The sequence below is a fragment of the Streptomyces sp. GbtcB7 genome (assembly GCF_019091445.1).
Taxonomy (GTDB): Bacteria; Actinomycetota; Actinomycetes; order Streptomycetales; family Streptomycetaceae; genus Streptomyces; species Streptomyces mirabilis.
In genome coordinates, this window is the sequence record NZ_JAGXJM010000027.1 from 1 (window position 1) to 55,684 (window position 55,684).

At 70.1% G+C, this 55,684-nt stretch carries 55 protein-coding genes, 1 tRNA gene and 4 pseudogenes (1 of these 60 cut by a window edge); 38 read left to right on the forward strand and 22 right to left on the reverse strand.

Annotated features, from left to right (window positions below):
- Positions 1–520: Ig-like domain-containing protein (locus KVT44_RS36190; protein WP_254650391.1), on the reverse strand; the 520-nt coding region annotated here is incomplete at its 3' end.
- A gap of 220 nt (positions 521–740) precedes the next feature.
- Positions 741–941 (reverse strand): annotated as a pseudogene (locus KVT44_RS36195) (hypothetical protein); the annotation flags it as partial.
- Between KVT44_RS36195 and KVT44_RS36200 the strand changes: the two are divergent.
- Positions 941–1,492, forward strand: a pseudogene (locus KVT44_RS36200) (sensor histidine kinase); the annotation flags it as partial. The pseudogenes KVT44_RS36195 and KVT44_RS36200 overlap by 1 nt on opposite strands.
- Positions 1,493–1,965: 473 nt before the next feature.
- Here KVT44_RS36200 and KVT44_RS36205 read toward each other — a convergent pair.
- Positions 1,966–2,802, reverse strand: a pseudogene (locus KVT44_RS36205) (RNA repair domain-containing protein); the annotation flags it as partial.
- Positions 2,803–3,079: 277 nt separating this feature from the next.
- On the opposite strand from KVT44_RS36205, the gene KVT44_RS36210 reads away from it, so the two are divergent.
- The 4 genes from KVT44_RS36210 (at position 3,080) to KVT44_RS36225 (ending at position 8,218) form a co-directional block, all read left to right on the forward strand.
- Entirely contained in the window at positions 3,080–5,248 is a 2,169-nt protein-coding gene (locus KVT44_RS36210; RefSeq protein ID WP_254650392.1) for a hypothetical protein, read from the forward strand.
- Positions 5,249–5,499: 251 nt separating this feature from the next.
- Positions 5,500–6,672 carry a hypothetical protein gene (locus tag KVT44_RS36215; protein WP_217571652.1) on the forward strand — a complete coding sequence of 391 codons (1,173 nt, stop codon included), beginning with the start codon at positions 5,500–5,502 and terminating at the stop codon, positions 6,670–6,672.
- Positions 6,673–7,251: 579 nt separating this feature from the next.
- The gene (locus tag KVT44_RS36220) at positions 7,252–7,884 is read left to right on the forward strand and encodes an SEC-C metal-binding domain-containing protein (RefSeq protein WP_217571654.1); all 633 of its coding nucleotides are present in this window, start codon (positions 7,252–7,254) and stop codon (positions 7,882–7,884) included.
- Between the two features lie 22 nt (positions 7,885–7,906).
- The gene (locus KVT44_RS36225; RefSeq protein ID WP_308314201.1) at positions 7,907–8,218 is read left to right on the forward strand and encodes a hypothetical protein; all 312 of its coding nucleotides are present in this window, start codon (positions 7,907–7,909) and stop codon (positions 8,216–8,218) included.
- Between the two features lie 381 nt (positions 8,219–8,599).
- On the opposite strand, the gene KVT44_RS36230 is transcribed toward KVT44_RS36225, so the two are convergent.
- Positions 8,600–10,120 carry an alpha/beta hydrolase gene (locus KVT44_RS36230; RefSeq protein ID WP_217571655.1) on the reverse strand — a complete coding sequence of 507 codons (1,521 nt, stop codon included), beginning with the start codon at positions 10,118–10,120 and terminating at the stop codon, positions 8,600–8,602.
- Positions 10,121–10,216: 96 nt separating this feature from the next.
- On the opposite strand from KVT44_RS36230, the gene KVT44_RS36235 reads away from it, so the two are divergent.
- Positions 10,217–11,245, forward strand: coding sequence for a MerR family transcriptional regulator (locus tag KVT44_RS36235; RefSeq protein ID WP_217571657.1), 1,029 nt, complete (start codon positions 10,217–10,219; stop codon positions 11,243–11,245).
- Between the two features lie 19 nt (positions 11,246–11,264).
- On the opposite strand, the pseudogene KVT44_RS60675 reads toward KVT44_RS36235, so the two are convergent.
- A pseudogene (locus KVT44_RS60675) lies at positions 11,265–11,406 on the reverse strand (IS630 family transposase); the annotation flags it as partial.
- Here KVT44_RS60675 and KVT44_RS36240 point away from each other — a divergent pair.
- Entirely contained in the window at positions 11,400–12,020 is a 621-nt protein-coding gene (locus KVT44_RS36240; RefSeq protein ID WP_308314202.1) for a GAF and ANTAR domain-containing protein, read from the forward strand. The pseudogene KVT44_RS60675 and the gene KVT44_RS36240 overlap by 7 nt on opposite strands.
- Before the next feature lie 13 nt (positions 12,021–12,033).
- On the opposite strand, the gene KVT44_RS36245 is transcribed toward KVT44_RS36240, so the two are convergent.
- The 3 genes from KVT44_RS36245 to KVT44_RS36255 all read right to left on the reverse strand — a co-directional run bounded on the left by KVT44_RS36245 (position 12,034) and on the right by KVT44_RS36255 (position 14,258).
- Complete coding sequence (locus KVT44_RS36245) at positions 12,034–12,438, reverse strand: DUF1003 domain-containing protein (protein WP_099944334.1); 405 nt, start codon at positions 12,436–12,438, stop codon at positions 12,034–12,036.
- A 106-nt stretch (positions 12,439–12,544) separates the two neighbouring features.
- Positions 12,545–13,363: a SigB/SigF/SigG family RNA polymerase sigma factor gene (locus tag KVT44_RS36250; RefSeq protein WP_217571661.1), complete on the reverse strand. Its 819-nt coding sequence runs from the start codon at positions 13,361–13,363 to the stop codon at positions 12,545–12,547.
- Between the two features lie 517 nt (positions 13,364–13,880).
- Positions 13,881–14,258, reverse strand: a complete 378-nt coding sequence (locus KVT44_RS36255; protein ID WP_254650393.1) for an ANTAR domain-containing protein — start codon at positions 14,256–14,258, stop codon at positions 13,881–13,883.
- 990 nt (positions 14,259–15,248) lie between these two features.
- Here KVT44_RS36255 and KVT44_RS36260 point away from each other — a divergent pair.
- The 5 genes from KVT44_RS36260 (at position 15,249) to KVT44_RS36280 (ending at position 19,744) form a co-directional block, all read left to right on the forward strand.
- Positions 15,249–15,875 carry a hypothetical protein gene (locus tag KVT44_RS36260; protein WP_217571663.1) on the forward strand — a complete coding sequence of 209 codons (627 nt, stop codon included), beginning with the start codon at positions 15,249–15,251 and terminating at the stop codon, positions 15,873–15,875.
- Between the two features lie 309 nt (positions 15,876–16,184).
- Positions 16,185–17,186: an acyl-CoA desaturase gene (locus KVT44_RS36265; RefSeq protein WP_217571665.1), complete on the forward strand. Its 1,002-nt coding sequence runs from the start codon at positions 16,185–16,187 to the stop codon at positions 17,184–17,186.
- Between the two features lie 33 nt (positions 17,187–17,219).
- Positions 17,220–17,660 (forward strand): DUF5994 family protein, encoded by a 441-nt coding sequence (locus tag KVT44_RS36270; RefSeq protein ID WP_217571667.1) that lies wholly within the window; start codon positions 17,220–17,222, stop codon positions 17,658–17,660.
- 230 nt (positions 17,661–17,890) lie between these two features.
- Positions 17,891–18,766: a helix-turn-helix transcriptional regulator gene (locus tag KVT44_RS36275; RefSeq protein WP_217571669.1), complete on the forward strand. Its 876-nt coding sequence runs from the start codon at positions 17,891–17,893 to the stop codon at positions 18,764–18,766.
- Positions 18,767–18,886: 120 nt separating this feature from the next.
- Positions 18,887–19,744, forward strand: coding sequence for a helix-turn-helix transcriptional regulator (locus tag KVT44_RS36280; RefSeq protein ID WP_217571671.1), 858 nt, complete (start codon positions 18,887–18,889; stop codon positions 19,742–19,744).
- Positions 19,745–19,799: 55 nt separating this feature from the next.
- Here the strand turns inward: KVT44_RS36280 and KVT44_RS36285 are convergent, their stop codons facing one another.
- Positions 19,800–20,534: an SDR family oxidoreductase gene (locus KVT44_RS36285; RefSeq protein WP_217571834.1), complete on the reverse strand. Its 735-nt coding sequence runs from the start codon at positions 20,532–20,534 to the stop codon at positions 19,800–19,802.
- A 2-nt stretch (positions 20,535–20,536) separates the two neighbouring features.
- Complete coding sequence (locus KVT44_RS36290) at positions 20,537–20,803, reverse strand: Atu4866 domain-containing protein (RefSeq protein WP_054230195.1); 267 nt, start codon at positions 20,801–20,803, stop codon at positions 20,537–20,539.
- Positions 20,804–21,154: 351 nt separating this feature from the next.
- Here KVT44_RS36290 and KVT44_RS36295 point away from each other — a divergent pair, with 351 nt between their 5' ends.
- The 5 genes from KVT44_RS36295 to KVT44_RS36315 all read left to right on the forward strand — a co-directional run bounded on the left by KVT44_RS36295 (position 21,155) and on the right by KVT44_RS36315 (position 26,766).
- Complete coding sequence (locus KVT44_RS36295) at positions 21,155–21,964, forward strand: Atu4866 domain-containing protein (RefSeq protein WP_254650394.1); 810 nt, start codon at positions 21,155–21,157, stop codon at positions 21,962–21,964.
- Positions 21,965–22,022: 58 nt separating this feature from the next.
- Positions 22,023–23,414 carry an amidohydrolase family protein gene (locus KVT44_RS36300; RefSeq protein ID WP_217571673.1) on the forward strand — a complete coding sequence of 464 codons (1,392 nt, stop codon included), beginning with the start codon at positions 22,023–22,025 and terminating at the stop codon, positions 23,412–23,414.
- A gap of 172 nt (positions 23,415–23,586) precedes the next feature.
- Complete coding sequence (locus KVT44_RS36305) at positions 23,587–24,873, forward strand: MFS transporter (protein WP_217571674.1); 1,287 nt, start codon at positions 23,587–23,589, stop codon at positions 24,871–24,873.
- Between the two features lie 180 nt (positions 24,874–25,053).
- On the forward strand, positions 25,054–25,698 hold the full coding sequence (locus KVT44_RS36310; protein ID WP_217571676.1) for a class I SAM-dependent methyltransferase: 645 nt from the start codon (positions 25,054–25,056) through the stop codon (positions 25,696–25,698).
- A 54-nt stretch (positions 25,699–25,752) separates the two neighbouring features.
- Positions 25,753–26,766, forward strand: coding sequence for a helix-turn-helix domain-containing protein (locus KVT44_RS36315; protein ID WP_099919702.1), 1,014 nt, complete (start codon positions 25,753–25,755; stop codon positions 26,764–26,766).
- A 12-nt stretch (positions 26,767–26,778) separates the two neighbouring features.
- Here the strand turns inward: KVT44_RS36315 and KVT44_RS36320 are convergent, their stop codons facing one another.
- A complete protein-coding gene (locus tag KVT44_RS36320; protein ID WP_217571678.1) occupies positions 26,779–28,233 on the reverse strand; it encodes an amidase in 1,455 nt (484 codons plus the stop codon).
- Positions 28,234–28,332: 99 nt separating this feature from the next.
- On the opposite strand from KVT44_RS36320, the gene KVT44_RS36325 reads away from it, so the two are divergent.
- From KVT44_RS36325 to KVT44_RS36350, 6 genes are all read left to right on the forward strand, one after another.
- Positions 28,333–29,184, forward strand: coding sequence for an AraC family transcriptional regulator (locus KVT44_RS36325; RefSeq protein WP_254650395.1), 852 nt, complete (start codon positions 28,333–28,335; stop codon positions 29,182–29,184).
- 122 nt (positions 29,185–29,306) lie between these two features.
- Positions 29,307–30,041, forward strand: a complete 735-nt coding sequence (locus tag KVT44_RS36330; RefSeq protein WP_217571680.1) for a class I SAM-dependent methyltransferase — start codon at positions 29,307–29,309, stop codon at positions 30,039–30,041.
- 78 nt (positions 30,042–30,119) lie between these two features.
- Positions 30,120–30,488: a BlaI/MecI/CopY family transcriptional regulator gene (locus KVT44_RS36335; protein WP_217571682.1), complete on the forward strand. Its 369-nt coding sequence runs from the start codon at positions 30,120–30,122 to the stop codon at positions 30,486–30,488.
- Entirely contained in the window at positions 30,485–30,667 is a 183-nt protein-coding gene (locus KVT44_RS58655; protein ID WP_254650396.1) for a hypothetical protein, read from the forward strand. Before KVT44_RS36335 ends, KVT44_RS58655 begins: the two co-directional genes overlap by 4 nt.
- Before the next feature lie 121 nt (positions 30,668–30,788).
- Positions 30,789–31,364 (forward strand): hypothetical protein, encoded by a 576-nt coding sequence (locus tag KVT44_RS60680; protein WP_217571684.1) that lies wholly within the window; start codon positions 30,789–30,791, stop codon positions 31,362–31,364.
- A gap of 361 nt (positions 31,365–31,725) precedes the next feature.
- Positions 31,726–32,268, forward strand: coding sequence for an FABP family protein (locus KVT44_RS36350; protein WP_217571685.1), 543 nt, complete (start codon positions 31,726–31,728; stop codon positions 32,266–32,268).
- 161 nt (positions 32,269–32,429) lie between these two features.
- Here the strand turns inward: KVT44_RS36350 and KVT44_RS36355 are convergent, their stop codons facing one another.
- Positions 32,430–33,020, reverse strand: a complete 591-nt coding sequence (locus KVT44_RS36355; protein WP_217571686.1) for a TetR/AcrR family transcriptional regulator — start codon at positions 33,018–33,020, stop codon at positions 32,430–32,432.
- A gap of 136 nt (positions 33,021–33,156) precedes the next feature.
- Between KVT44_RS36355 and KVT44_RS36360 the strand changes: the two genes are divergently transcribed.
- Complete coding sequence (locus KVT44_RS36360; RefSeq protein WP_217571687.1) at positions 33,157–33,891, forward strand: SDR family oxidoreductase; 735 nt, start codon at positions 33,157–33,159, stop codon at positions 33,889–33,891.
- Positions 33,892–34,089: 198 nt separating this feature from the next.
- The gene (locus tag KVT44_RS36365) at positions 34,090–35,331 is read left to right on the forward strand and encodes a cytochrome P450 (RefSeq protein ID WP_217571688.1); all 1,242 of its coding nucleotides are present in this window, start codon (positions 34,090–34,092) and stop codon (positions 35,329–35,331) included.
- Between the two features lie 83 nt (positions 35,332–35,414).
- On the opposite strand, the gene KVT44_RS36370 is transcribed toward KVT44_RS36365, so the two are convergent.
- Together KVT44_RS36370 and KVT44_RS36375 are read right to left on the reverse strand one after the other, a co-directional pair.
- Entirely contained in the window at positions 35,415–36,545 is a 1,131-nt protein-coding gene (locus tag KVT44_RS36370; protein WP_217571689.1) for a serine/threonine-protein kinase, read from the reverse strand.
- 7 nt (positions 36,546–36,552) lie between these two features.
- The gene (locus KVT44_RS36375; RefSeq protein ID WP_217571690.1) at positions 36,553–38,364 is read right to left on the reverse strand and encodes a hypothetical protein; all 1,812 of its coding nucleotides are present in this window, start codon (positions 38,362–38,364) and stop codon (positions 36,553–36,555) included.
- 517 nt (positions 38,365–38,881) lie between these two features.
- Here KVT44_RS36375 and KVT44_RS36380 point away from each other — a divergent pair.
- From KVT44_RS36380 to ykgO, 4 genes are all read left to right on the forward strand, one after another.
- A tRNA-Gly gene (locus tag KVT44_RS36380) sits at positions 38,882–38,954 on the forward strand.
- A 210-nt stretch (positions 38,955–39,164) separates the two neighbouring features.
- Positions 39,165–39,329 carry a 50S ribosomal protein L33 gene (gene rpmG, locus KVT44_RS36385; RefSeq protein ID WP_054230143.1) on the forward strand — a complete coding sequence of 55 codons (165 nt, stop codon included), beginning with the start codon at positions 39,165–39,167 and terminating at the stop codon, positions 39,327–39,329.
- Between the two features lie 101 nt (positions 39,330–39,430).
- Positions 39,431–39,691, forward strand: a complete 261-nt coding sequence (locus KVT44_RS36390; protein ID WP_217571691.1) for a type B 50S ribosomal protein L31 — start codon at positions 39,431–39,433, stop codon at positions 39,689–39,691.
- Positions 39,692–39,731: 40 nt separating this feature from the next.
- Positions 39,732–39,854 (forward strand): type B 50S ribosomal protein L36, encoded by a 123-nt coding sequence (ykgO, locus tag KVT44_RS36395; protein ID WP_054230145.1) that lies wholly within the window; start codon positions 39,732–39,734, stop codon positions 39,852–39,854.
- A gap of 266 nt (positions 39,855–40,120) precedes the next feature.
- On the opposite strand, the gene KVT44_RS36400 is transcribed toward ykgO, so the two are convergent.
- Together KVT44_RS36400 and KVT44_RS36405 are read right to left on the reverse strand one after the other, a co-directional pair.
- A complete protein-coding gene (locus KVT44_RS36400) occupies positions 40,121–41,239 on the reverse strand; it encodes a sensor histidine kinase (RefSeq protein ID WP_190168154.1) in 1,119 nt (372 codons plus the stop codon).
- The gene (locus tag KVT44_RS36405; protein ID WP_099919688.1) at positions 41,236–41,907 is read right to left on the reverse strand and encodes a response regulator transcription factor; all 672 of its coding nucleotides are present in this window, start codon (positions 41,905–41,907) and stop codon (positions 41,236–41,238) included. The genes KVT44_RS36400 and KVT44_RS36405 overlap by 4 nt, the downstream gene beginning before the upstream one ends.
- A 202-nt stretch (positions 41,908–42,109) precedes the next feature.
- Here KVT44_RS36405 and KVT44_RS36410 point away from each other — a divergent pair, with 202 nt between their 5' ends.
- A complete protein-coding gene (locus KVT44_RS36410; protein WP_217571693.1) occupies positions 42,110–43,348 on the forward strand; it encodes a DUF418 domain-containing protein in 1,239 nt (412 codons plus the stop codon).
- Positions 43,345–43,485 (forward strand): hypothetical protein, encoded by a 141-nt coding sequence (locus KVT44_RS36415; protein WP_177324367.1) that lies wholly within the window; start codon positions 43,345–43,347, stop codon positions 43,483–43,485. Before KVT44_RS36410 ends, KVT44_RS36415 begins: the two co-directional genes overlap by 4 nt.
- 55 nt (positions 43,486–43,540) lie before the next feature.
- Here the strand turns inward: KVT44_RS36415 and KVT44_RS36420 are convergent, their stop codons facing one another.
- Positions 43,541–44,287, reverse strand: a complete 747-nt coding sequence (locus KVT44_RS36420; RefSeq protein ID WP_254650397.1) for a hypothetical protein — start codon at positions 44,285–44,287, stop codon at positions 43,541–43,543.
- A gap of 301 nt (positions 44,288–44,588) precedes the next feature.
- Between KVT44_RS36420 and KVT44_RS36425 the strand changes: the two genes are divergently transcribed.
- Positions 44,589–45,296, forward strand: coding sequence for a TetR/AcrR family transcriptional regulator (locus KVT44_RS36425; RefSeq protein WP_217571695.1), 708 nt, complete (start codon positions 44,589–44,591; stop codon positions 45,294–45,296).
- A 58-nt stretch (positions 45,297–45,354) separates the two neighbouring features.
- On the opposite strand, the gene KVT44_RS36430 is transcribed toward KVT44_RS36425, so the two are convergent.
- Complete coding sequence (locus KVT44_RS36430; RefSeq protein WP_308314203.1) at positions 45,355–45,720, reverse strand: acyl-CoA dehydrogenase family protein; 366 nt, start codon at positions 45,718–45,720, stop codon at positions 45,355–45,357.
- Between KVT44_RS36430 and KVT44_RS36435 the strand changes: the two genes are divergently transcribed.
- Together KVT44_RS36435 and KVT44_RS36440 are read left to right on the forward strand one after the other, a co-directional pair.
- Positions 45,646–45,885 carry an SDR family oxidoreductase gene (locus KVT44_RS36435; RefSeq protein ID WP_308314204.1) on the forward strand — a complete coding sequence of 80 codons (240 nt, stop codon included), beginning with the start codon at positions 45,646–45,648 and terminating at the stop codon, positions 45,883–45,885. The genes KVT44_RS36430 and KVT44_RS36435 overlap by 75 nt on opposite strands.
- 336 nt (positions 45,886–46,221) lie before the next feature.
- A complete protein-coding gene (locus KVT44_RS36440; RefSeq protein ID WP_217571697.1) occupies positions 46,222–46,542 on the forward strand; it encodes an acetyl-CoA synthetase in 321 nt (106 codons plus the stop codon).
- A 47-nt stretch (positions 46,543–46,589) separates the two neighbouring features.
- On the opposite strand, the gene KVT44_RS36445 is transcribed toward KVT44_RS36440, so the two are convergent.
- On the reverse strand, positions 46,590–49,235 hold the full coding sequence (locus KVT44_RS36445) for a glycosyl hydrolase (RefSeq protein ID WP_217571699.1): 2,646 nt from the start codon (positions 49,233–49,235) through the stop codon (positions 46,590–46,592).
- Between the two features lie 301 nt (positions 49,236–49,536).
- On the opposite strand from KVT44_RS36445, the gene KVT44_RS36450 reads away from it, so the two are divergent.
- Positions 49,537–49,734 (forward strand): antitoxin, encoded by a 198-nt coding sequence (locus KVT44_RS36450; protein ID WP_190168158.1) that lies wholly within the window; start codon positions 49,537–49,539, stop codon positions 49,732–49,734.
- Positions 49,735–49,794: 60 nt separating this feature from the next.
- Here the strand turns inward: KVT44_RS36450 and KVT44_RS36455 are convergent, their stop codons facing one another.
- On the reverse strand, positions 49,795–50,976 hold the full coding sequence (locus KVT44_RS36455; RefSeq protein ID WP_190168499.1) for a glycosyltransferase: 1,182 nt from the start codon (positions 50,974–50,976) through the stop codon (positions 49,795–49,797).
- Between the two features lie 461 nt (positions 50,977–51,437).
- On the opposite strand from KVT44_RS36455, the gene KVT44_RS36460 reads away from it, so the two are divergent.
- Positions 51,438–51,713: a hypothetical protein gene (locus KVT44_RS36460; RefSeq protein ID WP_217571701.1), complete on the forward strand. Its 276-nt coding sequence runs from the start codon at positions 51,438–51,440 to the stop codon at positions 51,711–51,713.
- Positions 51,714–51,927: 214 nt separating this feature from the next.
- Here the strand turns inward: KVT44_RS36460 and KVT44_RS36465 are convergent, their stop codons facing one another.
- On the reverse strand, positions 51,928–52,410 hold the full coding sequence (locus KVT44_RS36465; protein WP_254650399.1) for a MarR family winged helix-turn-helix transcriptional regulator: 483 nt from the start codon (positions 52,408–52,410) through the stop codon (positions 51,928–51,930).
- A 164-nt stretch (positions 52,411–52,574) separates the two neighbouring features.
- Here KVT44_RS36465 and KVT44_RS36470 point away from each other — a divergent pair, with 164 nt between their 5' ends.
- Together KVT44_RS36470 and KVT44_RS36475 are read left to right on the forward strand one after the other, a co-directional pair.
- Positions 52,575–54,092: an MFS transporter gene (locus KVT44_RS36470; protein WP_229888706.1), complete on the forward strand. Its 1,518-nt coding sequence runs from the start codon at positions 52,575–52,577 to the stop codon at positions 54,090–54,092.
- A gap of 216 nt (positions 54,093–54,308) precedes the next feature.
- A complete protein-coding gene (locus tag KVT44_RS36475; protein ID WP_217571703.1) occupies positions 54,309–55,010 on the forward strand; it encodes an SDR family oxidoreductase in 702 nt (233 codons plus the stop codon).
- 49 nt (positions 55,011–55,059) lie between these two features.
- On the opposite strand, the gene KVT44_RS36480 is transcribed toward KVT44_RS36475, so the two are convergent.
- A protein-coding gene (locus tag KVT44_RS36480; RefSeq protein ID WP_217571706.1) for a VWA domain-containing protein crosses the window boundary here: on the reverse strand, positions 55,060–55,684 show its end. The gene runs 758 nt beyond the window's last position; 625 of the gene's 1,383 nt are visible here — the last part of the coding sequence; its start codon lies off the right edge, out of view; it ends in the stop codon at positions 55,060–55,062.

A 55,684-nucleotide genomic window follows, 5' to 3' on the forward strand; every position in this document is an offset into this window, starting at 1 on the left:
CCGTCACCGGCATGCCCACGCCGACGGTCGAGCCGTCCTCGGGGGAGAGGTGCCCGATGAAGTTATTCGCCGGGGAGGCCGTGGTGATCGTGGCGTTCCCGGTGGCCGAGCGGCCCTTGGCGTCCTTGGCCTCCGCGGCGACCTGATACTTGGTGGCCCGCTCCAGGCGGCCGTTCGGCTTCCAGGACGTGCCGTCGGCGGACAGGGTGCCCGGAACCTCGGCACCGGTCGCGACGGCGGTCATGGTCACCTTGGTGAGCTTGCCGTTGCTGACGGTGACCTTGACGGAGTCGTTGATCCCGACGTCGTAGGCACCTTGCTTGGGCGTGATCTTTATTCGGGCGTCGGAAGCATCGGCGGCCGCCTGATCCACCCGCGCCTGCGGTTTCGGGGGATTACCGGCGTCGTTACCGCTGGTAGCGGCGCTGCTGGTACCGCCGAGGGCCGTGAGTGAGAGCACACCGCCGAGTACACCGACCGCAGCCACCAGCCGGGTGCGTCCTTTACGTGCCGTGATCAAACGCTTCTCCCGTGTCACTGGTCGTTGAATCCCTGGAGCTGGATGCCGAGGGAGTGCAGCTAGCTATAAAACTCTTTATATGGGTTTATCCGTCCTTAAATGAGCAAACTGTGGTGAAGGCCACGCGCCGTTGAGCTCGTCGCCGAGGCCCTGCTCGACTGACGGATGGCGCGTAGTCGATCCGCTCTCGCCGCCCGGAGCCGGTCATGACGGGGGGCGCCCGGTTCAGGCGGAGCGCCCGGCCGATGTTCTGCACGATCTCGACCTGGGAGCCGCGGGTGTCGGCGAAGCAGATGGCCTCCACTCCGCGCTCGCCGGTGATGTCGAAGCCTTCCCCGAGGACCCGCCCGGAGGCGAGGAAGGCCCTGTGTACGCGCTGGCCCGCGGCGTCGATGCCGTTGGCGAACTGCCGAAGCACTTGACATCCTCGGCCTGTCCAAGGTCGAGGCGGGGAAGATGGATATCAGCCCCGAGCGGTTCCGGCTGCGTCAGCTGCTGGACTACCTGGAGGCCGCCTTCCGCCCCCTGAGCTCCCACAAAGGACTGGAGTTCCGGCTCGTCACGGCCCCTGGGGTCCCGTCCGAACTGGTCACCGACGAGTCCCGGCTGCGCCAGGTACTCCGCAACCTGCTCTCCAACGCGGTGAAGTTCACCGAGGCAGGCCATGTCGAGCTGCGGATCGAACCCGTCGACAGGGCCGCCGCCGACCTGCCCGACTCCGTCCGCCGCGGCAGCCCCGCCCTGGCCTTCCGGGTCAGCGACACCGGCATCGGCATGTCGGACCAGCACCTGGAGAACATCTTCGGTGCCTTTCAGCAGGCCGATGGCACCACCAGCCGCAAGTACGGAGGAACCGGCCTGGGCCTGTCCATCTGCCGCGAGATCGCCTACCTGCTCGGCGGCTCCATCCACGCCCAGAGCACCCAAGACGAGGGCAGCTGTTTCACCCTGTACCTGCCGACCGTGCACCCCGCCGTCCAGGACACGGCGGCCCCACCGGCAGCCGCCGCAGCCCCTGCGGCGGCAGGGCCCGGCGCCGGCCACGCGACCGCCGCGGCACCGCACCCGGCAGCCTGGGACGCCACGGCGAAGCCGGCCTCGCCGCGGACACCCACGGCGCGCCACCCGCAGGGCGTCGCGTGCTGGTCGTCGAGGCCAGCCCACGAGGGCCGCTGTCCCTGCTGACCGAGAGTGCCGTCGCTGACCTGCCCGGGGTCCCCACGCCCGTCCGGGTGGACACCGCCGCCGATCCCGGGGAGGCGGCTGCCTCCACGCCTTCACGGCCGTTCTCGGCGTACAGGACGCGCATGCTTGACCGAGCCAGCGTTTGGCCGTCGTCGAGACTTTGTCTCACCTGGCTATGTGCCTCACCTGTCGGTGATCTCGGAGAGCCAGGCCGTGTCTTCCGGGCCCGACGCTTCGGGGCCGGGCTCGGGCAGCCGGCGGACCTCTCCCGTGCGCAGGGCGACCGTGGCCCGTGGCCGCATCGGCCCGTCGCCCCTGCGTGAGAGCAGGACGAGGTCCCAGACTGTCGCCGTCATGGCGTCGAACCGGGTGGCGCAGTCGGCGGTGACGCGCCGCGGATCCCGGGTCCGGCCCAGGGACAGATGTGGGGTGAAGTTCTTGGAGGGCCCACGACAGCGCGGGAACCGCTGCCGCAGTACGCGGTGCAGGTCCGCCCACGGCGCCTTGCCGGCCGCCGTCGGGTCGAGCCACACGGTGAAGTACGCCCTGTGCCGGAAGGTGCGCACCCCGTCCAGTCGGGCGGTGAAGACCGGCGTCTCGGCCGTCGCCGCGGCGAGCAGCGGGGCCGCCCGCTCGAAGTCGGACTCCGGCACGAAGCCGAAGAGCACATTGACGTGCGGCGGCCAGCGGTGGATCTGCGGATCGTAGTCCCGGCGGATGTCCTGGATCGGCGGCCACAGCTCCGCAGGCGGGATCCAGGCCACCGCAGTGCGGGCCGTCGGGGACACGTCGAGGACGCCGGCGGGCTCGCGCCTGCCGGAGCTCGTGTCGAAGCTCAGGTCCGCTTGCGGGTCCCGCACCCGGCCGGCGCCCGACGCGTCAATGCGGTCCACACCCGTGGCCCGGTCCCAGACCACCTCGCCGTCCGCCTCGATGAACACCACCCGGTGCCACGGGATGTCGCCCCAGGGCACGAAGGAAGACAGCGGGATGCGTTTGAGGGCATCCCCGCGCTGGCTGATCCCCAGCACGAACCGGCCCGGGTCGAACCGCGGGTCCCAGCGGACCCGGTGATAGATCTCGTCGCTGGTCCGCATCACGCCTCCTCGCCCGCCTTCACACCTTCTCTTCCTCCAGGGTGCCGCCCACCCTGCCTTCGACGGTTGTTCCGCTCGCACCGCGACGCATCAGGTGCGGTGCGCCTGACGGGGACGGCAAGGAGAGCCGGTGCGCGTGTGCGGTGAGCACCCGCGGCAGCGTGGCCGTACCTCTTCTCGGCGTCCTGTCGGTGCTGGGACCGGCTTGTTCGTCGCGGCCGGTAGCGTGGGCAACGAGACAGAGCCCTGCGAAAGACAAGAGCGGGAAACCATGCGGATGATCTTCAATCCCGCGGAGGAGAACGAGTACCAGGCGGTTTGTGGTCTTCTTGTCCACCGGTTCGAACAGTGGGCCCGGGAGAACGGGATCGACGCCGATCCGTTCGTCGTCGAAGCCGCGCTGGACTACCGCCATCTCGGTACGCCGGACGGCAGGCTGGGACTGTGGGACCAGCCGCACATCGAGGAGTTCCTGCTCGACTGGGTTCCGTGGACGGTGACCGTACTTCCCGACGAGGAGCCCGCCGATGCGCCAGGCACTTTGCGGTGCCTGCTGCGGTATCTGGACGACGTCCATCTTGCCGATCCTCGAGGGGCGTCCCTGCCCGAGGTGCTGGAGGCCGTCGACGCGGCGGCGCCCCGCTACGCGGAGGCGATGGCCGACCGCAGCCTCTGGGGCCTGGCGAAGTTCTGGATCACCACCGCCGCGGAGCAGGGCGTCGACGTCCACGACGAGCAGGCGTTGCAGGACTTCGTGGGGCGGGCACAGGGCGGCGAGGTGCCCTACGACCCGGAGGTGCTTCAGACCATCGTCGAGCGGCACACGCGGAGCTCCGGGCCGGTACGGTCCGAGCCTCAGCTCCCGGTCGCGCTCCCGGGCGACGATGTCCTGCGGGAGCAGGCCGGCCGGTCACCGGTCCTGCGGCAGCTGCGCGAGCTGGCCGAGTGGGCCGGGCGCGACCGCAGAACGCTCACCGGTTCCGGCAGGCTGCGTCTGTCAGATGCCCGGGAACTCGTAGAGCGGCTGAACACCGGAGATGACACGGACTCGGTCCGCTCGTCCGCGGACCTGCCGCGCCTCAACCTCCTTGTGGAGTGGGCGAAGACAGCCAGGCTGATACGAGTCGCCAAGGGGAGGCTGTACGCGGTGGCCAAGGCTGAGCCTGTACTGAACGACCCGCTTGCACTGTGGCGGCGCGCGTTCGACGCGTTCCGCGAGCTGCCCAGCCCAGTGAGGCGCGGGCGCGGCGGCAGGTACGGAGAATCCGTGCTGTTCGTCGAGTACGACATGTGCGACGTCGTCCTGCCCGACGTACTGGCAACCCTCTACAGCCTGCCGTACCCCATGCCCTGGCCCGGGCTGCGGGACAGCGTCCACCTCGCCTACCGCTCGAGTTCCCTGCTCGAGGTCTTCGCCACGGACTCCATCGGGTTCGAACAGGCCGATGACGATCTACGCACCGTGCTGGGTGTTTTGGAGGACCTGGGGGCGCTCGAGTGCCACCAGGGGATGGCCGACCCCGTCTTTGCGGATCTGGCGATGAGCGAGAACGACCTCGAGGGGTGGGCCGGAATACCGACCGAGGGCGATGACGACCTCGAGACGCCGTCCGGCATACTGCCAGGGATGCCGACCGGACTTGCCGGGCTGCTGAACGACGCCCTGCCGGACGAGACCCTGTCGGGTGACGCCCTGTTGAGGGACGCTCAGCTGGATGACGAGGACACCCAGCGGGCCCGGAAACTGAAGTCCGAACTGAGCTCGGGCCCGGTCGAGTTGATCCGTCTCACTGACCTCGGAACGGACTCCGTGCGCCGTCGGCTGCTGGCCGAAGGCCGGGATGCACCCCTGATCGGCGAGCTTGCCCAGGCCTCGCCGGCCGGTTTGCTGGGCGTCCTCGCCGATCACTACGATCCAGAGTCCGCCCGGGCGGAGCTCGCCGCGTGGATCGCCGTCCACGGCGACCGGTCCGCAGCGCTGGAGCAGCTCGTCCACGCGGTGCGGACCATGCCGTTCCGTACCCGGGCCGAGGCCATGCTGGACGTCCTCGTCTCATCGCTCGACGACGGGGAGCTCCTGCTGCGAAGCCTGCGTTCGGATTCCTGGCTGGCTCCCACCGCTCTGAGCCTCCTGGCACGCCGGGAGATTCTCACCCCCGAGGACCTCACGGAGCCGGAAAGCCTGCTCGTGGTCGCTGAGATCCTGTTGCAGCTCTGCGAGGCGACCGGCGCCGACGGGGTGAGGGAAGTACTACGCCAACAAGGTCGCGAGGCCGAAGAGGCCCTCCGGGCGGCTCTGGCCTCCGGTCACCCGGACCGGGAGGGCCTCGCGGACCTTCAGGCCCTCGCCGAGCGTGTGCCCCGGGAGCGTAAGGCCCACGTCGGCCTTGTTCAGCAGCGCGGCCACCGAGAGAACGGCAGACGGGGCGGCAGGCGGCGCCGCTGAGGACTGGGCGCTCCTGGCGCTCAAGGGCGAGGTCGGCGGCAGAGTGACCGCATGACAGGGATACCGGCTGCCTTGATGGACTCCGCCTGTGGGGCTCGTAAAGTCATCGCTGCAGGTAGGTGAACGCGGTGCCGGAGATCGTCAACCCAAATCATGGTTGCCTCAAGCGAGGCTTTCCGCCAAGCCGTGATCATTCCGGCAGCGAAGCCGAAGACAAGCGTGCTCCCGTCGCGTCGGTAGGCTGCCGGGCCGTGAGCGAGTACCAGTACTACGAGTTCCTGGCCGTCGACCGCCCGCTGACCAAGGCCGAGATCGCCCAGGTGAGAGCGCTGTCTACGCGGGCCCGGATCACCTCCACCAGCTTCGTCAACGAATATCACCGGGGTGACTTCCACGGCGATCCCACCAAGCTCGTCGAGCAGCTTTACGACGCCCACCTGTACTACGCGAACTGGGGCAGCCGCCGCCTTCTGCTGCGTATCCCCGCCTCCGTGCTCCCGGCCAAGACCGCGCAGGGCTACGCGCTTCAGGAGACACTCGCGGTGTGGACGCGCGGCGGCCATACCCTGCTGGACTTCTCCCTGAGCGCCGAGGACGGCGGCGAGTGGGATTTCGAGACCTCCTTCAAGCTCGCCTCGTTCGCCGGGCTCCGCGCCGAGCTCGCGGCTGGGGACCTTCGCCCGTTGTACCTGGGCTGGCTGGCCGCCATCGCCGTCTGGGAGCTCGCGGACGATGACGAAGAGGAGTACCAGCGCGAAACGGAGCCATCCGTCCCCGCCGGGCTGGCCGAGCTGACCGGGCCGCAGCGAGCCCTCGCGGACTTCCTGCGCGTCCCGCAGGACCTGCTCGCCGTCGCAGCGTCCAACAGCGCTCCGGCCACCGAGTCGGCGGCCGCCCCGGACAGGCTCGCCGCCTTCATCGCCGGACTTCCGGCGCCCGAGAAGGACACCCTGCTGCTCCAGGCAGCCCTCGGCACAGCTCCCCAGCTCGGCCCTGGACTCCTGGCCCGCTTCCGGCAATCCCTACGCCCCAGCGAGGGCAGCCCCGGGGTACGCCGCAGCGTGGCCCAGCTCCTGGACGCGGCCCACCGCCACCGCACCGTGAGCGCCCATCGGGAACGGGCCGCACGCGGGGCGGCGGAGCAAGCCCGAGTACGGGCAGTCGCCAAGGCTCGCGACGCGCGCCTGGACCACTTGGCCCGAGACCAGGCGACCGCCTGGCGCACCGTCGACGACCTCATCGCCCAGCGCAAACCGGCCGCCTACGACCAGGCCGTCGCGCTGCTCAGCGACCTGCGCGCACTCCACGCACGTCAGGGCAGCGCCGCCGACTTCGACCGCAGATCCGGCGAACTGCGCACCGCCCACCGAGGAAAGCCCTCGCTCATGCGCCGATTCGACGCCCTGGGCTTCCCCAACCCCTGACCGTCCGGCCGGGCGAGCCGAGCCAAGGCGCCTTCATACAGGGGTGTGCGCCAAAGCCACCCACTAGGTCGGGCGGGTTCGGCACGGAGTTGGGGACGGCCAGAGGCGGGCGCGTGCGGCACGTCCAGGCACAGCCCGACCGCAGCGCGGCGATGCCGGCCGTCGATACCACATGGCCCGTCCGGGTGTCAGGCCTGTAAACGCAACGGGAGTTGGGCTGCCGGTCCTCGGTAGGGTCGCGGTATGAGCAGCGCATCCCCTTCGCCTATCCGAGACGTCGACTTCCCGTACGAGCAGTTCCTCGCGACGGTGGGCAGGAAGCCGACGGCGGCGCAGTGTGAACAGTGGGCCGACGAGCATCCCGGGGATCCGGACCAGGGCCGCGCCCTGGTGTACGCCGGATGGCTGACCGCCCGCGGCAAGCAGCACCAGGGCGGAGCGGGACGCCGAACAGGCCGAGCAAGCCCTACGCGAGGAGCTGACCGAGCAGCCCGATGAGGCCGTGGCCGACCTGCAGGTCTTCGACGACATGGTCGACATGCTCGGGGAGATCGGCAGGTCCGAACGGGCCCTTGACTGGTGCCTGGCCGCCCTGGCACCCCCGCAGCGCGGGAGAACGAGGGGACCGGTGGCGGCGAGGCCGCCCGACTGCGCCGCGGGCTGCGCATCAGCCGGGCTCTCCTGCGCCGGGACCTCGGTCTGGAGCCGACCGACGACGACCTGGCCGCCGAATCCGAGACTGACGCCGAACTACGGCAATTCGGCGAAGAGTTGGACCGGGCACTGAGTGGGCTGCCGTCGGGGAGGCCGGTGGAGGTGCCCGAGGACACAGCGGCCTTCGACGGGATCGTGCTGCGCTGGGTACGCGAGGACTTCGCCGCGGTACGCACCCGCTGCCCCGAGTCGACCGACTCCTACGGGGACGACTACATCGCCTACATACAGCGGCTGCAGACCGACGCGCGCACCTACGCGGAGGCCGGCGCCGCCCGGGTGCACATCGTCAGCGCCACCCTGGCCGCGTACGAGGAGTTCGCCGTCCGTGAAGGGCGCGATGCCGACAACCCCGACACCCGCCGCGAGTTCAGCAGGCATGTGGTGCGCGCGCACCCGGACGAGTCGCTGGCCTGGCCCCCGCCGCGGAACGGGCCATGCTGGTGCGACTCCCGCCGAAAATACAAGAAGTGCTGCGGTGCCCCGGCCAGGAACTGATCTCGCAGGGAAGGACCACACAGTGGAGGGTCCGTCGGACCAGGACCTCGACGCCATGATCGCCGAGGCGCTCGTTGACGCCTACGGCGAGGACGAAGAGCTGGTCGGCTTCCATGCCGTGCTCAGCGACCGCGTTGCCGTGCCCTTCACCACCGAAGTGTTGGGAGTCGACGTCATCGTCGAGGAGATCGACCTGCCACCAGGCAGCGGAGTGGTAGCGATCTGCCGCCGCGCACGGATCCTCCAACCCATAGGTCTGCGAGACCTCCCGCTGCCCGACCCTCCGCCCGAGGGCGCCGAATGGATCGAAGCTTTCCGCCACTGGGCCCTGTGAAGCCCTTCGGTGAAAAGTGTCCCGAAGAGGGAGGGATTCGTGCTCCGGAATCAACAGGGCCCTTGACCCTGCCCCTCGACAAGGCCGGAACCAGAGAGCGCCACCCCTGTGAGGGATGTCGACCGGCGTCCAAGCTCAATGCGCTGAGTACTGTCTGCCCTACACCGATAGCTCAAGTACCGCGGTGAGACCCGCATTCCGTGGGCTCTCGGTATCGATCCCCCCTCGGACACAACGTTTACACACACGGATGGTGCTGGCCGACTCTCGGTCGGCACCATCCGTGTTTCGTGCTCCACGGTGAGGTCATGGAGGGGCACCCCGGAAAGGGCGGGTCCAGGTGGTCCCGGCAGTGCCTCGGTCGGCTCGTCGAGGGATGTCTCAGCGCCGCAGGTGCCCCAGCACGGAGCGCACCGCGCGCTCCACGGCGTCGCGCGCCCGCTCGGTATGGTCGATCGTCTCGAAACCATGGTGGCCGAGCGGTACGTCGATCACCTCGACATCGGCGTCGCACTTCTCGGCGGCGGTCAGGAATTCCTCGACCGTCACCGCGATCTCCGCGCGCTCCAGCTCCACCCGGGTCAACACGATCGGCAACCGTCCCGCGGTACGCACCGCGTCCGCCGGGCGGAACCGGGAATCGACGAGCCCCCAGTTCGGCAGCGGTGCGAGTATCGGATAGCTCGCCGCGACGCACCGCAACCACGGCGGGGGCGCCGCGAGCCAGTCCGCCGACAACAGCCCGCCACTGGAGAAACACCACAGCGCCACGCGATCCCCGTCGACGCGCGGATCGGCCCGTACGAGGTCGACCGCTTCGGCTATGTCCTCGGCGGCCCGACCGTAGTCGGCGAGATCGTGCAGTCGATGGTCGAGCGTCACGCCGACGGCCCCCATACCCGCCACGTACTGGCCGTAGCCGACGAAGCCCGGCCAGTCCCGGGGAGTCGGCCGCACATCGGGGTGGACCGGGCCACCGTGGATGAACACCACCGCCGGCCGCGGGCGGTCGGCTTCAGCGAGGTCGTCGGGGAGGTGGAGATCGACCCGTCCCACCCGCTCGCGAGGCCGCTCCGGTACATCCATCAGGAAGGGGCGAAGGTGCGCCGGCTGTTCGTTCACCGCCGCGGCCACCCGGTGCCCTTCTCCCGCGGCGGCCCGCACCAGTGTCTCGGCCACCTCGTCGGGGCAGGAGAGCATCGGCCAGTGCCCGGTGTCGAGTTCGAAGAAGCTCACACCCGGGTCGGTGAGCACCTGGAGGCGGGGATCCCCCATCCCCACCAGGGCCTCGACCATGGCGATGCTCGAACCGTTGGCGGTGCACAGGACGCCGGTCCTCGGCAGCTCGGACTCCGCTTTCGACAGGCGGAGCGGCTGGGTGAGCGTGCCCACCGGCTGCGGTACGGCGTGTGTCGCCAGCCGAGCCAGCACGGCGGGCGAGAGGCCGGCGACGCTGCCCCAGCGCTGCCACTCCTCAAGTGGCGGCGGGGGAATCCGCCAGTCGTCATCGGCCGGCCCGGCCGGGTGCAGCAGCCGGTCGCGGACCGCCTGGTCGGGCACCAGGGCGAGGGCCTGATCGCCGTCCTGAGGCATGCCCGCATCCAGGTGGACGATCCGGGCGATCCGTTCCGGGCGCCGGTCGGCAGCGCCAAGCACCGGATAGATGCCGTAGCAGTGACCGACCAACACCACCTCTGCCGCGTCCGTCCGGTCGATCACCCGCAGCAGGTCGTGGATGTGTGTCTCCAGGTCCGTGTCAGGTCCCGTCGCATGGCCGCGATCACCCATGCCGGTGAGCGTCACCGGATACGCCTGTGCCCCCGAATTCCGCAGCCGAGCGGCCACCGCCTGCCATATCCAGCTGCCGGTGTGGGCGCCCGCCACCAGGATGAATGCCGTCATCGATGTCTCCTCGCACGCCGTGGTCGCAGGGCCGTCCGTACCGGCCGTCCGCGCTCGTGGGTACGGTAGGAACTCCCCCTGAGGGAGGTTCAAGTCGTGCGCCCTGAAAGCACATGGAGCATCGGAGAGCTCGCCGAGCACGCGGGCGTCACCGTCAAGACCGTCCGCTTCTACTCGGACCGCGGTCTGCTGCCCGAAGCCTCCCGCAGCGCAGGCGGCCACCGCAGGTACGGCGCCGAGGCACTCGACCGGCTTCACCTGATCCGCTCCCTGCGCACCCTCGACCTGCCGGTCCCCGAAGTAGGCCGGATCCTCGACCAGGAGGACACCCTGGAGGACGTCGTCGCGGGGCAGCTGCGGCAGATCGGCTCGCGGCTGGCTGCCCTGCGCTGGCAGGAGGCAGCCCTCCAACTGCTCCAGGAGTGTGCCCCCGAGGAACGCGCCGAGCGGCTGCGGCTGATCGGCGCCGTGTCCGTCCCGCCCAGCACGGCCGCGCTGGCACGCTTCTGGCGGCGCTGGCTGCCGCCGCGGCTCCCGGCCCGGCTGGTCTCCGTCATCGTCGAACACGCGGTTCCACAGCTCCCCGAAGGCCCGACGCCGGCCCAGGTGCTGGCCTTCACCCGGCTGCACGCCCTCGTGTCCGCACCCTGCCCCGGCACCGGTCACGGCCAGCCCGCGGCACACGGGCCCGACGGGGGGCGCCCGGCCGTGCTCTACGACGGTCTCGTCGAGGCGTATGCGCTGGCATCGCCGCAACTGCGGGCGCGGCGGCCACCGCACGAGGGTGAGGCACTCGACTGCTTCGTCTCCGCCTACGCCCGCTCACGCGGCACGCGGGACACCCCCGCCTTCCGCCGGGGACTCAGTCGCCTGCTGGCCGCGGATCCCCGTATCGACCGCTACTGGGAACTCACCGCCGAGCTGTCCGGCCCGTCGGAACCGACCGCCGGCGCCGCCCACGACTGGCTCTGCGCCGCGCTGGACACTCAGACCTCCCGGCCGGGCGGACTGAAACCGGGCGCCTTCACCCGGCGGCCGGAGAACAGGGCCTTGCCCGTCCCAGGCAACGGTCGGCACGGGCGCCCTGCGGGGCCCGCCGACCAGGACGCACAATCCACCAACTGAAGGGCGACATCTCACTCGCGGAGGCGTTCGTCGGCGGTGTAGGCGATCTCCACGTTCTTCGCCGCCGCCCACGTCGAGACCCGTCGGCAGCGCGTGGTGGTCAGGTGTGGGGAGAAGTTGTCACAGACGATCGCGATGCGCGTGTCCGCCGGGTGTGGCGAAATGGACTTGGACGTGTTCGCACCGGAGTTCGTCAGGCAGAGCTGGCCCGAGGCAGAGCCGGCCCGACCTGGGGATCGACGAACAGGTACGTCTGCTGGAGTTCTTCCGGCTCCAGAACGACGAAGGGCCCTGCCTGGGCTGCTTCCGCACCGGCACCCCGGTGATCGTCCCCGACCCGACCCGGGAGATCGCTCGCTGGCCACGCTTCGTCACGGCGGCCCGCCGCAGCGGGTTCGGGGCCGTCCAGGCCCTGCCCATGCTCCTGCGGGACGAGACCGTCGGTGCCCTGAACCTCTTCCGTGCGACCCCCGGACCCTTCGACCTGGCCGCCACGCCGCTCGCCCAGGCCCTGGCCGACGTCGCCACCATCAGCCTGCTGCAACAACGTTCCAGCCGGCGCAGCACCGTCCTCAACGAACAACTGCGGACTGTGCTGAACAGCCGCGTGCTGATCGAACAGGCCAAGGGAAAACTCTCCGAACGCCAGAGCATCGACATGGAACAGGCCTTCACCGCCCTGCGCGGCTATGCCCGTTCCCACAACCGGCGCCTGTCCGACGTGGCCCGCGTCTTCATCGACGGCTCCGAACCCCTCCCCGGCCTGGGCGCCTGACCACCCGGGCCCGCTACTGTTCCGCGCGGTCCTCGATCAAACGGCTGTGGAGTTCCGTGGTCATGGCATGGATCGCACGGGTCAGCTCGGTGTTGGTCTTGAGCTCCAACTCCTGCTCGACGAAATCGTGATCGGCCTTGATCTGCTGGAAGGCAGCCTGCCGGTTTTGGCCGATCATGACGAACGCCGACAGGAAGATCGCCTCCAGTGACACCACGAGCGTCAACGTGGGCCAGGGGTTGGCCTCGAAGAACAGCATCCACAACGCGAAAGCGACCGCGTGGGCATAGACGAACGGCATTGAACCGGCGAACTTGGTGATGGCATCGGCGATACGCAGTTGGACGTCCCCGGCACGGCTCTGGTGGTGCGCGACCACCGCGGGGTGGTGTATGGCCTGGTTGTCCTGCTCGCTCATCGCAGCGTGCCTCTCGCAGATAGGAGTGCCCTCGGAGTCAACCGACGGCAACAGTGGCCTCGTGGGCCCCGTCAGCCCGATTGTCGCCCGTGCGGCCGGGACGTCGTCACGATGCCCTCCTGGGATCGTGGGCGTCGGCCGTCACCTGGTCGCGCAGACGTGCACAGGTGCGGGTGATCAGACGGGAGACGTGCATCTGAGAGACACCGAGCTGTAGGCCGATGCGGGCCTGTGTCATCTCGCAGAAGAACCTCATGTACAGGATCTGCCGCTCGCGTTCGGGCAGCGCCCGCAGCAGGGGTCGGAGCGCCTCACGGTCCACGACCCGGTCGAAGCCGGGTTCCATGCCACCGAGGGTGTCGGCCAGAGGGTGGCCCTCGGAGCGGCTGGGTACGGCGTCCAAGGACCGGGCGGTGAAGGGCTCCGGCGCCTCCTGGCCCAGCCGTACCTCTGCCTCGGTCAGCCCGGTGTGCGCGGCGATCTCGTGGACTGCGGGTGTACCTCCGCCCGGCGAAGAGCACAGCTCATGGCCGGCGGAGCGGACCTGGCCGCGCAGCTCCTGTACGCGCCGCGGCACATGCACGACCCAGAGTTCGTCACGGAAGTGCCGCTTCACCTCGCCGAGGATCGTCGGTATGGCAAAGCCCTGGAAGGCGGTGCCGAGACTCGGGTCGAAGCGGGACACCGCCTTGACCAGGCCCAGTTGGGCGACCTGCTTGAGGTCTTCGAAGGTCTCACCGCGATGGCGGAAGCGCCGGGCCAGCCGTACGGCCATCGGCATCCAGGCGCACACCACCTCCTGCCGCAGCGCGGACCTCTCGGGGCCGTCCGGCAGGGCGGCGATACGGCGGAACGCGGCGTCGGTGTCCGGTGCGTCGTCGTAGGGACGTGTGCTTCCCGGGCTCTGCGTGCGTGGGTACGTCATGGGTACGTGCCTCCCTGATCAGTGGCATCACTCACTGTGGGAGCCGGTCGACCGCAGCGCACTGGGGAGCAGCCGAAGCTGCTCCCACGGGCGTGCCTCCGGTCTGAAGCACACCGGACGGCTCCCCGGACAGCTCACTTTCAAACAGGGTTTCCGCCACGCAGGGCTACCTACGGGGCGCGGGCAGAGAACATGCAGGGCGCGGCATGGACTCGGCCGAGAGAACCCGACGGATCGCCCGTACGGAACCTGGCCGCCCGGGCGTCGCCGTCCGGGCACGTGGCCGCCGTCGCCGCTTTCACGACCGCCGCCACGCCGGAGTCGTCCCGACCGGGAGCCGCCGCGCTCCGTAAAAGTCCTCCCTGGTCGACAGCTGCGGGAGCACGGGAGAGACGGGCCGGTGTTTGAGAGCCACGAGACGGGTTACACAGGAGGGGCGTCCGACGGCCGGCCTGGACGAAGGCACCGGAGGGTTGAGCTCGCAGCTCCCGGTGCCGTCCACCGGGCGTGCCCGGTGTCACCGCCGGTCTGCGGCATGAGCACGCCGCAGCGCACGACGCAGCTCCCGCTGCAGCTGCTCCGGGAGCGCCTCGCCCTTCGCCGTGGCGACCAGGGCCGCGGCCACGTCCCTGAGTTTGACGTTGCAGTGCTGCGACACGTCCACCAGCAGATCCCAGGCCCTCGCGCTGGAGCACGGCGTCAGGGCCATCACCATGCCACGCGCCTGGTCGATCACCGCACGGCTCGCCAGCGCCCGCCTCAACTGTGCGGTTATGGCCCGAAGTTCAAGGACTTCGGCTGCCAAAGCCGTATCCCCCGCCGAGGCCACAACCGTCAACAACAACTGATCTTCATGGGGCGTGGTCACCTGGACAACATCGACTGCGTGCATCATGGCCTTCTCCTTCTCGCCAGCTCATCTGCTGGTGGTGAGTCGCGCCTCCGGCTGGGCTGAACCTGTCCCGGAACCCCTGGATGTCGGGAGATGGGGCGGAGGAAGCCGAAGCCCAACAGGGCCATGAGGAGAATGAGAAGCGAGATGAACACGGCGGGCCTTCCCGGGGCGGAACAACGCATCACTGCCGGGGGCCGGGGCCTGTTCGAACAGCGTATCCCTGCCCAGAGGTTGCGGACAGCACCCCACGTCAGCGCCTTCCACCGGAACAGGATGGCCACTTGGCACCTGTTCAGGGAGTGCGGCGAGGGCTAGCGTGCCTGGTGCGGCCCATGACCCCGGCAGCGTCGATCACCTCTCGCACCCCTTCGAGGGCGCACCTCGCGCATCAGTGCCGGAACCTGCCCCGCCACCAACGGGCCGCTCCCGCACTCGCCGTCGCTACGCGATCCCGGCGCAGCCTCGATGCGCCCCGTACGGGCAACGATCTACTGCCCGCCGCGTCGCACGCATCCCACCGCAGGCGGTACGCATGTAGCCCCCGCCGAGGCTCTGTCCACCCCAGCGGCCTCTGCCCAGCACTCGGAACTCACCCGTGTCGACATGACGTTGACAAAGGAAGGTGCCAGGCGTTGACTGACAGCAGGTGTGGGGCTGCATCGCTCCGGATATCTCCGGGCAAGGCCTTCCACCTTCCGCTTCGCCCGGCCCCCGCGGAACGCAGGATCTGTCCCTGTGACCGTGTGGAGGCCCGGCCATGCCGCTCTGGATCCCTTTCCTTCCGCCGGTCTTCGTGATCGTCGGCTTCGTCGGCGTGGGCGCAGCCGTGGCGGCCACCGGTACCACCGCACGTAATCCATGTTCGGGGCCCGATCTCACCCCGCGGGTCTCGTGGGTGCCACCCGGCAGGCACCGACGCTCAATGAACCGACGGGAATTGACGGCAATGAAGCACACCGACCTGCGAACCGAGAGCCAAGGAAGACAGTCATGATCACCGTCGTAGTCATCGCCGTGCTCGTCATTGTCCTGGTCACTCTCCGCTACACCGGACGTGGGCGAGCCCGGGGCAGCGGCGGGCGCGGGCTGAAGCGGCGGTTCGGGCCCGAGTACGAGCGTGCCGTCGCCCTTCAAAACGGTGATGTCCGGGCTGCGGAGCGGGAACTCGGCGAGCGCGTGCGGCGCCACGGCTCCCTCCAGGAACAGCCGCTGTCGCCCGAGGTCCGCGAGCAGTACGTGGCCAGGTGGGACGCAGTCCAGGAGCGGTTCGTCGACTCACCGCAGAAGGCCGTCACCGAGGCGGACGCGCTGTTGGCGCGCTTGGCAAGGGATCGTGGTTTCCCGGACGGCGAGCGGTTCGAGGAGCAACTGGCTGCCCTCTCCGTCCACCACGCCGACTTCGTTCAGGGCTACCGCGGCATGCACGCGGCAGCCCGCGACCAGAGCGGCACCGAGGAAATGCGGGAGGCCATGGTCGAAGCCCGAAGCCTCTTCGAGGCACTTGTCGCCGAACGGCAGGTCGACGCGGCCCGGCGCCGCCCGCCGTCCCCCGACGGCCAGGGCCACGCGCCGTGGCCACTGACGACCCGCCGTCATGCGAAGGGAGGCAGCACCTGATGTCGCACAAGGCCGAACACGCACCGCGGGAGCCCGGAATCAGCGCCGACCGCCCCGATCACCCGCCAGGCGCGGAACTGGTAGGCGCTGCTCGCGTATGACTGGGGCGTGAACTCTTATGAGTGACTCGTCGAAGCCACTCGAAGCCACTCGAAACCAGTCGAAGCAACTTGAAGCCCCACGTAGCCTCATGTATCCACTGCCCGTGCGACACGCATCCGCTTTCCGCCATGCCGTTCGCATCCATCGTCGAAGAGGCGCAGCCCAAGACCCCGGCCGCACTGTCGTCACCGAGGTCAAGGACCGCCCATGACTTTCCAGTCCCTCCGTTCCCCGTCCGCCGCCGCGCCGGAAAGCACCCTGCCGCCCCCGGAGTACGACGGGACGGCACCCTTCCCGCGAGACGGAACGGCCCCCGAGCGCACCGGTAGCGAGCGGCTGTCCCTGGCGATCACGGCATTGATCGTCTTTCTGCCGTTCCTGGCTCTCGGCCTGGCCGGCTGGTTGCTGTGGGGGCGCCTGATCCGACCCGTCGATGTCCTGCTCGCCGTGGTGCTCTACACGGTCACGGGCCTCGGCGTCACGGTCGGCTTCCACCGGGGCCTGACCCACAACAGCTACCGAGCCGTACGGCCGCTGCGCATCGCGCTCGCGGTGGCCGGGTCGATGAGCTTCCAGGGCGACGTGATCGGCTGGGTCGCCATCCACCGTCGCCACCACGCCTTCACCGACCGGCCGGGTGATCCGCACTCTCCGTACCGCTACGGCACGTCTGTGCACGGCCAGTTGCGGGGTCTGGTGGACGCCCATGTCGGCTGGCTGTTCCGCAACGCCCCCACGTCCACGGCGCGTTACGCTCCCGATCTGGTCGCCGACCGCGACATCCGGGCCGTGTCCCGGGCCTTCCCGGCCCTGTGCGTGCTCACTGTCGCCCTGCCCTTCGTCGCGGGCCGGCTGATCGGCGGCACCTGGACGTCTGCCCTGACCGCCCTGCTGTGGGCGGGACTTGTCCGCATCGCCCTGCTCCACCATGTCACCTGGAGCGTGAACTCCCTCTGCCATGTGATCGGCGAGCGTCCGTTCCGCACCCGTCGCCACGACCGCGCCACCAACCTGTGGCCCCTGGCTCTGCTCTCCTTCGGCGAGAGCTGGCACAACCTCCACCACGCCGACCCCACCAGCGCCCGGCACGGCGTCGACCGCGGCCAGCTCGACCCGTCCGCCGCCGTCATCCGCCTCTTCGAACGCCTCGGCTGGGTCAGGGACGTGCGCTGGCCGACCCCGGACCGTATCGCCGCCCGCCGCGCGTGAACCCGATCGACCGCGTCCCCTTCAGGAGTTCTCATGACACTCGCGCCCCCGCCCCCGCTCTCCTCATCGTCGGCCGTGCGCCTGCGCCTGGTGGCCCAGCCGGCACAGGGCCACATGCCCCGGCGCATCGACGGCGCTTGGTGGCCCCGTTCGCCCGACCTGACGTCCGAACTTCCCTGGCTGCTGGCTGGACTGCCGCAGTCCTGGGGGCAGGTCAGCAGCGTTCTGGTGGACGGGGCCGTATGGTCCCCGTTCCCGGCGCGGCTGCTCGTCGCGGACCAGGTGGTACGCCTGAGTCGCACGCACACCCAGCAGCGCACCCCGTCCACCGTCTGCCTGCTGGCGCCCGGCCGCGGCCGGTGGGACCTGCTGGTGATCCCGCCCACGGCCACGGAGGCGGAGGCCATGCGGCTCATGGGCAGTGTGGACACCGTCGTGAAGGACAGCGTGGGGTTGGGAACCGCTGTCCGTTGACGGCGTCTGTCGGACCAGCCCCGGGCGGCGATGAGCAGCCCGCCGGTCGGCGTGAGGGCGGCCATGCGGAACATGTGTCCACCGTGGTGAGACGCCGGTGAAACAACCAGGTCGCGGTTGTCCAGGGTGCGCGGCTCCCAGGTGAAGCGCGCCCCCCTTCACCCCCGCGACAAGGCGCCGCGGAGCCCTAGCCTCGACATATGGACCCGCGACATACGGACCCGCGACATATGGGCACAGACAAGGACCCCGTCGCCGAGAACGCGCTGGGAGGATTCCTCCGCGCACGGCGTGCCCAACTGCGCCCCGAAGCCACGGGGCTCCCCACGTCCGGCCGCCGCAGGGTGCCCGGTCTGCGCCGCGAAGAGGTCGCCACGCTCGCGGGCGTGAGCACCGACTACTACATGCGCCTGGAACAGGGCCGCGAACGGCACCCGTCCCAGCAGGTACTCGAAGCCGTCGCGCGAGCCCTGCGACTGGACGACGAAGCGGTGGCCCACCTGTACCGCGTGGCCACCCCGACCGCCCGCCGTACGCGCCGTGCGCCCCGCGTCGAACGCGTCGCCCCGCACCTGCGGCGACTCCTCGACACCTGGAGCGACACGCCCGCCTTCGTCCTGGGCCACGCCCTGGACGTCCTCGCCCGCAACCGGCTCGCGGGCGCCCTGTACGCCGGCTTCACCCACCCCGACAACCTGCTGCGCATGACGTTCCTGGACCCCGCCGCGCACCACTTCTACCGTGACTGGGACCGGGCCGCCGAATCGAGTGTGGCCACCCTGCGCCGGGCGGCCGGCATCGACCCCGAGGACCCGCGGTTGCGGGAGCTCGTCGGTGAACTGTCCATGAAGAGCGCCGACTTCCGCGTTCTGTGGGCCCGCCACGACGTACGCGGCAAGACCCGCGAGGCCAAGCTCTTCCACCACGCTCAGGTCGGCGACCTGGAACTGCACTACGAGGCGTTCACCGTCAACAGCGCCCCTACCCAACAGCTCATCGTCTACCAGGCCGAACCGGGTAGCACGTCCGCCGACGCCCTCGCCCTGCTCGGCTCGCTGAGCGCCGGCCCCGTGCCCGCGCAGGACACCACGATGGGCACCGACTGAGACCGCGTACGACCCGGCCCGGTGTTTCCTGGGTGTGCCAGGGCCAGGATCACGACTCCCCACCCGGGCGGACGCGAAGGAGAATGACGCCATGACCCGGATCATGACGAGGTGGGGTTCATGAGCGACGGCACTCCTCTGGGAGAGTTCCTCAGAGCACGGCGTGAAGCACTCAAGCCGCAGGACGTGGGGCTGCCGGAGCACGGCCGCAGGCGGGTACCAGGGTTGCGCCGCGAGGAGGTCGCCATGCTCGCGGGTGTGAGCTCCGACTACTACATGCGCCTGGAACAGGGGCGCGAGACCAGCCCGTCGCCGCAGGTCATCGACGCGGTCGCCGCCGCCCTCCACCTCGACGACGAGGCACTCGACCACCTGCGCAGACTCACCAGGGCACCTCAGGAGCGCCGTAGCACTTCCGTCGGTCACGACAGGATCAGCCCGCAGCTCCTCCAACTGCTCGACAACTGGCCCGACACCCCCGCCTTCGTTCTGGGGCCTGCCCTGGACGTCCTGGCGCACAACGTGCTCGCCGCGGCCCTGCACAGCGGATTCCAGCGGTTCGACAACCTGGCCCGCATGGTCTTCCTCGACCCGGCCGGGCGCAGTTTCTACCAGGACTGGGAGAGGGCCGCGAACTCCTGCGTCGCAGAAATCCGCGCGGCCTACGGATACGACCCCGACTCCCCGCGGATCGCCGAGGTCGTCGACACGCTCGGCTCGAAGAGCCCGGAATTCGCCGAGCTGTGGGCACGGCACGAGGTGAAGGGCAAGACCCAGCAGGCGAAGAACCTCACGCATCCCGAGGTCGGTGCTCTGGAGATCCAGTTCTCGGCATTCACGGTCAACGGTGCTCCGCATCAGCAACTGGTCGTCTACCAGGCCGAGCCCGCCTCTGCCACCGCGGCTGCCTTCGCGGAACTCCGTTCCCGGGCCGCCCGTCCGGCGCCCGGGCACGACGCGGCCTCGATGCCTGCGTGAGCCCATGACACCGTCCCGTTCCCACCGCTCGGAGGGGACGGGACAACCGAACGGCTCAGGTCCGGCCGGCCGTGGGACGGACGATGATCTCGCCGACGTCGACACCGGCAGGCTGGTCCATGGCGAACGCGATCGCCGCCGCGACGGACGAGGCCGGGATGGCGACGCTGCGGTAGGTACGCATCCTCTCGCGGCCCTCGGGGTCGGAGATGGACTCGGCGAGTTCCGACTCGGTCACGCCCGGGGAGACGGTGGTGACGCGGATGTCGCCGCCGACCTCTTGCCGCAGGCCTTCCGAGATGGCCCATACGGCGTGCTTGGTGGCGTTGTAGACGGCTGCGGTCGGGGAGACCTGGTGGGCGCCGATCGAGGCGACGTTGACGAAGTGCCCATGGTGCTGGGTCCGCATGACCGGCAGAGCGGCCGCGATGCCGTGCAGGACGCCGCGGATGTTCACGTCGATCATGCGGTTCCACTCGTCGAGCCGGAGGGCCTCCAGTTTGGACAGGGGCATCACACCCGCGTTGTTGACCATGACGTCGACGCGGCCGTGCCGGCTGTAGGCGGCGTAGACGAAGGCCCGTACCTGTTCGGCATCGGTCACATCCAGGGCGTGGTACTCGGCGCTGCCGCCGGCCGCGTGAATGTCCTCGGTGATTTCCTTGAGCCGTTCGGTGCGGCGGGCGCCGAGCACGACATGGTGGCCTCGTTCGGCGAGCAGCTTGGCGGTCGCCGCGCCGATGCCGCTGCTGGCGCCGGTGACCAGTACGACTTTCCGGCTGGTGGACATGGTCATGGCCGAGACTCGCGGTAGAGCACCAGGTGCTCGTGGAAGAGAACGCCGTCGCGGACGTCGCCGGTCGCGGTGAAGCCGGTGTCGTCGACGTAGTCGAGGTGGTTGCCGGTGACGGTGTAGCTGCCGGTGTAGGCGCTCCGGCGGTTGCCGCGGGCCTCGTCGTAGCGGCCGTTCGGCAGCAGTTCCTGGCGGATGAAGCCGTCCGCGGTCACCCACATCCCGACGTACGGGTGTGGGTCGCGGGGCGTGTCGTTGCTGGTCATGGCTCTACGGTCCGCCCGGCGGCCGGTGACAACCAGGCCGCCGTCTCCCCAGGTGAGGGCTTCCTGGGTGCCGCACACCCAGTATCGCGAGCGGCTGAGTCCTTCGTGCGGGGCGGCAGCGGCGTGTGCCGTCCGAGACCGCCGCATGCCCCCTCCGTCGCACACGGCGGGACGGATGGTGGGTGCCCGACACCTGGGGACACGGCGGCCTGGTTCCGACTCCGCCGCGCGACGAACCTGGTGGTCAGGCAGCCGCGGTAGGTAGCTGCCGGACATCCGCCTCGGACCTGCACCAGCGCTCGCTTCGCGCATCGGGCAGACCGATGAGCCGACTCCACCGAGGAGCACGCAATGAGCATCACAGACACCGACACCGACACCGACACCGACAGTGGCGCAGGCACAGGCACAGGCACAGGCACCGGCACCGTGAGCTGGAACCCCGAGGCCCTCGACGAGATCCTCTCGAACGACGAGGGGCGTCCCGTCCTGTTCACCAACGCCCGCATCCTGACGATGGACCCGCTGATCGGGACCATGACCGGCGCCGACCTGCTGTTCGTCGGCTCCCTGGTCGTGGGGGTCGGCCCCGCCATCGTCACCGCGGCACAGGACGACAACGCCATCGTCGTCGACTGCGCCGGCATGACCATCGCCCCCGCGGTCGTGGACACCGTCGCGCTGGCCGGCGGCCGCGGCCACCGCTCGGAGTACGTCGCGACGCTGACCCCGGGCAACACCCCCGACTTCCTGGTGTTGCCCGACGAACTCGCCGCCGACGTGCCGAGCGCGGTGGCCACACTCATGACCCGGCCGGAGCAGGTCCGCGCACTCGTCGCGGCCGGTCGGCCCGTCCTGTGGGCCGGCACCGACGCCCCCGGCCGGGCCACCGCCCCCGAGGCGGGCATCCCGGCCTCCGCCGACCTGACCGGCAGCCCGCGCGTCGGCGTCTGGATCGACAAGAACGACTTCCTGCACCAGGAGCTGACCGCCGACGGCCGCTACGACGAGACCCGGGGCGGCCGCCCGCACGCCTACCAGGGCCGCTACTGGATCGACGGCGACCGCATCGACTACCTGGACGACCTCGGCTTCTGGGCCTACGGGGAGTTCCAGGGCGACGAACTCCACCACGCGGGCTACGTCATGAAGCTCGGCTGACCTTCCCCGCCCCCACGCTCATCCCCGCCCTCTCCGTCGTACCGAAAGAAGGCCCCTCATGAACCTCAGCGACACCACCAGCGCCGCCGTGCTCGAAGAACTCCGGCGTCGGCCCGCCGACCGGCGGCGCATCCTGTTCACCGGCGCGACCATCGTCACCATGGACCCCGACCTCGGCGTCATCGACCGCGGCGACCTCCTCGTCGAGGGTGACGCCATCGCCGCGATCGGGGCGAACCTGACCGCTGACGGTGCGGTGGTCGTCGACGCCACCGGCACGATCCTCACCCCCGGCTTCGTCGACACCCACCGGCACGCCTGGGAGGCCCAGCTGCGCCGGATCATGCCGGACGTCGACGACCTGGGCGGCTACGTCATGGCCACCCTGGCCGGCTACGCCACGGTCTACCGGCCCGAGGACATGTACATCGGCACCCGGCTGGCCGCCCTGACCGCGATCGACAGCGGCATCACGACCATGCTCGACTTCTCCCACAACTCCCGCACCCGCGAGCACTCCGACGCCGCGATCGGGGCCCTCCGCGACACCGGCATCCGAGGCGTGCACGCCTCCATGGGCCCGCACTTCGGTGAGTGGGACCGGCAGTGGCCCGGCGACCTGACCCGTATCAAGGACCAGTACTTCAGCAGCGACGACCAGTTGCTCACGCTGCGCCTGGCGACCCTGGCCACCGACGAGATCGCCGGACCGACGCTCGCCTACGGTCCCGAACTCGCGCGTGTGGCAAAGGACTTGGGTATCGGAGTGAGCGTGGACGCCGTCTTCGGCACGTCCTCCTCCGAAGCGGTCCTGCGCTGGGCCAAGGACGGCGTTCTCGGCCCCGACGTCACCCTCATCCACTCCACCGGACTGACCTCCAAGGCGTGGAAGGCGATGGGGGAGACCGGCACCACCGTGGCGCTCGCCCCCACGTCCGACGCGCAGATCGGCCTCGAGACGGCGATCCCCGCCATCGACGAGGCCCTGTCCGTCGGCATCCGCCCCGGCCTGAGCATCGACGTCGAAGTCGCCCTCGCCAGCGACATGTTCACGCAGATGCGGGCCCTGCACGCCATCCAGCGGATGCGCGCGGTCAACGCCGTCTATGGCACTGACCAGCAGCCCTCCCGCATCACCACCCACGACGTCCTCGACTTCGCCACCCTCCAGGGCGCCCGTACCAACGGCCTGGCCGGCATCACCGGTTCACTCACCCCGGGCAAGAAGGCCGACCTGCTGGTCGTCCAGGCCGAGGACCTCAACAACATGCCTCTCAACGACCCCATCGGCACCCTCGTGCTGGGCTCCGACGCCCGCAACATCACCGCCGTCCTCATCAACGGCGAGCCCCGCAAGTGGGACGGACAGGTCCTCGACGTCAACCTGGCCGCCCTGCGCAGCGAGGTGCACGCCTCGCGCGAGTACGTGCTGAACACCCCGGCCGCCTGAGCAACCCCCAACAACCTGGGAATCCCCCGCCACCAGCCCCCTCCCCGCCATCGTCCCCCGGCCGTCCCTCCCACGGCCGGGGGCACCCACCCGACCCCGGTGGTGCCATCGGCCGATCGCGCCGCGCACAAACCCGCGGGGCGGCGACCAGACGCCCCCTTCTGGAGTTCCCATGTCCCATCCCACTCCCATCACGTCCCCCCATCTCACTCCCACCACGTCCTCCCATCCCACTTCCACCACGTCCCCCGGGCCCGCAGCAACCGCGCCCAACACCCCGGACCAGCCGTCCTCCTGGGCGCCCGCCGCCCCGACCATCGCCCTGCTGACCGCACTCGGCGTCCTGATGGTCGGCCAGATGTACACCGTCCTGGCCCTGCTGCACCCCATGGCCACCGCGCTCGGCACCGCACCGGAGCAGGTCACCTGGACGGCGACGGCGTTCGGCTTCGCCTACGCCGCCGGATTTCTGCTCGCCGGTCCGCTGTCGGACCGCTACGGCTCGCGCGCCGTGATCACGACCGGGCTCGTGGCCGCAACGGCAGCCACCCTGGCGGTCAGCGCCGCCCCCGACCTCCCCACGGCCATCGTCCTGCGCAGCCTGCAGGGACTCACCGCCGCGACCTTCGCGCCCTCCGCGCTTTCCTACGTCGTCCACCACATCGCGCCACGACGCCGCGGCACCGCCCTGACCTGCATCACCAGTGGCATGTTCGCCGCCGCCGTGCTCCTGCAGATCGGCGCCCAGGCCGTCGCGGCCGGGCTCGGCTGGCGCGCGGTCTTCTGGCTCAGCGCCGCCCTCATGGCCCTGAGCCTGATCCCGGTACGCCGCGTCCTGCGGCCCACCCTCCGCCACGGCACCGGCGGCGGGCTGAGCCAGGCGTTCGCGGCGATGCCCCGACTGCTGGGCCGGCCGCGCATGGTCGCCCTCTACCTGTCGACCGTGGTCCTGATGTCCTCCTTCGTCGCCATCTACACGGCCGTGGCCATCGCCGGGCCGTCCGGCATCGCCGGGAACTCCTCCGCGATCCTCGCCCTGCGGGCCAGCGCGCTGCCCGCCCTCGTCGCCATCCCCGTACTCGCCCGCGTGCTCCAGCGCCTGGCCGCACCCCTGCGCGCGGTCCTCGCGTTCGCGCTGGCCGCCCTCACCGTCGCGGCCGGCTCCTTCCTCGGTGGTCACACCGTGCCGCTGGCCCTCGCGCTGCTCCTGTTCGTGGCAGCCGTCGCGGCAGCGGCACCCGCCGTCGTCGAGACCATCAACGCCACCGCCCCGCACGCTCGCGGCGCGGCCGTCGCCCTCTACGGATGCAGCATGTTCATCGGCGCCAGCCTGGGCCCGCAGCTCACCGGAGCTCTGACCGGCCTCGGCTTCGGCGGCATCCTGCGCGTCGTCGCCGCCGCACTCGTCCTGGGCGTCCTTCTGGCCCTGCCGGCCCTCCGCCACCACCGCACCCGATGACCCGGAGCCGGACCGCCGGCCCACCCCCGATCCCGCACAGTAAGGCCGCCGCCTGGGCATCGCCGCCCCCCCCGGTGCCCCCTTCGCATGGAACAGGGCTTCTACCAACTCCTGTCTGCCCTCGAGGAGATGGCCCCGCGCGACGAGCTAGTGTCCTCGCTTGTGACTGAACCCTCCTCTGTGAGTGAACCCTCCTCGCATCTCGGTGCGACAGCGGATGCCTACGACGCCGTAGCAGTCCGTTACGCCGAACTCTTCCGTAATGATCTCGACGCTCTTCCGCTGGATCGCGCGATGCTCGCCGCGTTCGCCGACCTCGTACGGACCACAGGCGCCGGGCCCGTCGCGGAGCTGGGATGCGGCCCGGGACGCATCACCGCGCACCTGCGGGACCTGGGGCTGGACGTCTTCGGCGTCGACCTGTCGCCGGTGATGATCGATCTCGCCCGCGAGGCATATCCGGACCTGCGGTTCGAGGTCGGCTCCATGGACGCCCTGGACCTGGCCGACGGCAAGCTGAACGGCATCGTGTCCTACTACTCGGTCATCCACACCCCACCGCAGGAGGTGCCCTCGTACTTCGCCGAGTTCCGGCGGATACTCGCGCCTGACGGCCACCTCTCGCTCGCGTTCTTCGAGTCGGAGGGTGAGCCGGTCACAGCGTTCGACCACAAAGTGGTGACGGCGTACCGATGGCCGATCGACGACCTCGCGGGGCTGGCCGGTGAAGCCGGGTTCGTCGAGGTCGGCCGGATGCTGCGTGCGCCGCGCGAGGAGGAACGCCAGTTCCGCCATGGCCATCTGCTGATGCGCGCAGCCAAGTAACTCAGGTGTCGACACGGGTGGCCACGGCTCTGGGGCCAGGGGAGATGGGACGGAATGATCGGGACCGTGTTCCGCAGCGAGGACGTGCCTGCGGAGGACAGATTCGAGTACTGGCGGGAACTGGTCGGACGGACGCGCTCGAGCGACCTGATCAGTGCCCACACCGCCGACTACTGGGCGGAGTACCGGCTGATGGAGCTGGGGCCGGTGACCGTATGGCCGTCGTCGTTCCTGCCGACCCGCTACCGGCGGAGCGGAAAAATGGTGCGTCGGTCCGACCCCGAGTTGTACCACCTGACGCTGCTGCTCGATGGAGACCTGGCTCTCGAGCACGCCGGGCGGACCGACACGTTCGGCCCACGTGACCTGCACATGGTCGACGGCTCGCGGCCGTACGACCTCCGGCCGGCGGACGACCGGGATCGCCGAGCCGTCAAGGGGGTCGGCGTGGACTTCCCCAAGGCGTTGCTGCCCCTGCCGCCGCACCGCGTCCGGGAGTTGCTGGGCCGGGGGCTGTCGGGGCGGGAAGGTACCGGCGCTCTGCTGACCGAGTTCCTCGTCGGCCTGGACCGGCAGGCCGAAACCCTTCAGCCCTCCGACGCGCCACGCCTGGGTACGGTCGTACTCGACCTGGTGTCGGCCTTGTTCGCCCAGGTACTGGACGCAGAGGCCGCCCTTCCGCAGGAGACCCGCCAGCGGGTCACAGCACAACGCATCCAGGCGTTCATCCGGCAGAATCTCCACGACCCGGAGCTGACGCCGCCCGCGATCGCCGCCGCGCACCACATCTCCCGCAGCTACCTGTACCGGATCTTTCAGCAGCAGTCGCAGGGCGAAACGGTCGCGGCCTGGATCCGCGGCCGGCGGCTGGAGAACGCCCGCCGCGACCTGGCCGACTCCTCGCTGCGCACCACGCCGATCCACGCCGTCGCCGCGCGCTGGGGCTTCCCCCGCCCCTCCGAGTTCACCCGCGCCTTTCGCACCGCGTACGGGCTCTCCCCGAGGGAGTACCGGCTCCAGGCACTGTCCGAGCGCGAGCAGACGCTCCGCCGGTCCCCGATGGACTGACCGCTTCCCTGCTCAGCTGACGGGCGGGCGGCGAACGGCCCAAGGGTGTGCGAGCTCGAGGGTGCGAGACACCTGGAGCAGGAGGTCTTCGCGCCACGGTGCGGCGACGATCTGGACGCCGACGGGCAAGCCGGTGGCGTCGTCGTGGTGGATGGGGACGGAGATCGCCGGTTGGCCTGTCACGTTGAACACCGACGTGAACACCCCCATCGGGTAGCTGTTCAGCAGTGGCATCAGGGGATCGTCGTCGGCGCCTGCCCGCCAGGCACCGACGAGCGGCGGGAGACACGCCATCGTGGGCGTGACCAGGAGGTCGAAGCCGGCGAGGAAGCCCTCGACGATGCGCCGCGACAACTGCTGGGTCTTCCTCACTCCTTCCGCGTAGGACCACGAGTCGGTCGATCGTGCCGCGTCACGCAGGGCACGATTGTGGGGCTCGACACGGTCCGGGTCCGCGAGCACGATCCCGCTGCCGCCGACGTTCCAGATGGTCGTGAACGCCGCCACCAACTCGTCGGTCGGGGGGAGCGGAAGGCGAGTGTCGACGATGTCGTGACCGGCCGCTTCGAGCGTCCGAAGAGCGACGGTGACGGCTTCAGTACACGCCGGGTGCACGTGTATCCCGTCGATCGGGGAGTCCGTGAGCACACCGATCCGCAGCCCGGTCGGCATGTCCGTCCGCATCGCGGTGGCGAAGGACCTGTGCGGGGTCGGGGGTGACCACCACGCGGCCGGATCATGGCGCGCCAGCACATCGAGGGCGGCCGCGGTGTCGGCCACCGTGCGGGTGAGCACGCCGCTCGTGCCGAGACCTTCCACGCTGACGCTCGCGTTGGTGACCAGGCCGCGGGTGGGTTTGAGCCCGACGAGACCGTTGCACGACGCGGGGATGCGGATCGACCCACCGCCGTCTTCGGCGTGGGCGATGGGCGCCATCCCGGCGGCGACGGCAGCGCCCGCTCCGCTCGACGATCCGCCCGGCGTGCGATCCGGGTCCCACGGGTTGCGCGAGATACCCAGGGCTTCGTTCTCGGTGAAGGGCAGGGCACCGAACTCGGAGGTGGTGGTCTTGCCGAGCAGGATGAACCCCGCGTCCACGAACCGTTGCACGACCGGGTCCGATGCCGCGGCCGGCGCCTGCCTGGCGGCGGCGGACCCATGAGTGGTGGGCCAACCGGCCACGTCGAGCAGGTCCTTGATCGGCAGCGGGACCCCGTGGAACGGCGGAAGGTCATCGGCCGACGGGGTCCGTGCCACCGCATCAGCCGCAGCGGACGCGGCTTTGCGGACGTCGTCGTCGGCCCGGTGGCAGAAGGCGTTCAGCCGGGGGTCGAGCTGGTCCATCCGCTCGAGACAGCAATCGGCCACCTCGACCGGACTCACCTCCTTTCGGCGTATGGCTGCGGCGAGTTCGACGGCCGACGTGAACGGGTCGAACGGGTCGAACGGGTCAATGGGCGAGCGCATCACGAGCGGTCCCTTCTGGTCCGCGGTGCTTGCAGAAGCCGTCAGTGTCGTCGCGTCTGCGACATCCCGTCTTGGACGAATGTCGCGTAGCTTGGCGACATGCGATCCGCCGACTCGGCTCATGACGCTGCGGCGATGTGGGACATCGCCACCCCGTCCCGGCCCGGCCTGCTGCCAGGGGTCAGCATGGCCGGATTCCGCGCTCGTACCACGGAGTTCGTCGACCTGAGCGTGATTCCGTACCCGGCTGTCACGGTGCTCGTCAGCCTCGGCGACGAGCCGCTCACCGTCGACGACATCAACGGCCGGCAGCAGAACGGCAGTGTCGTCGTCGGACTCGTGCCCAGCGGCCTTCGAGGACGCGGCCGTGACATCGAAAGCCTGCAGGTGCGTCTGTCGCCGGTGATCGCGCACGCCGTGCTGGGCGTCTCTTCGGAGTTGGGCGGGACGATGGTCTCCCTCGACGACCTCTGGGGCCGCGATGCCGCGCGAACCCAAGAGCAACTGCGCGCTGCCAGGTCATGGGACGACCGGTTCGCGATCGCGGAGGCGGCGTTCGTTCGACGACACGAGGCTGGCCGAGCGATCGATCCTGAGGTCGCCTTCGTGTGGCGGCAGATGGTGACGAACCTGGGAGGGGTTCGGGTCGAGCGGCTGGCAGGCGAGGTCGGCTGGAGCCGTAAGCGACTGTGGTCCCGGTTCCGAGCCCAGATCGGTCTCAACCCCAAGCGCGCCGCTCAGCTTGTCCGTTTCGACCAAGCGGCCCACCGTCTGGCCGCGGGTCACAGCGCCGCACGGGTGGCGGCGGAGATCGGGTACGCCGACCAGTCCCACCTCCATCGGGATGTCATGGCCTTCGCCGGTGTGACGCCCACGGCCGTCGCGGTTGCGCCGTGGCTCGCGGTCGACGACGAAGCGTGGGCCGCCCCCGAATACCTGTCCAAGCCCTGACCCGACGGTCTGTACCCGACACCCGACGGTCTGCACCCGGCAGGCGCGTGGCCGGTGGCGCGCCGGCCACGGGGGAACATTTCTACAAGCCGCCCGGCACTTGAGCTTGTGACACTGCGCCTATGTCCAAGAACCGGGATGACTCCCCACTGCCGCGCCTTCAGCGGCCGCGGTACGGCGTAGACGCTCCAGCGTTCCCCGCGACACTCGGCGCCGTCGGCGCGGCCTGCTGCCTGGCCGCCGGCCGGTGGCGGCCAGGACGGAGCGCGATGGTGGCCGCCGGGACGGCACTGCTTGCCAGCACCGGCATCTACCTGCACACCACACTGCACGGCAAGCTGCGCATCTGGAGGCGGGAGCTGGACCAGGCCGGCTTGAAGGGTGACGAGCGGCTGCTGGACCTGGGGTGCGGTCGCGGCGCGATGCTGATCGAGGCGGCCAGGCGGCTGCCGACGGGACACGCCGTGGGCGTGGACCTGTGGTCCGGAAAGGACCAGAGCGGCAACCGGCCCGAAGTCACGCTCGCCAACGCCGCTGCGGCAGGGGTCGCCGACCGGGTGGAAGTGCATACGGCCGACATGACCGCGTTGCCGTTCGCGGACGGCTCCTTCGACGTCGTGACGAGCGCGCTGGCGATCCACAACATCCCGTCGCCCGACGGGCGATACCGCGCGCTGGACGAGGCGATGCGGGTGCTGCGCCCGGGCGGGCAGTTGATCGTCGCCGACTTCTGGCCCATGGCCAGGAAGTACGCGGCGCACATCGGCCAGGGCACACTGCGCGGACTCGGCCCCGGGTACTGGTACGGCGGCCCATGGCTCGGCGTCACAATGCTGCATGCCGTCAAGGGCCGCTGAGCACGTCGCCCACGGAAATGCGTCACGCCAGCCGTCTACTATGGCTCTACGTATTCGGTGGCGTGAGGGAGCCGGGCCATGCGGCGGCTGGGGGATCTCGAGGCGGAGATCATGGATCGCCTCTGGACGTGGGACCGTCCGGCGACCGTGCGCGAGGTCGTCGACGACATCAACAAGACCCGCCCCATCGCGTACACCACGGTGATGACCGTCACCAACATCCTGTACACGAAGGGCTGGCTGCTGCGCGGCAAGCAGGGTCGCGCCTGGCTGTACGCACCGGTCCGCACCCGTGAGGCCTACGCCGCCGCACTCATGGAGGACGGCCTGGGGGAGAGCAAGGACCGCTCGGCCGCGCTGCGCCACTTCGTGGAGAACATGTCGCAGGAAGAAGTGGCCGCACTGCGCAGGGCTCTGCGAAACATGGGCCGACAGATGAAGCAGTGAACGCCGCCCCCGTCCTGGTCGGCTACACGGTGACCGTGGGCCTCCCTGGCCGCCGCGCCCGGATAGTGATCAGCGAGGCGGCCTTCCGTGAGCTCACGCCGGAACAGCTCGGCGCCGTACCGGAACACGAGCAGGCCTCTGATCGCCTGCCCGGCCGGCGTCGGCCGACCGCCAACTGAGCTTCCTGAGTTCTCCGTCGCAGTCGGTCAAGGCTTCGCCATGTGCCACCGGTCGCTGAGCGAGCGGCAGTTACCCAACGTACTAAGGGAGTAAGTAGAACGACCGCCGAAGGGAAACTCCGTGATCCAGCGACGCATCGTCCTCCTCTCGGCCGCAGGGCTCGCCTCGGCGTTCCTTCTGGCGGCGTGCGGCAGCTCGACGGAAAAGGCGTCCACCGGTACGAGCCCCGGCAGCGCCGTCCCGGTCGCCACGGCCGCGTCGGAATCCGCGACCTCAGCCCCGACCGCCTCGGAATCCACGCCCTCCGCACCGGCCGCCGGCGGCCACGCGGCCCCAACCACCATGGTGATGGCCAAGACGGTCAACGGCATCGGCAGCGTGGTGACCGACGACAAGGGGATGACCCTCTACCGCTACGACAAGGACGAGGCGAATCCGTCCAAGTGGACGTGCTCCGGCGAGTGCACGAAGACGTGGATCCCCGTCATTGTGCAGGACTCCGTACAGACCATGGGGGTCGAGAAGAGCCTTCTCGGCACGGTCCACCGGAACGGCATGAAACAGCTCACCCTCGGCGGCTGGCCGCTGTACCGATACGTGGGTGACACACAGGCCGGACAGACGAACGGCCAGGCCAAGGACAAGACGTGGTACGCCGTCACCCCGTCCGGCACGAAGTCCACCATCACCGGCTGAGCCCAGAAACACGACCGTGGTCTTGCTGCGGGGAGGGCGCGGTGCGACATTCCGTCGGGAGGCGAGTTCGGGCGCGATCGGAACGGCGGAGGTCGAGATGCCGTGGCGTACGTGGTCCGCCGCGCGCCGTGCCGCCTGGAGCTGAGTCGCTGCGTGAACGTACGTACAGTGAAGGCCGGTTGGGCGTCGTCCGTGTTCGCGGCGACCGTGCTGTCCACCGCGTCCGCGGTCGAGATCGCGTGCCCCGGGGCTGCCGGCATTGACGGGTCGCCGGACAGTCCTTCGCGCCGTCGCCGCGGGGAGCGACATCGACGGCCTAGGCTTCGGCCCGGCACCGGACCCGATCCCAGGAGCGCACACCGTGTTCGACCCCGCACCGGAGTATCCGTACCCCGACGTCCACCGATCGGATGAAGCGCCCACCCCGCACGCGCTTCTCGCCCCGGTGATCGGATTCCTGGGTACCTGGCACGGGCGGGGCCATGGCGGGTATCCCACGCTCGCCGGGGAGTTCGCGTACGCGCAGGAGGTCACCTTCAGCCACGACGGCCGCCCCTTCCTCCGGTACGAGGCCCGGGCCTGGTTGCTCGACGCCGACGGCACACCGCTGCGCCCGTCGGCTCGGGAGAGCGGCTGGTGGCGGCTCCAGCCCGACGGCCGGGTGGAGGCACTGATCACCCAGCCCACCGGTATCGCCGAGATCGCCGTCGGCCGAGCGGCCGACAACACGGTCGACCTCTCCACCCACGAGGTGGCCCTCACGCCCACGGCCAAGGAGGTCAACGCAACCCGCCGGACCTACGCCCTGACCGACGACGACACGCTCACGTTCGTCCACGAGCTCGCGGCGGTGGGGCAGCCGTTGCAGCACCACCTCTCGGCGACGCTGCGGCGCAAGGAATAGGCGCGCGGCGAGGTTGTTGAGCAGTACCGCTGGGACGTGGTGCGGGGCGGGTCACTCGAGTTCGGCAAGTGAGCGTCTCCAGGAAGGCATCGAGAAATGCCTGCGTCAGCGCGTTCCTGAACGTCTCCGGGCTTGCCTGAAATGCGGCTGGATTCTCGGCGTCAGTTGTCGGGCGCCCGCGGCGGCAGCGGCCGCAATCCGTCCAGGGTGAGGTCGAGGAGGCGTTCCGCCTGTTCGCGTTGGTCGGGGCTGGCCGAGGTGAGGGCGATGCCGGCGAGGGCGGCGAACATGTCGGTCGGGCTGATGTCGGTGCGGATCGCGCCGGCGGCGGTGCCGGCGTTCATGAGGGAGGTGAGGGCGGCCTGAATCAGCTCGTGGCTCTCGGCGTAGGGGTTGGTTCCCGAGGCGACGACGGCTCGTAGGGCCTCGGCCATGCCGAGTTTGGCGGTGGCGTAGTCGATGAAGCGACGCGTCCAGGCGCGTAGGGCCTCGCGGGGCGGCATCGTCGCCAGGAGCCCGGGGACGGCCTCGCACAGCCGGGCCACCTCGTTGCGGTACGCGGCCTCGATCAGGGCCTCCCGGGTCGGGAAGTTGCGGTAGAGGGTGCCGGTGCCCACGCCCGCTTCCCTGGCGATGCGCTCGAAGTGCGCGTCCAGCCCTTCCTCGGTGAACACGCGTACCGCGGCGGCCAGGATCTTGTCCCGGTTGCGCTGTGCGTCAGCCCTCAGTGGACGTCCTGTATCGCGGGCCATCGGCGTCGCTCCTCGCTCTCCCGTTGCTAAGTGGAGGCGTCTCCACTTATGGTGGGTGAAGTGGCGGCGCCTCCGCTTTCACTGTAGGGCATGGGTGTGACATGCCCTCGTTCCTCCTGCGAAAGGACTGTCGATCATGTCGGGAATCGAAGGCAAGGTAGTGGCGATCACGGGTGCCGGCAGCGGCATCGGTGAGGCGACCGCGCTCCTGCTCGCCGAGCGCGGCGCCCGGGTCGTCCTCGGGGCGCGTCGTGCGGAGCGTCTCGAGGCCCTGGCCGCCCGTATCGAAAAGGCGGGCGGTGAAGCCGCCTGGGTCCGTACGGACGTGACGCGGCGCGAGGATCTGGCCGGCCTCGTACGGCTGGCCCGCGAGCGGTACGGCAAGCTCGACGTCCTCGTCAGCAACGCCGGAGTCGGTCTGATCTCCCCCCTGGACGACCTCCGCGTCGAGGACTGGGAGGAGATGATCGACGTCAACCTCAAAGGTGTGCTGTACGGGATCGCCGAAGCGCTGCCGGTCTTCCGGGAGCAGGGCTTCGGGCACTTCGTCAACATCGTGTCCACCGCCGGACTGCGCGTCACTCCGCTCCAGTCGGTGTACGCCGCCACGAAGAACGCCGTCCGTACCCTCTCCGAGGGCCTGCGCCAGGAGGCCGGCGAGGGCCTGCGCGTCACCGTCGTCTCCCCGGGGTTCGTCCGTACGGACTTCGCCGACCGCATGGATTCCGAGGTGAAGGTCCAGATCGTCGAAAAGATGGACAGCATCGCGATCCCGCCGGCCGCGGTGGCCCGCGCCGTCGCCTTCGCCGTCGAGCAGCCGGACGGTGTCGACGTGGGTGACATCGTGGTGCGTCCCACCGCGCAGGACTGAGGTCCGTTCGCCGTCACGCCGTGCCGCGTCGTGGCCCGCCGGCGCCGGGTTGTGGGGCGCGTGCACGTGATCCGAGTCACGTCAGGTTCCCGTCAGTGAAGTGGCCCGTAGCCGTCAGTCTGCTCCGATCTCATAGGCCCCAGAGCCCCTCTGAGACCCCGCTCCCCGTTCCGGGGGAGCCCCCCACCGAGGAGTGACATGGCTGAGACACTGACCGGAACCGCGAGCGACGCCGCCGCAGAGATCCCCGAGTTCGTACCGCCCAGGGCGGCCGCCTGCCCGTTCGCGCCGCCGCCGGTCCTTGCGGAGATCCGCGAGGAGAAGCCGATCAGCAAGGTGCGGATCTGGAACGGCAGCACCCCCTGGCTCATCACCCGCCATGAGGACCTGCGGGCAGTCCTCGGCGACCCCCGCGTCAGCGTCGACGACAAGCGGCTCGGCTTTCCGTTCCCGAAGAAGGCCATGGCGGAGAACGCGCACCACCACCCCGACACGCTCTTCAACACGGACGCCCCCGTCCACACCCGGCTCCGCCGGATGCTGACCTCCTCCTTCACCGCCAAGCGGATGGCGGCCCTGCGCCCCGCCATCCAGAAGGTCACCGACGAGCACATCGACGCGATGCTGGCCGGGCCGAAGCCGGCCGACCTGGTCCAGGCGTTGGGTCTGCCCATTCCGACGCTGATGATCTGCGAACTGCTCGGAGTCCCTTATGAGGACCACGAGTTCTTCCAGTACCACGCCACCGTCGCGGTCAGCCAGACGTCATCGGCCGAGCAGGACCGCGAGTCGAGCGTCGCGCTCGGCGAGTACCTGGCCCGGCAGATCCACGCCAAGACGGAGAGCCCCGCCGAAGACGCGCTGTCCGACCTGGCGGCCCTGGTCAAGGCCGATGAACTGACCATGGGGGAGGCGTCCCTCATGGCCGTCATCCTGCTCATCGCCGGGCACGAGACCAGCGCGAACATGATCGCGCTGGGCACCCTCGCGCTGCTGGAGCACCCGGAGCAGCTCGCCCTGCTGCGCGAGACGGACGATCCCAAGGTCGTGGCCGGAGCGGTCGAGGAACTGCTGCGCTACCTGACCATCGCCCACACCGGGCAGCGCCGGATCGCCCTGGAGGACATCGAGATCGGCGGCGAGGTCATCCGCGGCGGGGACGGAATCATCGTCTCCCTCCCCGCCGCCAACTGGGACCCGGAGGCCTTCCCGGAGCCCGACCGCCTCGATCTGCTCCGCGACGCCCGCCAGCACAACGCGTTCGCCTTCGGCGTCCACCAGTGCCTGGGCCAGCAACTCGCCCGCGTGGAACTCCAGGTCGTCTACGGCACGCTCTACCGGCGCGTGCCCACGCTGCGACTGGCCACCACGCTGGAGGAGATCGACTTCAAGGAAGACGCGATGGCGTACGGCGTCGCCGCGCTGCCGGTCACCTGGTAGCCCGTACCCACCTAGCCCCTGGCCCGTAGCCCTTCGACACCAGCAGGACGTCGGAAGGGACATATCAAGGGAGATACGAAGCTTCAGCCGGTGCCCTCCTTCCAGCGTGAAGCCTCCCGGTAGGCCTCGAAGACACGGTGGTGATCGGGGCCGAGCAGGCGCGCGCAGTCCTGCCCCAGGCGCTGGCAGAGTGCGGCGGCGCCTCGGGAGTCGCCCGACTCGCCGGTGAGCCTGGCGTGCCGGGCGCGTGCGTCGAGGACGTCCGTGTCCATGGCCCGGGGGCCGTCGGCGTGCAACTGGATGAACCGTTCCAAGTTCTGGATCTCGGCGATGTGGCGCGTGTCGACGTGTGGATCCGCGGAGTCGTCCGAGACGTACTCGATCTGCTGGACCGCCCGGGCCACGGCTCGGGCGTCGGGTGGCCGGTTCCCGGGTGACTTCTCCAGCAGTCTCAGCACGAGGGAGTCGAGAGGCCTGGGGATACCGGGACGCAGCGCGCCCGGCGGGGCGGGCGTTTTCTCCACGTGGTGCCACATGACGGCATAGGGATCCGAGATGTGGCCGAAGGGAGACCAGCCGGTGAGCATCTCGTACACGACGCAGCCGAGTGAGTAGAGGTCGCTGAGAGCGCTGCCGGACTCCTCACGGAGCCGTTCGGGGGAAGCGTAGTGAACGGTGCCCCACCCTGGACCGTGGGAAGAGGACGCGTCGATGAAGCGGGCGAGGCCGAAGTCGACGACCTTGGCGGATCCGGTGGTGTCGATGACGATGTTGCCGGGTTTCACGTCCCTGTGCACCACGCCCGCCTCGTGGGCGTCGGCGAGGCCGTCGCAGATGTGCCTCGTCCAGCGCACGGTCTGTTCCAGGGTGAGGTGCCGACCCTGCCCGGTGTGGGCGGAGAGCGGCCTGCCTTCGATGTACTCCATCACGGAGTACAGGATGTCGCCGTCCTCGCCGTGGTCGTAGATGACGGCGACATGGGGCCGGTTACGGATGCGCGCCATCGCCTGAGCCTCCTTGCGGAATCGCTCGACGCGCCGGTTCAGTTCCTCGGAGTGCTCGCCGTGTCCGCGATGACGGTGCAGTGTGGCCACCTTCACCGCGACCGGCCGGTTCAGGCGGAGGTCGAGTCCGAGCCAGACGGAGCCCTGGGCGCCGCGGCCGAGGGGCGACTCCAGCTTGTAGCGCCGGTCGAGGACACGTCCTGATTCCATGATTGCGTCACTTGCCCGTCGGGTCCCAGGCGCACAGCTCGGGCAGCCGCGCGACGTGCTCGTTCCATTCGGCGAAGAACTCGATGCGCCGGCTCAGCACATCCTGCAACCGGCGCTGCGCACTTCGCCGCCGCACCACGCCGGCCTCACGGATCCTGCCGCGCTCGGCCGGTACGCGCGTCACGTCCAACAGCCCCCACACCCCGGCGAAGGCGCCCACCAGCAACGCGAGTGCCAGGAAGAAGCCGCCGAGGAGGAAGGGGGCCAGGACGAGGGCGGACAGGCCACCGGCGGTGCCCCCTACGCGCCGCGGCAGGTTGCGGTCGACAGCCGCGGCCTCGGCCTCCGTGCGTTCGAGCAGTTCGGTCTCCAGCTCGTCGGCCAGGGCTTTCCCGTCGACGGACGCGGCGGGGTCGGTCGGCAGCAGTGTGTGCCAACCCTCGATCGCGATACGGATGTTCTGAGGCCGGTGGCTCAGCGAGGCCACCACCAGTTCCTCGGCGGCGGTGCACAGGTTGGGCAGCATCTGCATGAGCGCGAGGCGGCGCGCGTCGTCTCCGAGGGCGATCTGACTCGGTTTGAAAACGGCGTTGTCGAGGAGCGTCGTGAAGTCCATGACCTCGGCGTCCGCCTCTTGACGCAGCTCGTGCTCCTCCTGTGCCGCCTTCTCGTCACCCCGGTGCTCGATGAACCGGCGCAGCGCCTCCTTCTTGGTGTGCAGGGCAGCCTCATCGGGTTCGAGATGGCCGATGAGGCGGTCGATGGCCGTCTCGGCGTAGCGGACACGTCCGGGGGTGGACGCCGTGCGGTTCGGGGGTGGGAACTCCTTGCGGAGGTGGGCGAGGGTGCCTGTGGTGACGGTGGCCAGCCGCCAGTGTTCGAGGAGCGCCGGCCAGTCCCCGTCGTACGCCTGGCCCAGGGACTCGAACCGGTCGCCGGGTGAGGCGAGGAGTTTGCGCAGCTGGGGTGTCCAACGCCGGACACTCGCCCTGGCCGCCGTCCCGCCCGCCGCCGCCTCGGTGCCCCAGCGCACCATCACCTGCCGGGCGTAGCTGTGTGCGAGGTCGCCGAGTTCGCGGCTGGCGACGGCGTCGAGGACCACGAGGAAGTCCCTGCCGAGTCGGTCCGGGTCGACGGCGTGCTGAAGGTAGCCGTCCATCCAGTTCCCCGCCCGTTCGTGCTCGCCCGCCCTGGCCGCGGCGAGCGAGAAGAACAGGTTCGCCTTGCCGAGGTCGAGCCCCTGCGCCTGCCCCATCGCGGTGAGCCGGATTTCGTCGTCCCCGTCCAGTCGGGCGGCGACCGCCAGGGTTGCGTGGGCGAGCCAGAAGTCGGGGTCGTGGACGAGGTGTTCCTCCACGAAGAGCCGGAGGTTGTCGGTTCTCAGCGCCCCGCTCCTCACGAGCTGCGGGGTCAGCTGTTTGACCAGGCCACGAGCGAGAGAGCGCACCTTTTCCCGGTTGCCGAACCTGCGCTGCCAGTCCTCGGTGATCCGGTCGAGCTCGAACTGTGCCGCAAGGACGGCCTGGTCGCGTTCGTACTGGGACCGGAAATCCGTGAGTTCGGCCTTGACCTGGCCGAGCTCGGACCGGGTCCGGGACAGGCCCTCCCGCAGCTCTTCGGTGGCGGAACCCACCGATTCGACCTGAAGGGCGAGCTCGTTGGCTCTGCCGCGCAGGGCCTCCAGGCCCCCGGACAGCGTGCCGAACCGGTCGTGCAGGGTCTTCAGGTCGCCTTCGCGGCGCTGCTGCGCCTCGCGTATCTCCTTGAGGCCGTCCCTCAACTCGTTGAGACTGGCGTCGGCCTCGGGCTGCTCACTCACACCGCTCCCCGTTCGTCCCGCCGTGCGGTTTCGGTCTCCGGAACAGGTACTTTCTGGCGACGCACCGGAGGAGCGCAAGGGCGCGTAGCGGCGCGCGCGGCGCATGTGTGTGTTCGGACGGGCGCCGGTGCGCGGAGACAGCTGCCTCGGCTTCCTCCCGCGCGCGGCCGGCCCTCGGGAGCCGGCCGGGCACGGCTCAGCCCGGGAGGTACCTGACGAGGGCCTCTCGCTCATCGCCGCAGCTCCCGCTGCCGCACGGCCACCGGAAGCGGTAGTCGGTAGGGCCACCGGACGCGGTAGTGGGTCTGTTCCGGCCGACACGCGAACTCGGCCGGGAGGAACAGTCGGCGTACCGCGGGTCTGTCATCCTCCGACCGGCGGGCGCGCGGCGGCGACCGTCGGCGAGGACTCCTGGGTCTTCCTGGACACGCGGCAACCCTGCCGGTGTCATGCACCGCTCCGGCTGGGCTATGATTGATCTTGAGCAGCCCGCCGGAGGACTTTGGTGGTCGGCCTCGCGTTGGTGGTCCAAGGAAAGACGCCCCGCTTCCTGCGGGGAGATGCAGGTGCAAGGCCTGCCCGGCGCTCCACAGCCCCGCCTCCTGTATTCCGGAGGCGGGGCTTGTTTCATTTCGCCGCAAGCCTCCCTGCCGCCCCCATGCCGCTCCCTGCCTCCCCCTACCCCTGTCTCTGGCCCCTGCTCAAGCCCCCGGGAATGCGCCGACCAGGTCCGCTGTTACAGCACACGTAGCTGACATGCGCGAGTCAAGATCGCGTGATGTGGGCGGAAGGAGGACCTCATGGCACGCAACAGCGCGCGACCCGTCGTCACGCTGAGGTCGACAGCCGGGACCGGCGTCACCTACGTGACGCGGAAGAACCGCGGAAACGACCCCGACCGGCTCGTCCTGCGCAAGTACGACCCGGTGGTCGGTGAGCACGTCCCGTTCCGGGAGGAGCGCTGAGCCGAGCCCGGCGCCACCGGGCGGACCGTCACAGGACCGTCGACCGTCACAAGACGGTCGATGGTCACGGAACCGTCGACCGTCACAAGGGAGGCAACCTCATGAAGCCCCGCATCCACCCCGAATCCCGCCCCGTCGTCTTCCGTGACCGGGCCGCGGACACCGCGTTTCTGACCCGTTCGACCGCGCACTCGTCGAAGACGATCGAGTGGGAGGACGGGGGCACGTACCCGCTGATCGACGTCGAGATCTCGTCGGCGAGCCATCCGTTCTACACCGGGACCTCGCGGGTCCTGGACACCGCAGGCCGCGTGGAGCGCTTCGAGCGTCGTTACGACCGTACGGCCTCGCCGCGGCACTGACGGCGGGTTTGACAGTTCACAGCACGAGAAGGGCAGATCCATGAAGGTGCGCAAGTCCTTGCGTTCCATGAAGTCCAAGCCGGGGGCTCAGGTGGTCCGTCGACGGGGCGTGGTCTTCGTCGTCAACAAGAAGAACCCGCGTTTCAAGGCCCGCCAGGGCTGACGGCACACCACCCGGAGGCAGGCGGCGACGAGGAGCGGTGGCGAGGGTGGAAGGGCGCTCCCAGGTCTTCCGTGACCAGGGAGTCCTGGGACAGGGCCGGCCGTGCGAAGAGGTGAGCTGCCGTCTCCGCCTCCGTCTCCTCGCTCAGCGAATCGTCCGCCTGCGTGGGGCCATGGGATGCCCGCCGCCACGGTACGTCCCCCGGTTGGCCCCTGCGCACCGTCCTGGCGACCGTCCGACGTTCGTACGGGCCACGGCGTCGCGGCTCAGTCCGCGTCCGTCGGGATGCGGAGCGTCACGCGGTAGCCGCCGTCGGGGGTGGGCCCGGACTCGAAGGCCCCGCCCAGGAGTTCGGCGCGCTCCCGGAGGCCGACGAGGCCCTGCTGGGAGCCGGGCAGGGGCAGGGAGGGGCGGGTGGGGGCATTGTTGGTCACCGTGACGCCGAAGCGGTCGTCGGAGTGCCACAGGTGGACGGTGGCGGCCGCGCCGGGCGCGTGTTTGCGTACGTTGGTCAGGGATTCCTGCACGGTGCGGTAGAGGGCGCGTTGCGCGGGGGTGGCGATGGCGGAGGGGAGTTCACCCGTCAGGGTCGCCTCGATGCCGCTGGTCGACACGAGCTTGTGCAGGTCGGCGAGTGTGGGCTGCGGCGTGAGTTCGCCGACGCGGCCCCCAGAGGCCCGCAACAGCGCGACCATGTGGCGCAGTTCGTCGAGCGTGTCGACGCTCAGCGAACGGATGGTGCGGGCGCCCTCCTTGAAGTGCGGATCCTTGGCGGCGACCTGAAGGGCACCCGCCTGTACGGCGATCAGGCTCACCTGGTGGGAGACGACGTCGTGCATCTCGCGGGCCAGCTGGGCACGTTCCCGGGCCAGGACGGCCTGGGAGTGCAACAGCCGCTCGTGTTCGCGGGCCGTCTCGATCTCCGCGAGCCGGTCGGCCAAGTCCCGCCGGGCCTGGACGAGTTGGCCGAGCAGCACGGGGGCGGCGGCCGTGGCCAGGGTGTAGAAGAAGTAGATCAGCGTCCAGGCGCGTTCGTGTGAGCCGACGTTGCCCAGGGGCCAGGGCACGGCAGAGGCGCCGGCGAACAGAAAGGCGCTGGCGACCAGCAGCCGACGGTCGCGGGAGCGCTCGGCGAGGGTGAACAGCGCGGCGAACGAGGCGAAGACGATGTCCACCATCAGGCTGGCCGGGAGCGTGAGCAGGAACACCGTGAGCGGAAAACGGCGACGCAGGGCGAGCGCGGCACAGGCGACGGCTGTCGCCGCCGTCGCGAGGCGGCTCGAGTCCCCCAGATTGATCAGGACGTCCACGGCGGCCACGGCGACGACCACGGCGTCGACGACCGGATCCGGGATCCGCGCCCACCACGGCCTGCCCCCGTTCATCGCCGGTCCTCCGACCGGTTCCGCCCGTCCAGCAGGCCCGCCCGCTGGGCGAGCAGCGCGGCCCGCACCCGGCTGTTCACGCGCAGCTTGGTCAGGATCGCGCTGACATGGTCCTTGACGGTGCCCGCGCTGAGATGGACGCGGCTGCCGATGTCGGCGTTGGACAGCCCCTCCGCGATGAGCACCAGCACTTCGCGCTCCCGCTCGGTGAGCCGTCCGACGCGGGCGGCCTCCTCGTCGTCCGCGGCGGTCGAGCCCGGGTGGCTCTGCCACACGGCACGGGACGCCTTCGGTGACATCACGACACCGCCCGCGCACAAGGTCCGCACCAGTTGGGCGAGTTGGTCCGGCTCGGTGTCCTTGAGCAGAAAGCCGGCCGCCCCCGAGCGCAGCGCGGTGAGAATGTACTCGTCGGCGTCGAACGTCGTCAGCATCGCCACCACGGGCGCGTCCGGCAGCGCCCGCAGGTGCCGCAGTACGGTCAGACCGTCGACGTCCGGCATCCGGATGTCCAGCAGCACGACGTCCGGTCCCTCCCGCCGTACCGCGTCCACCGCCTCCGCGCCCGTCGTGGTCGCGACGACCTCGATGTCGTCGGCCGCGCCGAGGATGAGCTCGAAGCCGGACCGCACCAGGGCCTCGTCGTCCACCACCACTACCCGGATCACGTACGTTCCGCCTCGTCCTCGATGCCATCGATGTCCTCGATGTCGATTGTCGTCACTGTGACCGTAGAACGGGAAAAGCCCGGTGCGGCGCTCCGGCGGAACGGCCCGGCCACCCGGCGGGTCGGTTCCAGTCGTCCGGGGGGTGTGAACCGGACGCCTGCCGGATACTTCGCGATCGGCGATTCTCCCGAGCCTGTGAGCCATGACGCAGAACGCACACGACACGACGCTCGTGGCACCGCCCCGACCGGAGCCGTCCGAAACCACGCAACTCCCCGACACCCGGCCCTCGGTGGGGCGCCTGATCGGAGTGGACCTCGCCCGGGGGCTCGCGGTCTTCGGGATGTACGCGGCCCACGTCGGCCCCGATCCCTCCGAGGGCGGATCGACCGGCTTCTTCATGGAACTGGCTCACGGCCGGGCCTCCGCGCTCTTCGCCTTCCTGGCCGGCTTCTCGATCGTGCTGATCACCGGCCGCCGCACCCCCAAGACCGGCCGGGCGGGCCGCCAGGCGGTCGCCAAGGTGGTGATCCGAGCCCTCATCCTGCTGGTCCTGGGCACCGCGCTCACCCTGACCGGCACCCCGGTCGAGGTGATCCTCGCCTTCTACGGCCTGTACTTCCTGCTGGTCCTGCCGCTGTACCGGCTCGGCGCCCGACCGCTGGCGGTCATCGCCGTGAGCGGTGCGCTGATCCTGCCTCAGATCCTGTACGTGGTGCAGCAGGCCCTCAATCCGGGCGGCGACGGTGGTGGTCCGGGCGGGATCTGGGCCTGGCCCGCCGACGCGGACGGCATCGTCTCGCTGCTCTTCACCGGCGGTTACCCGGCCCTGGCCTGGATCCCGTTCGTCGTCGCCGGCATGGCCGTGGCCCGGCTGGACCTGGCCTCCACCGTCGTCCGCACACGCCTCGCGATCACCGGTGTCTCGCTGGCAGTCCTCGGCTACGGCGGCTCCTACCTGGCCCTGCACCTCGTCCCCGGCGTCGCCTCCGCCCTCCGCGCCTCCGGCTGGGGCGAGGGCGGTTCGGTCATGTCGGCCTGGTGGTCCGACACCGCGGGCTACCCGACCGGCACCACCCCGGCCTGGCTGCTGGCGGCCTCGCCGCACAGCGAGACGACCCTGTCGGTCGTGGCCAACACCGGCGTGGCCATCGCGGTCCTGGCCGCCTGCCTCGCCGCCACCGACACCCTCCCGCGCTTTCGCCGACTGGTCGCTCCGGTCATCGCGGTGGGCACGATGTCCCTGACCGCGTACGTCTTCCACATCGTCGCCATCCGCGCCCTGGGCATACAGGAACTGCCAGGTTCCCCGCTGCACGTGCTGCTCGGCTTCCTCGTGGCCGTGACCGTGTTCGCGACCCTCTGGTCCCGCCACTTCGCGCGCGGACCGCTGGAATGGCTGCTCGGCCGGGCCACCAGGATCGCGGAGCGCGTCCGATGAGGGGCCCGTCGAGCGGCCGCTGGGAGCCCTGGCTCCTGACGGCGGCCGCGGCGGCGGCCGTCCTGGGCGTCCTGCGCCCGGACCTGTACGCCGACGCCGTCGACCACGTCGTCACCACCCTGGTCGGACACCCCTGACGGGAGGCCGACGACTCGGGCCGCCGCCGTGGGCGAGGCTTTCAGCCCGTGGACGTCACTTCTTCAGTGCTACCGCGTCCCCGGCCGAGACGATCCTCGCGGTCGTCGTCGTGCCGGGGAAGTACCAGCGCCAACTGCCCGCCGCGGTGGCGGTCACTTTGGTATTGAGGTTCCCGTGGGTTCCCGACTTCACGGTCTTGACCGTGCTGTAGTGGGCGGTCCCGGCCTTCTTGAACTGGAGCTTGACCTGCTGCCCGGTGAAACCGTGGTAGGCGAGGTCCTCCCAGTTGGCACGGGACAGCTTGCCGGTGACGGTGAGTTTGGCGCCCTTGGCGACCGGTTCGGGCGACGCGTCGGTGGTCAGCTTCGAGGCGCGCTTCACCTTGTACTCGGCGATGTGGTCGGAAATCCAGTAGTCGCCGTCGTTGGCCCTGACGGTGGCGTCGACCTGCCAGACGCCGGCGATCGTGTTGGCATCGGTGTCACTGGTGTCCGGGATCCAGGCTGGATCGACGGTCATCCTGGCCGTGCACACCGACGGGGTGGAGCTCTTCTTCACGCACGAGGACCCGGTCCAGTCGAAGAAACCATGGACGCTGTACGCCTTGGAGGTGTTGACGTTCGCGAGCCCCTTCACGCCCGAGTTGTCCTTGACCGTGATGGCGATCGGGAACGTGACGGTCTTCGACGTGCCCACGGTGACGTTGCCGCCGCCGTTGGCAACGGTCTTCACGACCCGGACGTCGCCTCTCCCCTCGGCGTGCGGGCCGGTCGCCGTCAGCAGCACAAGGAAGTGAACCAAGATCGCGACACCGTACGGAGAGGCTACACACGGGGGCGGCTCGGTCTGGAGCTGTCGTGCCTGGTCCTGGTGGGTGAGGTCGAGCCGGCGGAGTGGGGAACGTCGTCATTCCTCGATGTGGATCGCCAGCGCGGGGCAGACGCCCGCCGCCGAGTCCATCTTTTAATGTACCGTTTGGTCTAGCAAACTGAAGCGGCGTCCCGGAGTCCGCTTTCCCCCAGGTGCGCCGACGGCCGTCTGGAGCGGACGCCGGGTTGGTCTCGGTCGAGACACGTCGTCATATCAGGCGGGGAGTGAATCAATGCCACGACCACCGGGTCATGGGCCGGGCTTCGAAGTCAGACGCCAGAAGATCATCGACGTCGCGGCCTCCCTGTTCGCCGAACAGGGCTACGCGGCGACCTCCATCAACGACCTGGGCCGCGCGGTCGGACTCGCCAAGGGAGCGCTGTACTACTACATCGTCTCCAAGGAGAACCTGCTCATCGAGATCCAGTCGCGGGTGATGCGACCACTGCTGTCGCGCGCGCGGCAGATCGCGGAACTCGACGAGGATCCCCTGCTGCGGCTGCGCCTGCTGTCCGAGTCGCTGCTGACGATCATCTTCCGCAGGCTCGACCACGTCTGGGTCTACGAACACGACTACCGCAGTCTCAGCGGCGACGAACTGGAGACCCTGCTGGGCCAGCGCTCCGACTTCGAGCACCTGGTCTCCGGCCTGCTCGCGGAAGCCGTCGACCAGGGCATCTTCCGTGCGCTCCCACCGCGCCTGGCGACCCTGCAGTTCCTCAACCTGCACAACCACACCTACCAATGGGTGCGCCCCGAGGGGCAGTGGGACGCCGCGTTCCTGTCGCGCGAGTACTGCGCGACCCTCTTCCGCGGCTTCGGCGCGTCCGACAACGCGCTGCCGGATGTGGAGGAGCGGGCGGCCGCGTTCAAGCGTGACCGTCCCGACCTGCCGCTCGACCCCGAGGCGGAGTGGCAGCCGGCCGCTGTCGGCGACTGACCCGGACCCGCGGTGCGCTCCGGCACACCGCGGGACCCGACCGTTCCTCATGGCCGGCTCACGCCTGCTTCACCAGCGCTCTGGCGATGACGTTGCGCTGGATCTCGTTCGTGCCCTCGCCGATCTCCAGGATCTTCGCGGCGGCGTGGAAACGGGAGATCTCCGACTCCCGTACGTAGCTGTAGCCGCCGTGGATCTGCACCGACGCGGAGGCCGCGCGATGGGCGACCTCGGAGGCGTACAGCTTCGCTATGGCGGCCTCCGTACTGTGCGGACGGCCCTGGTCGGCGAGCCAGGCGGCGCTGTAGAAAGAGGCTCCGCACGGAAGGAGGCCGTACGCCTCGGACCGGTGGGAGCCCGGGCATGCTCCCTCTCGCCGGGCATCATCGACACCCCGCAGGGCCGGCAGGAGGCGGCGACCCACGCCTCCATGCAGCGGCTCATCGACGCGACCCCGTTGGGCCGGACGGGCAGCTCCGAGGATGTAGCCAGTGTCGTCGCCTTCATGCTGTCGGACGAGGCCGGCTTCCTGAACGGCATCGACATCCTCGTGGACGGTGGTGTGTTCGCCGCCGTGCGCGGCGACTGAAACGGACGCGAGCACGCCGGTTCGGCGCTCACGCCGCACGGTTCCCGGGAAGGCGGGCATGCTGGTGCTCGTCGGGATACGGGCGGACGGGCTGACGAGCGGAGGCGCGCGATGCGGTGGTGGGCCGGTTGGACGGCGGTCGCCGGAGTGGTGCTGCTCGCGGCGTGCGGTGGATCGGGAGGCGCAGGCCGGGGACCGTCGTCCGGACCCACGAGTGCCTCCGCGAGTGCTTCTACGAGTGCTTCTACGAGTGGGACGGCGGAGCCGGGGCGAGGGGCACCGTCCGCGTCGGGCCCCGGATCCGCCGCCCCGGCGGCCAGTTGCTTCGCCGGGCGGGTGGAGGTCACCGTCTCGCCCGGGGACGCGGTCGAACGGCGGTTGTGCGTGCGGACCGGGGCGATGATCTCGGTCACCCTGCGCCCGCGTGCGGACGACCGGCGCTGGACGGCCGTCCAGAGCACGGCGCCCGCAGTGGTGCTGATCTCCGGATGGCGCGTCGACGCCGACGGGACCGGCCGTGCCACCTTGCGCTGCGCGAGCGTACGGGGCGGGGCGGCCGGGATCACGGTGACGGCGAAGGCTCCGGACGTGGCGGGCGCGGCGCGCACCGCGTTCACGCTCCGGGTGAGTGTGGTCCCGTACGCGAAGGAGGGGTGAACCAGCCGCTTACGGCGGCGAGTTCACCCCTCCTGCGTGCGTACGGGTCAGCCGCAGTCGCGCACCTTGATCGTGTAGATGCCGCGGCCGTGCGTGGCCGCGTACAGCGTGCCGCCGTCCGGGCTCAGCTTCAGCTGGAGCACAGCGACCGCCGGGAGTCGGCCGACGCGCTGCCATGTCGTACGGCCCGGGGCGCGGTAGACCACACCGAGGTCGGTGGCGACGGCGAGCCCCCCGTCGGCCGTGACGACCGCGGAGTCGGTCGGCACGTCGGGGAGGTTCGTGGAGATGTCGGTCCAGGTGGTGCCGCCGTCCTTGGACTCGAAGACATGGCCCACGCCCGCGCCGGGTCCCTCGGTCCAGTGCCGGGAGAAGCCATTGACCTCCAGGTACACATGGTCGGCGTTCTTCGGGTCGACGGCGAAGCCGCTGAGGTAGCGGTTGGGCACGTTCGCGTCCACCGGCAGGGTCACGTCGTGCCAGCCCGTGCCGTCCGCGTTGCCGACGGAGATGCCGCGCGCGAAGCCCTGGTTGTTGCAGGGGCCGCACCAGGCCGCGTACACCTTGCCGCCCGACGCGGCGACGGCGGTCGCGGTGCGGCCGGCGCCGAGGTCGTACACGCTGGTCCACTCGGAGCCGCTGCGGATGGCGTAGCCGTGCGTCTGCACCCACACGTGCCGGCCGCCCGCGATCCAGGTCGAGCTGTTCTTCATGTCGGCGGCGAGCGGGGCGATGAAGCGGGCCTCGCTGGTGGCGTTGTCGGCCGGGGCGACGTTGTACGAGGTGACCTTGCTCGCGTCGTTGACCCAGGAACCGTCGTTGACGGCGCAGTTCTGGGTGATCTGGACGGCGAGGTAGACGTACTCCTCGGCGATGTCGCAGCCGTTGGCCGGGTCGGTGAGCGTGTCGCCGCCGTCCCCGCCGAAGTCGGAGCCCATCACCTTGTCGTCGCCGCGCAGGATGGACTGGCCGTTGTCCTGCAGGCCACCGGTGACCGAGACGCCGCCGTGGGCGAGGTCCTTGCCGATGCCCACCGAGTAGTACTGGAGCGTGTCGATCGTGCCGTCGTTCAGGGACGTCCAGTCGGTGGCGTGGCCGGAGGAGTCCTGGGCGCCGTCGAGCGGCCGCCGGTAGGCTCCGCCGTCGTTGCCGACGTAGACGTAACTCCTGCCGTGGTAGCGGCCGATGGCGACCCCGTGCTGGTCAGAGTGGGTCGTCGCGTTGCAGTCGCCGGTCTGCTTGGCGGGGTCGATGCTCCAGCAGGGGAAACCGAAGTTCCAGTACGGGCCGACGGTGGACCAGGTGCCGCCGCCGTCCCTGGTCTCGTAGACCTCCTCCAGACCGGCGTACACATGCTGCGCGTTCGCCGGGTCGACGGTCAGGAACTGGTTGTACCAGGCCTGTACGCCGGGCATGTAGCCGCTGGAGGTGAGGGCCGAGCCGTCGGCGGCGAGCTGTTTGTAGTCGGCGATCTTCGTCCAAGGGCCGAACGGGGAGCCGGACTTGGCGACGTAGACGCCCTCGAGACCGCTGTCCGGGTTGCTGTTCAGCTGCTCCGGCGACTGGTCGATGGCGTAGTAGCGCGAGCCGTCGGCGGACCGGGCGAAGGTGACGTTGCCGACGTTGTCCGCGTCGGACGGCAGGTCGCCCAGACCGCTGGTGATCCGCGTCCAGGCGCCCCGCACCTTGGTGTAGAAGCCGTTGTAGTCGTCACCGCTGCGCCAGCCGACCGCGAGAACCACCTTGGAGGGGTCCTTCGGGTCGATCGCGATGTCGTTGGCGAGGTTCTTGTACGGGGCGGAGGGGTCGCTCGCCAGCGATCCACCGGGGAGGTAGCCGGGGTTGGGGGCGAACTCCAGCTTCCAGGCGCCGCCGAGCGTCTTGGTGGAGTGGCTCCACACGCCCTCGCTGGTCGCCGCCCACACCTTTCCGCCGCCGAAGCGCAGCTGGTGGATGGTGGTGCTCTCCAGCTCGTCGCCGCCGACCCGGCTGCGCGCGGAGAACGTGCCGTGGTGTGCGTCGGTCAGCACATACACCCCGCTGCCGAGGTATGCGTCCGCGTTGGTGTTCGCCTCACCGGTGCCCAGCCACAGCCGCCCGGATCCGTCCAGGGCCAGCGCGCCGGTGGACTGCGAGGGCAGCCGGTCGCTGATGGGCTCCCAGTGTCCGCCGCCGGACCGGGAGCGCCATACGCCGCCGCCCGCGCTGCCCGCGTAGACGTACCCGTCGTCGTCGGCGGCCATCGCCGCCAGGCGGCCGGTGACGTTGCCCGCACCGCCGCTGGAGTTGGAGTCGAAGTCGCGGTAGCGCGGGTCGTCCGAGTTGTACGGCAGATCGGTGACGTTCCGCCAACTCCCGCCGGTGGAAGGCAAGTTGTTCAGACTGCTCCAGGCGGCGCCGTAGGCCCCCGGCGCGACGACACCCGGTGAGGTGCGGGCCTCGGCGTACTGGTCGGCCCCCTCGGCTATCTCGCCGGACTCGTTGCCGCCGTCGGAGTCCTGCGCGGTCACCTTCGGGGTGATGCCGCCCGTCGACTGCGCGCGGCTTGCGGCGAGTTGGGCGAGCGCGCGGGCCCCGAAGGGACGGCCCCCGTCCGGGCCGGGCGCGGCGCCGGCGGGCAGGGCGACGAGCGCGGCCGACGCGGTGACGGCACAGATCGTGAGCCATCGTCTCTTGCGGGTGGGTACTGACACGTGGTCCTCCCGAACGGCGTTGACACAGCCTTGGGACAGACAGGACCACGAGGGACGGGTGAGCGTCCCGGGGCTTACCCAATTCTTGTCCAGAACCTGCCACAAATGAGGTGTTGTACGGCGGGGCACCCGGTCACCGGTGCACCCGCCCGCGGGGGCGCGTCGGGTTTCGGCGGGCCGGAGCGGTTCGCGCCGTTCGCTCCCGTTGCCCAAGGGCGCCGCACCGTGGGCCTGTTGGCCGCCGAGGGCCTGGTGGGATCGTGACCCTGATCAGGCAGTGCCGCCGGAGAAGGAGTCACGCGTGTTCGACAACCTGAAGAACCTCAAGGACAAGGCCGAGGAACTCGCCGAGGCCCACGGCGACACGATCTCCGACGGACTGGAGAAGGCCGGCGACATCGTCGACGACAAGACGGACGGCACATACACCGACAAGATCGAGACCGGTGTGGACAAGGCGCAGGAGTACGTCGAGAAACTGGGCGAGAAGGAGGCCTGACCCGCGGGGCGTACGCGGGTCCCGGGGCGCCCCGGGGGCGCCCCTGCCCGGCGGGGTCGCTCAGAAGGGTTCCGGGAGAGGCACCCGGCCCGACCTGCTGCGCACCTGTTCGATGAGCGCGGCGTACGCGGCGATCATCCGGGTGCGGCTGAACCGTTCGCGGCTGAGCGCCAGGGCCGGTGCGAACTCGGCGCCCCGCGCCACCGCCTCGGACCAGGCCAGGGCGATCGCTTCGGGGTCGGGCGGGGTGAGGAAGCCGTGCCCGGTGACGATCGAGGCGCTGTCGCCGACATCGGTGGCGACCGGCACGGCCCCGCACATCATGCCCTCGATCAGGCACAGCGGTGCCGCCTCGCCGCTGGCGGAGGTCAGCGACACCACGTCGGCGGCCGCGTAGACGGTCTCCATATCATGCCGTACGCCGAGTAGGGAGAGGCGGTCGGCGAGCGGGGCGTCCGCGCCGAACGCGGTGGCGATGTCCTCACGCAGGCAGTCGTTGGCCCGCGTCATGCCCGCGCCGCACATCAGGACGTGGCCGTCGGGCTGTCGGCGCAGCCAGGCCCGGGCGGCCCGGAGGAACAGCGGAACGTTCTTCATCGTGGCGTAGCGTGCCGCGAAGACGATCACGGGCGCGCGCTCCGGGATGCCCAGCGACGTCCGCAGCAGAGCGCGTCTGAACGGGTCGGGGCGGAATCGCAGCAGATCCACGCCGTTCGGGATGACGTGCAGCAGGCCGGCCGGGATCCCGGCCGCGGCGTACGCGGCGCGCGTCGACTCGGCACAACAGATCCCGGCGGCGATCCGGCCGTCGGCGACCGCCGTCCGCAGCTCGTCCAGGGCCGCCCCCTGGTTCTCGGGGTCGGAGCGGTGCAGACAGACCACGACGGGCCGCCGGGGCAGGCCGGCCTGGTTGAGCAGGCCGAGCGGCTGCTCCTTGAGGGACAGGATGACGTCCGCGGCGGCCACCGCCCGGGTGGTGGCGGCCAGCTCCGGCCCGGTGAAGGCCTCGGGGCCGCCGGGTGTCCCGGGGGTGCGGCCCAGCGAGGTGACCGGCACGCCCGCCGCGGTCAGCGACCGGTAGCAGACGTCGTCCTCCATCCGCTGCCGGGTCTCCTCCCGATACATTTCGCCATTCACACTCAGCACCGCATGCCGCTGGCCACCCTCATGGAGCCCCAGCACCACATCACTGTGCACGATCCGGGCCCCGCCCGAGAAGAATCCTTCATAGATCGACAGCACACGCAGTTCGTCCATCACGCGCACCTCTTGGCCCGTCTCGCAGAAAGGGAGGAAACCTTTTCAACCCCTGTGATCTGCGGGTTCTCCGCTATGGACACAGGAGAAACTTGCGAGCCTGTGAACTCGTCGTTTCGAATTCGGACACGATTGGTTACGGCGTACTGTTCGGTTGATCAGCCGAATGAAGACACAGAGGTCGCGGGCCTGACGGCCGTTCTCACACCAACCGGACGGTAAAAAACAGGCCAGAAATTTCCTGGTCCGGGGACGCGCGACACGTACAATCCGCGCCGCGGCCGAGACGGGTGCCGCCACCGCTCGGCTGAAGCGGAAGGGTGAATGTCTGGGTATTCGGTCGCCCGGTTGCTCCGTGACACGGCCTCCGGGCGCGGCGGCGCGCTGTTCGTCGTAGGAGAACCGGGGCTGGGGCGGACAACCCTGCTCCGCAGGACCACGACGGTGTGGCGGGACGGGCGGTTGCGTGTGCTGGGGTCCTCGGCGACCTCGTACAGGAAGAGTTCGAGGCCGAGCGCTCCATGGCCGCCGCCGCGCTGCTGCCCGACGAGTTCGACGAGCCGCACCCGGGCGTGGGCGTCGGATTCGCGTACCGCGGCGGTCAGGACGTGCACCAGGATGTCGGACACGTCGGCGATCACATCGGCACTGCCCACCGCGACCACCCCCTGTGTCTGCCCGGGGCTTCGCCTGCCACCCCGGCCGATCACCTGCGAGGTTAGGGCCGCGCCGCACCCCGGCTCTTCGGGGAAATCCCTGGGTCCCGCCGACGCTCCGCGTCGACTCCTTCCTCCGCCTTGCAGCTGGACGCACCAAGCCCCGCTCACCAGCGCCGATGAGGCACCGCCCGTTGCCTGCGACCTGATCCGTCGGACAGGCCCTAGGAGGAGCTGGGCAGGCAGCGGAACTGCTTGGCCGGGGCGTCCCGTTCGGGGGTCAGGAAGCCCGGTCGTCCTCGGCGACGAACAGGCGCGAGAGGAGGCCTTCGAGGGTGGACCGCTCGGTGTCGCTGAGTGAGTCGAGGGCCTGGTGGGTGCCGTGCATGCCGTCGCGGATGCTCGACACGGTGGCCGCCCCGTCCTCCGAGAGGACGACGTTCTTGACCCGCCGGTCGGTGGGGCTGGGCTCGCGGTAGACGAGGCCGCGGGCCTCCAGCCGGTCGACGATCCCGGTCATGTTCGAGGCGTCGCAGCGCAGTGTGCCCGCCAGGGCCCGCATCGGAGCCGGGCCCTGGCGCAGTACGTTGAGCGCCTTGGCCTGGCTGTAGGTGAGGCCGTGCGCGGCGGCGGCGCTGGTGAGATCCGCGTAGAGGCTGACCATCGACGCCCACAGGGTGTCGAGAAGCATGACGTTGGAGACGGTGAGGGGTCCGGTGTCGGACGCCTCGGCGGAGCGGTTCGTTCCAGATGTCGCGGACATGGATCCAGCGTAACCCGAAACTTGACTACCTCAACCTTCGATGCTTACCTCTATCGAGTTACTTGAGGACCTCAAACTTCTAGGCTCTACAGCTTTGAGGTCTTCAAGTTTCGCGACATCACTCTCCGTGATTACTCGACGTCCTGACCAAACGGAAGAACACCGTGACACCCACAGATCGCGTTGCGCCCGGGCGCCCCACCGGCGACCTCTCACTCGTCCTGGTCCTCGGCCTCGCGGCCATGATCGTCTCGATGATGCAGACCCTCGTCGTACCGATCCTGAGCATCATCCAGAGCGACCTCGGCACCACCACCGCAAATGTCAGCTGGGTCACCACCGCGACCCTGCTGTCCGCCGCGGTCTTCACCCCGCTGCTCGGCCGGTTCGGCGACATGCACGGCAAGAAGCCCACGCTGATCGGGGTTCTGCTGTTGATGATCGCCGGTTCGGTGCTCGCGGCGACCACCACCTCGCTGCTGTGGCTGATCGTCGGCCGGGTGCTCCAGGGCGCGGCCACCGCGATCTTCCCGCTCGCCCTCTCGGTCCTGCGCGAGGAGATACCCCCGGCGAAGCTGCACGGCGCGATGGCGCTGGTGAGCGGCACGCTCGCGGTCGGCAGCGGACTCGCCCTGGTGGCGGCCGGACTGCTCACGCGGGGCTCGGACCCCGACTACCACCGGGTGTTCTGGCTCGCCGTGGGGCTCGCGGCCCTCGCCCTGGTCGGCGTCGTCCTGCGCGTCCCCTCCTCACGCTCGACGACCGGCGGCCGTACCGACTGGCTCGGCGCGGGAACGCTCGCCGCGCTGCTCGTCCTGCTCCTGCTGCCGATCTCGCAGGGGCATGAGTGGGGCTGGTCCTCCGCCCGCACCATCGGCCTGTTCGTCGCCGCGGTCGTCATGGCGGGCGTCTGGGTCCTGGTCGAGCGCAAGGTCCGCGCGCCGATGGTGGACATGGGGATGTTCGCCCACCGCCCGGTGCTCTTCACGAACCTCGCCGGCCTCTTCCTCGGCTTCGCGATGTTCTCCCAGTTCATCGGCGTCGCGTACCTGGCGCAGATGCCGAAGGAGCTCACCGGGTACGGATTCGGCGCCTCGGTGCTGCGCGCCTCGGTCGAGTACCTGCTGCCGACCACGCTGATCTCGCTGCTCGCCGCACAGTTCGGCGGGATCCTCGTCGGGCGGATCGGGGCGCGGTTCACCCTCGCCGTGGGTGCGGTGTTCGGAGTCGCCGGCTTCGCCTGGCTGACTTTGGCGCACGACACCTCCGCGTCGATCATCCTGGCGGGCCTGCTGATCGGTGTCGCGATCAGCTTCGGCTACGCGGCCATGCCCGCGCTCATCGTGGCGAGCGTGCCGCACCACCAGACCGGCATCGCCAACGGCCTCAACTCCATCTCCCGTTCCGTCGGCAGCGCGATCGCCAGCGCCGTGATCACCTCGCTGCTGGCGTCCAAGACCATCCAGCACCTGCCGGCCGGCGCGCCCGCGCTGCCCGCCGAGAGCCAGTTCACGCTGAGCTTCGCGATCGCCGGGGTCGCGTTCGTGCTGATCGTGGCCGTGGCGCTGGTCGGTCTGACCAGGGGTGCGGCCCAGGAGTACACGGTCGAGAAGAAGGCCGCCGCCACCGACGACGCCGCGGCGGACGAGGCTGTCGTGGAGACGGCGGGCGCCACGTCCTGATCCGGACACGGTCAACGGCTCGCCCCGTCCATCGGGGCGAGCCGTTTTCGTATCCGCTCCCTGCCCGCTCCCTGCCCGCTCCCCGCCCTCTCCCTGCCCCCTCCTTGCCCCCTCCGTTCCCCGGTCCTCGCCTCCCGCCTTGCTCTTGGAAACCGATCGGTTTACTCTTCCGGTAACGGGAAACCGATCGGTTTCCTCATGGCTTCGGGAGTTCTCATGACATCCATCGAAGGTTCGGTCGTCCTGGTCACCGGCGGCAGCCGCGGCATCGGCCGCGCGCTCGTGCAGGCCCTCTACGAGCGCGGCGCGGCGAAGGTGTACGCCACCGCACGCGACCCGCGGACCGTCACCCACCCCGACGCGGTGCCGCTGGCGCTGGAAGTGAGCGACCCCGCGTCCGTCGCCGCGGCCGCCGAGCGCGCGCAGGACGTCACCGTCCTGATCAACAACGCGGGCGCGTCCGTGAACGCGAACTTCCTGGACTCGCCCGTCGAGGACGTCCGCCGCGAGTTCGAGACGAACTTCTTCGGCCCCCTCCTCGTCACGCGCGCCTTCGTGCCGATCATCGAGCGCAACGGCGGCGGCCACATCCTCAACGTCCACTCGGTGCTGTCGTGGGTGGGGCTCCTGGGCTCCTACAGCGCCTCCAAGGCGGCCTTCTGGTCGCAGACCAACTCCCTGCGCCTCGACCTGAAGCCGCGCGGCATCGACGTTACGGGACTCCATGTCGGTTACGTCGACACCGACATGGCCGCGAAGGTGGACGCGCCGAAGTCCTCGCCCGAGAGCGTCGCCGCCCAGGCCCTCGACGGCATCGAGTCCGGTGCCTTCGAGGTGCTGGCGGACGACCTCACCCGGCAGGTCAAGGCCCAGCTGGCCGAGGATCTGGGCGTGATGTACCCGCAGCTGGTCGCGTAACGGAGGCAGGGAGACGGGGAGGCCGGTCCCGTTCTCCGTCCCCCGGCGGTCAGACCGGCAGCAGTCGGCCGATCAGCCCGCTGAGCTGCTGTACGTTGCGGCACTCGTGCATCTCGACGAGCCCGGCGTACTCGGGCGCCGCCGAGTCGCCCGTACCCCACTGGGAGAGCGGCTCGGGGTTCAACCAGTAGACACGGCGGGCCCGTTCGGAGAACCGCCGGACGGCCGGCAGATTCGGGTCGCCCATGTTCGTCCGGGCGTCGCCGAGGACGAACACGGTCGTGCGCGGTCCCACCGCGTCGACGTACCGCTCGGCGAACTCGCCGAACGCGACGCCGTAGTCGCTGCTGCCGTGCCAGCCCGTCAGCGTCGCCTCGGAGCGGATCCGGGCACCCAGCCCCTCCGGATCGGCCGTGCCGTGCACGAGCAGGCCGGTCACCTCGTCGATCCGGTTGACGAAGGCGAACACCCGCACCTTGCTGAACTGGTCGTGAAGCGCCTGCACCAACAGCATCGTGAAGTCCGAGAAGCCCGCCACCGAGCCCGACACATCGCACAGCAGCACCAGTTCGGGCCGGACGGGGCGGCGCCTGCGCAGCACCGGCTTCATGGGCACCCCGCCGGTGGACAGTGAACCGCGCAGGGTCCGCCGCAGGTCGATGGTGCCGCGCGCG

What these genes read in the sequence shown, in the direction of transcription:
- KVT44_RS36305 (WP_217571674.1), top strand. Translation starts at nt 23,587, where the DNA reads ATGTCCCATCCCACTCCCATCACGTCCCCCCATCTCACTCCCACCACG.
- KVT44_RS36320 (WP_217571678.1), bottom strand. Translation starts at nt 28,233, where the DNA reads ATGCGCTCGCCCATTGACCCGTTCGACCCGTTCGACCCGTTCACGTCG.
- KVT44_RS36360 (WP_217571687.1), top strand. Translation starts at nt 33,157, where the DNA reads ATGTCGGGAATCGAAGGCAAGGTAGTGGCGATCACGGGTGCCGGCAGC.
- KVT44_RS36260 (WP_217571663.1), top strand. Translation starts at nt 15,249, where the DNA reads ATGATCACCGTCGTAGTCATCGCCGTGCTCGTCATTGTCCTGGTCACT.
- KVT44_RS36230 (WP_217571655.1), bottom strand. Translation starts at nt 10,120, where the DNA reads ATGACGGCATTCATCCTGGTGGCGGGCGCCCACACCGGCAGCTGGATA.
- KVT44_RS36390 (WP_217571691.1), top strand. Translation starts at nt 39,431, where the DNA reads ATGAAGCCCCGCATCCACCCCGAATCCCGCCCCGTCGTCTTCCGTGAC.
- KVT44_RS36400 (WP_190168154.1), bottom strand. Translation starts at nt 41,239, where the DNA reads ATGAACGGGGGCAGGCCGTGGTGGGCGCGGATCCCGGATCCGGTCGTC.
- KVT44_RS36355 (WP_217571686.1), bottom strand. Translation starts at nt 33,020, where the DNA reads ATGGCCCGCGATACAGGACGTCCACTGAGGGCTGACGCACAGCGCAAC.
- KVT44_RS36290 (WP_054230195.1), bottom strand. Translation starts at nt 20,803, where the DNA reads ATGACCAGCAACGACACGCCCCGCGACCCACACCCGTACGTCGGGATG.
- KVT44_RS36285 (WP_217571834.1), bottom strand. Translation starts at nt 20,534, where the DNA reads ATGTCCACCAGCCGGAAAGTCGTACTGGTCACCGGCGCCAGCAGCGGC.
- KVT44_RS36465 (WP_254650399.1), bottom strand. Translation starts at nt 52,410, where the DNA reads ATGTCCGCGACATCTGGAACGAACCGCTCCGCCGAGGCGTCCGACACC.
- KVT44_RS36410 (WP_217571693.1), top strand. Translation starts at nt 42,110, where the DNA reads ATGACGCAGAACGCACACGACACGACGCTCGTGGCACCGCCCCGACCG.
- KVT44_RS36280 (WP_217571671.1), top strand. Translation starts at nt 18,887, where the DNA reads ATGAGCGACGGCACTCCTCTGGGAGAGTTCCTCAGAGCACGGCGTGAA.
- KVT44_RS36255 (WP_254650393.1), bottom strand. Translation starts at nt 14,258, where the DNA reads ATGATGCACGCAGTCGATGTTGTCCAGGTGACCACGCCCCATGAAGAT.
- rpmG (WP_054230143.1), top strand. Translation starts at nt 39,165, where the DNA reads ATGGCACGCAACAGCGCGCGACCCGTCGTCACGCTGAGGTCGACAGCC.
- KVT44_RS36245 (WP_099944334.1), bottom strand. Translation starts at nt 12,438, where the DNA reads ATGAGCGAGCAGGACAACCAGGCCATACACCACCCCGCGGTGGTCGCG.
- KVT44_RS36270 (WP_217571667.1), top strand. Translation starts at nt 17,220, where the DNA reads ATGACACTCGCGCCCCCGCCCCCGCTCTCCTCATCGTCGGCCGTGCGC.
- KVT44_RS36325 (WP_254650395.1), top strand. Translation starts at nt 28,333, where the DNA reads ATGCGATCCGCCGACTCGGCTCATGACGCTGCGGCGATGTGGGACATC.
- KVT44_RS36365 (WP_217571688.1), top strand. Translation starts at nt 34,090, where the DNA reads ATGGCTGAGACACTGACCGGAACCGCGAGCGACGCCGCCGCAGAGATC.
- KVT44_RS36335 (WP_217571682.1), top strand. Translation starts at nt 30,120, where the DNA reads ATGCGGCGGCTGGGGGATCTCGAGGCGGAGATCATGGATCGCCTCTGG.
- KVT44_RS36275 (WP_217571669.1), top strand. Translation starts at nt 17,891, where the DNA reads ATGGGCACAGACAAGGACCCCGTCGCCGAGAACGCGCTGGGAGGATTC.
- KVT44_RS36370 (WP_217571689.1), bottom strand. Translation starts at nt 36,545, where the DNA reads ATGGAATCAGGACGTGTCCTCGACCGGCGCTACAAGCTGGAGTCGCCC.
- KVT44_RS36315 (WP_099919702.1), top strand. Translation starts at nt 25,753, where the DNA reads ATGATCGGGACCGTGTTCCGCAGCGAGGACGTGCCTGCGGAGGACAGA.
- KVT44_RS36300 (WP_217571673.1), top strand. Translation starts at nt 22,023, where the DNA reads ATGAACCTCAGCGACACCACCAGCGCCGCCGTGCTCGAAGAACTCCGG.
- KVT44_RS36475 (WP_217571703.1), top strand. Translation starts at nt 54,309, where the DNA reads ATGACATCCATCGAAGGTTCGGTCGTCCTGGTCACCGGCGGCAGCCGC.
- KVT44_RS36330 (WP_217571680.1), top strand. Translation starts at nt 29,307, where the DNA reads ATGTCCAAGAACCGGGATGACTCCCCACTGCCGCGCCTTCAGCGGCCG.
- KVT44_RS36415 (WP_177324367.1), top strand. Translation starts at nt 43,345, where the DNA reads ATGAGGGGCCCGTCGAGCGGCCGCTGGGAGCCCTGGCTCCTGACGGCG.
- KVT44_RS36295 (WP_254650394.1), top strand. Translation starts at nt 21,155, where the DNA reads ATGAGCATCACAGACACCGACACCGACACCGACACCGACAGTGGCGCA.
- ykgO (WP_054230145.1), top strand. Translation starts at nt 39,732, where the DNA reads ATGAAGGTGCGCAAGTCCTTGCGTTCCATGAAGTCCAAGCCGGGGGCT.
- KVT44_RS36210 (WP_254650392.1), top strand. Translation starts at nt 3,080, where the DNA reads ATGATCTTCAATCCCGCGGAGGAGAACGAGTACCAGGCGGTTTGTGGT.
- KVT44_RS36265 (WP_217571665.1), top strand. Translation starts at nt 16,185, where the DNA reads ATGACTTTCCAGTCCCTCCGTTCCCCGTCCGCCGCCGCGCCGGAAAGC.
- KVT44_RS36250 (WP_217571661.1), bottom strand. Translation starts at nt 13,363, where the DNA reads ATGACGTACCCACGCACGCAGAGCCCGGGAAGCACACGTCCCTACGAC.
- KVT44_RS36425 (WP_217571695.1), top strand. Translation starts at nt 44,589, where the DNA reads ATGCCACGACCACCGGGTCATGGGCCGGGCTTCGAAGTCAGACGCCAG.